Annotated in this window: 30 protein-coding genes, 1 tRNA gene and 9 pseudogenes; 31 read left to right on the top strand and 9 right to left on the bottom strand. The window is 72.7% G+C overall.

Annotated features, from left to right (window positions below):
• Window positions 1–161: 161 nt before the first annotated feature.
• The 19 genes and pseudogenes from KPL57_RS62250 to KPL57_RS62155 all read left to right on the top strand — a co-directional run.
• A pseudogene (locus KPL57_RS62250) lies at window positions 162–1,065 on the top strand (site-specific tyrosine recombinase XerD); the annotation flags it as partial.
• A 58-nt stretch (window positions 1,066–1,123) separates the two neighbouring features.
• The gene (locus KPL57_RS62245; protein ID WP_226359110.1) at window positions 1,124–1,813 is read left to right on the top strand and encodes a DUF4097 family beta strand repeat-containing protein; all 690 of its coding nucleotides are present in this window, start codon (window positions 1,124–1,126) and stop codon (window positions 1,811–1,813) included.
• A gap of 188 nt (window positions 1,814–2,001) precedes the next feature.
• Entirely contained in the window at window positions 2,002–2,145 is a 144-nt protein-coding gene (locus KPL57_RS62240; protein ID WP_226359109.1) for a hypothetical protein, read from the top strand.
• A 43-nt stretch (window positions 2,146–2,188) separates the two neighbouring features.
• Window positions 2,189–2,895: pseudogene (locus KPL57_RS62230) on the top strand (ParA family protein); the annotation flags it as partial.
• Between the two features lie 2 nt (window positions 2,896–2,897).
• Window positions 2,898–3,742 (top strand): annotated as a pseudogene (locus tag KPL57_RS62225) (ScpA family protein); the annotation flags it as partial.
• 399 nt (window positions 3,743–4,141) lie between these two features.
• Complete coding sequence (scpB, locus tag KPL57_RS62220; RefSeq protein ID WP_374203976.1) at window positions 4,142–4,933, top strand: SMC-Scp complex subunit ScpB; 792 nt, start codon at window positions 4,142–4,144, stop codon at window positions 4,931–4,933.
• 165 nt (window positions 4,934–5,098) lie between these two features.
• Window positions 5,099–5,860, top strand: a pseudogene (locus KPL57_RS62215) (pseudouridine synthase).
• A complete protein-coding gene (gene aroH / locus KPL57_RS62210; protein WP_020622138.1) occupies window positions 5,860–6,222 on the top strand; it encodes a chorismate mutase in 363 nt (120 codons plus the stop codon). Before KPL57_RS62215 ends, aroH begins: the two are co-directional and overlap by 1 nt.
• A 103-nt stretch (window positions 6,223–6,325) precedes the next feature.
• Window positions 6,326–6,610 (top strand): annotated as a pseudogene (locus KPL57_RS71430) ((d)CMP kinase); the annotation flags it as partial.
• 112 nt (window positions 6,611–6,722) lie between these two features.
• Window positions 6,723–7,694, top strand: coding sequence for a (d)CMP kinase (locus KPL57_RS62200; RefSeq protein WP_308253412.1), 972 nt, complete (start codon window positions 6,723–6,725; stop codon window positions 7,692–7,694).
• Window positions 7,695–7,777: 83 nt separating this feature from the next.
• A complete protein-coding gene (der, locus tag KPL57_RS62195) occupies window positions 7,778–9,190 on the top strand; it encodes a ribosome biogenesis GTPase Der (RefSeq protein ID WP_164514873.1) in 1,413 nt (470 codons plus the stop codon).
• Complete coding sequence (locus KPL57_RS62190; protein WP_226359106.1) at window positions 9,190–9,534, top strand: alcohol dehydrogenase catalytic domain-containing protein; 345 nt, start codon at window positions 9,190–9,192, stop codon at window positions 9,532–9,534. Before der ends, KPL57_RS62190 begins: the two co-directional genes overlap by 1 nt.
• A gap of 98 nt (window positions 9,535–9,632) precedes the next feature.
• Window positions 9,633–10,163: a zinc-binding dehydrogenase gene (locus KPL57_RS62185; protein WP_226359105.1), complete on the top strand. Its 531-nt coding sequence runs from the start codon at window positions 9,633–9,635 to the stop codon at window positions 10,161–10,163.
• 200 nt (window positions 10,164–10,363) lie between these two features.
• Window positions 10,364–10,705, top strand: coding sequence for an AAA family ATPase (locus KPL57_RS62180; RefSeq protein WP_226359104.1), 342 nt, complete (start codon window positions 10,364–10,366; stop codon window positions 10,703–10,705).
• An 80-nt stretch (window positions 10,706–10,785) separates the two neighbouring features.
• Entirely contained in the window at window positions 10,786–11,583 is a 798-nt protein-coding gene (locus tag KPL57_RS62175) for a transposase family protein (RefSeq protein ID WP_226351139.1), read from the top strand.
• A 28-nt stretch (window positions 11,584–11,611) separates the two neighbouring features.
• Window positions 11,612–14,221 (top strand): LuxR C-terminal-related transcriptional regulator, encoded by a 2,610-nt coding sequence (locus tag KPL57_RS62170; protein WP_308253414.1) that lies wholly within the window; start codon window positions 11,612–11,614, stop codon window positions 14,219–14,221.
• A gap of 73 nt (window positions 14,222–14,294) precedes the next feature.
• Window positions 14,295–15,068, top strand: coding sequence for a DUF5995 family protein (locus KPL57_RS62165; protein WP_172718150.1), 774 nt, complete (start codon window positions 14,295–14,297; stop codon window positions 15,066–15,068).
• 68 nt (window positions 15,069–15,136) lie between these two features.
• Window positions 15,137–15,820, top strand: a complete 684-nt coding sequence (locus KPL57_RS62160) for a response regulator transcription factor (RefSeq protein ID WP_020628064.1) — start codon at window positions 15,137–15,139, stop codon at window positions 15,818–15,820.
• Between the two features lie 27 nt (window positions 15,821–15,847).
• Window positions 15,848–15,921, top strand: a tRNA-Pro gene (locus KPL57_RS62155).
• Between the two features lie 1,228 nt (window positions 15,922–17,149).
• Here the strand turns inward: KPL57_RS62155 and KPL57_RS62150 are convergent.
• On the bottom strand, window positions 17,150–20,437 hold the full coding sequence (locus KPL57_RS62150; RefSeq protein WP_226359103.1) for a condensation domain-containing protein: 3,288 nt from the start codon (window positions 20,435–20,437) through the stop codon (window positions 17,150–17,152).
• A gap of 155 nt (window positions 20,438–20,592) precedes the next feature.
• Here KPL57_RS62150 and KPL57_RS62145 point away from each other — a divergent pair.
• A protein-coding gene (locus tag KPL57_RS62145) for an IS3 family transposase (protein ID WP_226359102.1) occupies window positions 20,593–21,857 on the top strand; the annotation gives its coding sequence in 2 pieces (ribosomal slippage) (window positions 20,593–20,944 and window positions 20,944–21,857; 1,266 coding nt in all).
• Here the strand turns inward: KPL57_RS62145 and KPL57_RS62140 are convergent.
• The 5 genes and pseudogenes from KPL57_RS62140 to KPL57_RS71420 form a co-directional block, all read right to left on the bottom strand.
• Complete coding sequence (locus tag KPL57_RS62140; protein WP_226359101.1) at window positions 21,838–22,830, bottom strand: cytochrome P450; 993 nt, start codon at window positions 22,828–22,830, stop codon at window positions 21,838–21,840. The genes KPL57_RS62145 and KPL57_RS62140 overlap by 20 nt on opposite strands.
• A gap of 30 nt (window positions 22,831–22,860) precedes the next feature.
• Window positions 22,861–23,770 (bottom strand): annotated as a pseudogene (locus tag KPL57_RS62135) (IS5 family transposase); the annotation flags it as partial.
• A 251-nt stretch (window positions 23,771–24,021) separates the two neighbouring features.
• On the bottom strand, window positions 24,022–25,977 hold the full coding sequence (locus KPL57_RS62130) for a condensation domain-containing protein (RefSeq protein WP_374203974.1): 1,956 nt from the start codon (window positions 25,975–25,977) through the stop codon (window positions 24,022–24,024).
• Window positions 25,978–26,410: 433 nt separating this feature from the next.
• A complete protein-coding gene (locus KPL57_RS71425) occupies window positions 26,411–27,001 on the bottom strand; it encodes a hypothetical protein (RefSeq protein WP_308253417.1) in 591 nt (196 codons plus the stop codon).
• Window positions 27,002–27,068: 67 nt separating this feature from the next.
• Window positions 27,069–27,824: pseudogene (locus tag KPL57_RS71420) on the bottom strand (MFS transporter); the annotation flags it as partial.
• Window positions 27,825–28,011: 187 nt separating this feature from the next.
• Here KPL57_RS71420 and KPL57_RS62120 point away from each other — a divergent pair.
• The 3 genes from KPL57_RS62120 to KPL57_RS71415 all read left to right on the top strand — a co-directional run bounded on the left by KPL57_RS62120 (window position 28,012) and on the right by KPL57_RS71415 (window position 29,842).
• On the top strand, window positions 28,012–28,593 hold the full coding sequence (locus tag KPL57_RS62120; RefSeq protein WP_060712267.1) for a TetR/AcrR family transcriptional regulator: 582 nt from the start codon (window positions 28,012–28,014) through the stop codon (window positions 28,591–28,593).
• Window positions 28,594–29,126: 533 nt separating this feature from the next.
• Entirely contained in the window at window positions 29,127–29,519 is a 393-nt protein-coding gene (locus KPL57_RS62115) for a hypothetical protein (protein ID WP_226359098.1), read from the top strand.
• A gap of 32 nt (window positions 29,520–29,551) precedes the next feature.
• Window positions 29,552–29,842 carry a DUF1918 domain-containing protein gene (locus tag KPL57_RS71415; RefSeq protein WP_308253404.1) on the top strand — a complete coding sequence of 97 codons (291 nt, stop codon included), beginning with the start codon at window positions 29,552–29,554 and terminating at the stop codon, window positions 29,840–29,842.
• Here KPL57_RS71415 and KPL57_RS62105 read toward each other — a convergent pair.
• The 3 genes from KPL57_RS62105 to KPL57_RS62095 form a co-directional block, all read right to left on the bottom strand.
• On the bottom strand, window positions 29,835–30,599 hold the full coding sequence (locus KPL57_RS62105; protein WP_226359097.1) for a transposase family protein: 765 nt from the start codon (window positions 30,597–30,599) through the stop codon (window positions 29,835–29,837). The two genes, KPL57_RS71415 and KPL57_RS62105, sit on opposite strands and share 8 nt — an antisense overlap.
• A 141-nt stretch (window positions 30,600–30,740) precedes the next feature.
• Window positions 30,741–31,505, bottom strand: a complete 765-nt coding sequence (locus KPL57_RS62100; protein WP_226350834.1) for a transposase family protein — start codon at window positions 31,503–31,505, stop codon at window positions 30,741–30,743.
• A gap of 150 nt (window positions 31,506–31,655) precedes the next feature.
• Window positions 31,656–33,332, bottom strand: coding sequence for an IS1634 family transposase (locus tag KPL57_RS62095; RefSeq protein WP_226359096.1), 1,677 nt, complete (start codon window positions 33,330–33,332; stop codon window positions 31,656–31,658).
• Window positions 33,333–33,673: 341 nt separating this feature from the next.
• Between KPL57_RS62095 and KPL57_RS62090 the strand changes: the two genes are divergently transcribed.
• The 8 genes and pseudogenes from KPL57_RS62090 to KPL57_RS73560 all read left to right on the top strand — a co-directional run.
• Entirely contained in the window at window positions 33,674–33,817 is a 144-nt protein-coding gene (locus KPL57_RS62090; RefSeq protein WP_226359095.1) for a hypothetical protein, read from the top strand.
• Window positions 33,818–34,534: 717 nt separating this feature from the next.
• On the top strand, window positions 34,535–35,527 hold the full coding sequence (locus tag KPL57_RS62085; protein WP_170918283.1) for an iron-siderophore ABC transporter substrate-binding protein: 993 nt from the start codon (window positions 34,535–34,537) through the stop codon (window positions 35,525–35,527).
• A 612-nt stretch (window positions 35,528–36,139) separates the two neighbouring features.
• Window positions 36,140–36,349: an MbtH family protein gene (locus KPL57_RS62080; protein ID WP_020627831.1), complete on the top strand. Its 210-nt coding sequence runs from the start codon at window positions 36,140–36,142 to the stop codon at window positions 36,347–36,349.
• Window positions 36,350–36,418: 69 nt separating this feature from the next.
• Window positions 36,419–36,826 (top strand): aspartate 1-decarboxylase, encoded by a 408-nt coding sequence (gene panD / locus KPL57_RS62075; RefSeq protein WP_043282205.1) that lies wholly within the window; start codon window positions 36,419–36,421, stop codon window positions 36,824–36,826.
• Window positions 36,827–36,861: 35 nt separating this feature from the next.
• The gene (locus KPL57_RS62070; protein ID WP_226359094.1) at window positions 36,862–40,317 is read left to right on the top strand and encodes a non-ribosomal peptide synthetase; all 3,456 of its coding nucleotides are present in this window, start codon (window positions 36,862–36,864) and stop codon (window positions 40,315–40,317) included.
• A 45-nt stretch (window positions 40,318–40,362) separates the two neighbouring features.
• A pseudogene (locus KPL57_RS62065) lies at window positions 40,363–43,149 on the top strand (amino acid adenylation domain-containing protein); the annotation flags it as partial.
• Between the two features lie 4 nt (window positions 43,150–43,153).
• Window positions 43,154–48,577, top strand: a pseudogene (locus KPL57_RS62060) (amino acid adenylation domain-containing protein); the annotation flags it as partial.
• Window positions 48,522–49,350: AMP-binding protein (locus tag KPL57_RS73560; RefSeq protein ID WP_374203975.1), on the top strand; the 829-nt coding region annotated here is incomplete at its 3' end. The pseudogene KPL57_RS62060 and the gene KPL57_RS73560, both read left to right, overlap by 56 nt.

Here is a 49,350-nt window from a genome sequence, read left to right as displayed (position 1 = left end):
CCGGAGCAGATCGTGGAGAAGCTCTCCGCCACTGGCGGCCGTCGGCATGAGCTACGGCATCTTCTACTTCCCCGAGGCCGCCTACGACCGGTCGGCATCGAGCTGTTCGAGCGCGAGGTCGTCCCGGCCCTGCGGACTGACCGGTGCCGACCGCGCGACGGGTGGCCGAGGACTACCTCGACCACTGGCCGTCGAAGGGGACGGGCGCAGAACACCCTGCACTCCTACCGGCTCGACCTCGGGCGCTACCTCGACCACCTCGACCACCTGGGACGTACGGAGCTGACCCAGGTGGCCGAGGGCCGACGTCGCCGCGTTCGTCGCGGCCCTGCGCACGGGGGAGCGTCCGCTGGCCGCGTCGTCGGCGGCGCGGGCGCTGGCCGCGGTCCGCGGGCTGCACCGGTTCGCGCTGCACGAGGGGCTGACCCCGACCGACGTCGCGGCCGGGGTGACGCCGCCCGCCCTGGGCTCGCGGCTGCCGTCGGCGCTGTCGGTCGACCAGGTCGACCAGCTGCTCGCCGGCTGCGTCTCCGACGGCCGGTCGGACTGCGCGACCGCGCCCTGCTGGAGCTGCTGTACTCCACCGGCGCCCGGATCTCCGAGGTCGTCGGCGCCGACCTCGAACGACCTCGACCCGGACGCGCGGACGATCCTGCTGCACGGCAAGGGGAACAAACAGCGGATCGTGCCGGTCGGTCGTCCCGCGCTCGCCGCCGTCGACGCCTACCGGGTCCGCGCCCGCCCCGCCCTCGCGGCACGGGGCACGGGCAGCCCGGCGCGCTGCTCAACGCCCGCGGCAACCGGCTGTCGCGCCAGAGCGCCTGGCACGTCCTGCGGCCGCCCGCCGCCGAGGCGTCCGGGCTGCCCGGCGACGTCGTCGCCACCGTCTCCCCGCACACGCTGCGGCACTGCTTCGCCACCCACCTGCTCTCCGGTGGCGCCGACGTGCGGGTCGTGCAGGAGCTGCTCGGGCACGCGAGCGTCGCGACCACGCAGATCTACACCCACGTCACCGTCGACACGCTGCGCGAGGTCTACGCCACCGCGCACCCCCGCGCCGGGGGTGACCACGGACCCCGGGGCGGCGGGCCGCGGGGGAGGACGAACGACTACGTTCCGGGCCATGCGGTACGGAACGTGGGTGACGGCGGTCGTGGCGGGACTCCTCCTGGCCGGGTGCGGTGGTGTCGCCGCCGGGCCGGAGCAGCAGCAGACGGTGAACGAGCCCGTCGACGGGCCGGTCACCCGCGTCGAGGTCGACTCCGACGCCGGGGACGTGCGCCTCGTCGCGGGGGAGAGTGCTGCGGTCGAGCAGGACCTGCGGTGGACCGGCGACGCCCGCCCGCAGGTCGAGCAGAAGGTCGAGGGCGGCGTCCTGCGGATCACCGCCCGCTGCCCGGACCGGGGCGGCGACCGCTGCCAGGCGGGGCTCGTGGTGACCGCGCCTGCCGCGTCCTCGGCGCTGGTCGACCTGCGCGCTGGCGGCATCGAGGTCCGGGGGCTGACCGGGGCGCTGGACCTGACCTCGTCGGCGGGCGGGGTCGACGCCACCGGCGTCGGACCGGGCGACGTGCGTGCGAAGTCCAGCGCCGGCTCGGTCGAGCTGACCTTCGCCGCGGCGGCCGCGGACGTGACCGCGGAGTCCAGCGCCGGCGGCGTCGAGGTCCGGGTCCCGGTCGGCCCGGCCTACGAGGTGACCGCCGAGACCTCCGCCGGGTCGACCGAGGTCGGTGTCCCCGACCAGCCCGGTGCCGACCACCGGATCACCGCGAAGAGCAGCGCGGGAGGCGTGTCGGTCCTGCCCGCGGGCTGAGGCGCGACACGCCGGGGCGCACCGTCGGCCGGACGGCGCACGACCGCGGGTAGGGTGACCGGAAATCCATACCGCGACGTGGCCCGACAGGGACGTCGCCGCACGTGGGGCATCTCCTGCAGTGCGGTCTCAGGCCCTGACCGGGACCCGAGACCCGGCACGGTACCCGCGACGAGACCGGAGACCGCATGAACCCGACGCGGCCGGAGGCCCAGGGCAGGTTCGACGACCCGAGCGACGAGCCGGCGCCGGATCACGGGCGAGGCACCCAGACCACCAGCGCGCGCGCTCCCGAGCCCGCACCGCTGTCGGTGCACGGGCGGCCCGCGTGATCGCGGTGGCGAACAGAAGGGCGGCGTCGGTAAGACGACGTCGACCATCAACCTCGGGGCCGCGCTCGCCGAGTACGGCCGCAAGTCCTGCTCGTCGACTTCGACCCGCAGGGCGCGCTGTCGGTGGGCCTCGGCGTGCAGCCCCACCAGCTCGAGTCCACCGTCTACAACCTGCTGATGGAAGCGCGGCGTCGAGGCCGACGAGGTGCTCCAGGACACCGGCGTGGAGAACCTCGACCTGCTGCCGTCGAACATCGACCTGTCGGCGGCCGAGGTCCAGCTCGTCACCGAAGTCGGCCGGGAGCAGGCCCTCGGCCGCGCCCTCAAGCGCGGTTCCTGCCCGACTACGACATCGTCCTCATCGACTGCCAGCCGTCGCTGGGCCTGCTCACGATCAACGCGCTCGCCTGCGCCGACGAGGTCCTCATCCCGCTGGCCTGCGAGTTCTTCTCGCTGCGCGGCGTCGCGCTGCTGATGGACACCATCGACAAGGTGACCGAGCGGCTCAACCCGGACCTGCGCCTGCTCGGCGTGCTCCCGACGATGTTCGACACCCGCACGCTGCACACCCGCGAGGTCCACGACCGCGTGGTGGAGGCGTTCGGGGAGAAGGTGTTCGACGCCGTCATCAACCGGACGATCAAGTTCCCGGAGACCACGGTCGCCGGGGAGCCGATCACGACGTGGGCGCCCACGTCGTACGCCGCGGAGGCCTACCGGATGCTCGCGCGCGAGGTCATCGCCCGGTGACGCTGCTCGCCGACGGCGCCCCCGAGGGGCTCGACGACGGGGACGTGGCGGCGCCGCGGACCCGGCGCTTCACCGTCCGGCTGTACAACTTCGAGGGCCCGTTCGACCTGCTGCTGCAGCTGATCGGCAAGCACGAGCTCGACCTCACCGAGATGGCCCTGCACAAGGTCACCGACGACTTCATCGCCCATCTCACCGACCTCGGCGACGACGCCGACCTCGACGAGATCACCGAGTTCCTGGTGGTCGCGGCGACCCTGCTCGACCTGAAGGCCGCGCGGCTCGTGCCCGGCGCCGAGGTCGACGACGAGGACGACCTCGCCCTGCTCGAGGCCCGTGACCTGCTGTTCGCCCGGCTGCTGCAGTACCGTGCCTACAAGGAGGCCGCGGCGCTGTTCGTCGAGCTGGAGAACGGCGCGATGCGCCGCTTCCCGCGCTCGGTCGCGATCGAGGACCGCTACGCCGACCTGCTGCCCGAGGTGCTGCTCGGCGTCGACGCGCAGGCCTTCGCCGAGCTCGCCGCCGCGGTGTTCCGGCCCCGCCCGCCGGACGAGGTCGGCGTCGACCACCTGCACACGCGGTGCACGTGTCGGTGCCCGAGCACGCGGCGATCCTGCGGGAACGCCTCGCGCTCGTCGGCACGGCCACCTTCGCCGACCTGACCGCCGACTGCGTCGCGACGCTGGAGGTCATCGCCCGGTTCATGGCGCTGCTGGAGCTGTACCGGGAGCGCTCGGTCGCCCTGGAGCAGCCGGAGGCGTTCGCCGACCTGACGGTCACCTGGACCGCGGACCGCGACGACGACCCGGTCGCCTACGCCGCCGCGCTGGAGGACGAGGCCGCCGCCGCCGAGGAGGCGGTGCGGGCCCGCGACCGGCGCCGCAGGAAGAAGAACCGCGCCGAACCGGACGCGCACCCGGCCGCGTCCGGCTCCGACGCCGCCGCGGACCCGAGGGTCCCGGTTCCGAGGACCCGGATCGGGAGGACCTCGATCCGGAGGACACCGATCCGGAGGACACCGACCTCGCCGGTCACGGCTCCGACCAGGACCCGGCGGACGTGCTCCACCCCGAACCCGACGACGAGAGGACCGGAACCACCGGTGACTGAGCCGGACGACCGGCCGGGCTCCGACGACCCGGAGGACCCGTCCGAGCTGCTGCGCCTGATCGGCCGCACGGTGCCGCGCAGCCCGCACGCCAGTGCGTCGCCGCAGGCCGAGGACGACCCGGAGGACCGCCCGGCCCTGGAACCGGAGGCCCCACCCGCCGCCACCGCACCCGTGACGACCGGGCCGAGCGATCGAGATGCACGTTCCGGCCCCGCCGAGGGCGAGAACGTGCCTCTCGATGTGAGCCGGGAGCCACGACGCGACCCCACCGGCAGCGATCCTCCCACGGGTCGGTCCCCTCCCGGGCCGAGGACCCCACGGACCGAGGACTCGGAGCCCGAGAACGATCAGGACCCCGAGGACCCCGAGTTCCACGAGCTCGCCGACGACACCGAGCTCGAGCACGCCCTGGAGGCCCTGCTGCTCGTCGTCGACGCCCCCGTCGACGAGGCGTCGCTGGCCACGGCGCTGCACCAGACGCCGTCGCGGATCCGGCAGACGCTGCACCGGATGTCGCTGGCCTACACCGCCGACCGGCGCGGCATCGACCTGCGACGGGCGGGGGAGGGGTGGCGGTTCTACACCCGCGACCGCTACGCCCCCTACGTCGAGAAGATGCTGATGGACGGCCAGCGCGCCCGGCTGACCCGGGCCGCTCTGGAGACCCTCGCCGTCGTCGCGTACCGCCAGCCGGTCACCCGTGCCCGGGTCTCCGCGGTCCGGGGCGTCAACTGCGACGGCGTGCTCCGCACGCTCCTCACCCGCGGGCTGGTGGAGGAGGCGGGCACCGAGGAGCACACCGGGGGGACGCTGTTCCGGACCACCGAGCTGTTCCTCGAACGGCTCGGGATATCCTCGGTGGCCGAGCTGCCCCCGCTGGCACCGCTGCTCCCCGACATCGACGCGATCGACGACCTGGACAGCTGACCCCGGTCCGGGAACGTCGACACCGGACCCGGCGCGCGCCGCCTGTCGGCGCCGCAGCCGAGCACGCCGGGTACCGTCGGTACCGGCCGGTCCGGCGCCCTGCCGACGACCACCCGGCCCCACCGATTCCGGCCCTGACATTTCTGGACGAGGCAACAAGTCATCATGAGCAACACACACGACCCCGACGGCGTCCGGCTCCAGAAGGTGCTGGCCCGCGCGGGCGTCGCCTCCCGGCGCGCGGCCGAGGATCTCATCGCGCAGGGACGCGTGCAGGTCGACGGCGAGACCGTCCGCGAGCAGGGCCGCCGGATCGACCCGGAGACCGCGGTCGTCCACGTCGACGGCGCCCGGGTCACCCTGCGTGACGACCAGGTCTACCTGGCGCTGAACAAGCCGTACGGGCTGCACTCCACGATGTCCGACGACTGGGCCGGCCGTGCATCGGTGACCTGCTCGCCGACCGCGTCGAGATCATGAACACCGCGCAGCGGCTGTTCCACGTCGGCCGGCTCGACGCCGAGACCGAGGGACTGCTGCTGCTCACCAACGACGGCGAGCTCGGCCACCGGCTGATGCACCCGTCCTACGAGGTGCCCAAGACCTACCTCGCCGAGATCGAGGGCAAGATCGCCCGGGACCTCGGGCGACGGCTGCGCGACGGCATCGAGCTGGAGGACGGCATCGCCCGCGTCGACGCGTTCAAGCTCGTCGACGCCGTCCCCGGCCGCGCCACGGTGCAGCTGGTCCTGCACGAGGGCCGTAAGCACATCGTGCGGCGGATGCTCGCCGAGGTCGGTCACCCGGTGCTCCGCCTGGTGCGGACCCACGTCGGGCACGGTCGCGCTGGGCAACCAGCGGCCCGGCAAGCTCCGTCCCCTCGACCGTGTCGAGGTGGGTTCCCTGTACAAGGCGGTCGGTCTCTGATGGCCGTGCGGGCCCTGCGGGGCGCGACCCAGGTCGACGCCGACGACCGGCAGCAGATCCTCGACCGCTCCGCCGAGCTGGTCACCGCGGTGCTGGAGCGCAACGAGCTGGTCTCCGACGACATCATCTCGATCTGGTTCACCGCCACGCCGGACCTCACCGCCGAGTTCCCGGCGTACGCGGCACGGCTGCTCGGGCTCACCGACGTGCCGCTGATGTGCGCCACCGAGATGTCGGTGCCCGGCGCGCTGCCGCGGGTGCTGCGGCTGCTCGCCCACGTCGACACCCCGAAGCCGCGCTCGGCGATGCGTCACGTCTACCTGCACGGGGCCCGGGCGCTGCGCACCGATCTACCGCAGTAGGACACCCCGCCCCGTCGTGGCGGGGGCCGACCGGCGACAATGCCGGACGCAGCACACTCGAACACGGTGGGGGAACAAGGTGGCCTTGCGGGGCGTCGTCGCGATGGACGGTCCGTCCGGGACGGGCAAGTCGACCGTCTCCCGGCGGCTGGCGCAGGCCTGCTCTGCGGCCTATCTGGACACCGGGGCGATGTACCGCGCCGCGACCCTGGCCGCGCTGCGCGCCGGGCTGCGGGAGGGCGCGGCGGAGGACGAGATCGCCCGCGCCGCCGTCGGGGCCCGCCTGGAGTCGGGCACCGACCCGGACGCGCCGACGATCACCCTGGACGGCGAGGACGTCTCCGTCCGTCCCGATCCGCGGCCCGGAGGTGACCGGGTCGTCTCGGCCGTCTCGGCGGTGCCGCAGGTCCGCGCCGAGATGGTCGCCCGTCAGCACGCCCTGATCCGGGCGGCCGTCGAGAGCGGGGCGGGATGGTCGTCGAGGCCGCGACATCGGTACCGTGGTGGTGCCGGACGCGCCGCTCAAGGTCTACCTGACGGCGTCGCCGGAGGTCCGCGCGGCGCGGCGCGGGCGGCAGGACGAGAAGGCGGGCCGCAAGGCCGACCTGCACGTCACCCTCGCCGACGTCGAACGCCGGGACCGGCTCGACTCGTCGCGGCGGGTGTCCCCGCTCTACGCGGCGGCGGACGCGCTGGTGCTCGACACCGACCACCTGTCGGCGGACGCGGTGCTGGCGAAGCTGCGCGAGCTCGTCGCCGCGCGGGGGGCTGGACGGGTGAGCCGGGCGCGTGCGCTGCCGGAGCACGCTCTCGGGTGGCTGCACGACCTCGGCCGCTGGATCGGCACGTGGGTGTGGGTGCCGTTCTTCCGGGTGCGGATCCGGCACCGGGAGCGGATCCCGGCGACCGGCCCGGTGGTGCTCGTCGCGAACCCCACCGCGTTCGTCGACGGACCGCTGCTGTTCGGCATGTTCGGGCGCCGCGTGGTGTTCCTGGTGAAGGCGGAGATGTTCGCCGGGATCGTGGGGACGTTGCTGCGGTGGCTGGGGCAGGTGCCGGTGCGGCGTGACGTCGTCGACCGGAGGCCGCTGACGACGCTGCTGGAGGTCCTGCGCGACGGCGGCATGGTGGCCGTCTTCCCGGAGGGTACCCGCGGCACCGGCGAGCTCGGCGGCGACATCGGGAAGGCCCGGCAGGGCGCGGCCTGGCTGGCCCGTTCGGCATCGGCGCCGCTGCTCCCGGTGGCGGTGCGCGGCACGCACCGCCCGGCGGGTGCGGCCCGCCGCTTCCGCCCCCGGGTGGACGTGCTGGTCGGTGACCCGCTGCCGGCGCCGACGGCGCCGGGACGGGACGGCCTGGCCGCCGCGACCGCCCAGGTCACGGAGGCCCTGCGGACACTGGTCCGCGAACTGGACAACGAACACAGGCAAGTGACACGGCCCGACGCGGCCGGGGACGTGAGAGAGCAGTGAGCGAGAACAGCGAACGCGGAACGAGCCTCGGCGCGGCGTACGACGCCGGCGTCGGGATCGGTGACGCGGCCGACCGGGCCGAGATGGACCGGCTCGGGCTGGACCCGGCCGAGTTCGTCGCGGTCGACTCCGACGGTGTGGTCACCGCCGGGATCGACCCCGACGAGGTCCTGGCGACCCCGACCCTGGCCGTCGTCGGCCGTCCGAACGTCGGCAAGTCCACCCTGGTCAACCGGATGCTCGGTCGTCGCGAGGCGGTCGTGCAGGACGTGCCGGGGGTGACCCGTGACCGCGTCGTCTACGACGCGCTGTGGAACGGCCGCCGGTTCAAGCTGATGGACACCGGGGGCTGGGAGCCCGACGCCGACGGCCTGCAGGGCTTCGTCGCCCGCCAGGCCGAGACCGCGATGCGGATCGCCGACGCGGTGCTGCTCGTCGTCGACGCCACGGTCGGTGCGACCGCGACCGACCAGGCGGTGGCGCGGGTCCTGCGCCGCGCCGACGTCCCGGTGATGCTGTGCGCCACCAAGGTCGACGACGACCGGCTCACCTCCGACACCGCCGACCTGTGGCGGCTCGGGCTCGGCGAGCCGCACCCGGTGTCGGGCCTGCACGGCCGCGGCTCCGGTGACCTCCTCGACGCCATCCTGGAGATCCTCCCCGAGACCCCGCGCGACGACTTCGGCGCGTCCGGGGGCGGTCCGCGCCGGGTGGCGCTGGTCGGCAAGCCGAACGTCGGCAAGTCCAGCCTGCTGAACAAGCTGGCGGGCGAGGAGCGGTCGGTCGTCCACGACGTCGCGGGCACCACCGTCGACCCGGTCGACTCCCTGGTCGAGCTCGACGGCCAGGTGTTCCGCTTCGTCGACACCGCCGGCCTGCGCAAGCGGGTCAAGATGGCCTCGGGCATGGAGTACTACGCCTCGCTGCGGACGAGCTCCGCGATCGAGTCGGCCGAGGTCGCCCTGGTGCTGATCGACGCCTCCGAGCCGATCGCCGAGCAGGACCAGCGGGTCCTGACGATGGTGGTGGAGTCCGGGCGTGCCTTGGTCATCCTGTTCAACAAGTGGGACAAGGTCGACGAGGAGCGCCGCCACCAGCTCACCCGCGAGCTGGAGCGCGACCTGATCAGCGTGCGCTGGGCGGAGCGGGTCAACGTGTCCGCGCTGACCGGCCGGTCGACCCAGCGGATCGCGCCCGCGCTGAACCGCGCGCTGGCGTCCTGGGACACCCGGGTGCCGACCGGGCGGCTCAACCAGTGGCTCAACGACCTCGTCGCCGCGACCCCGCCGCCGGTCCGCGGCGGCAAGCAGCCGAAGATCATGTTCGCGACGCAGGCGCAGACCCGTCCGCCGACGTTCGTGCTGTTCACCAGCGGGTTCCTCGAGGCGGGCTACCGGCGCTTCATCGAGCGGCGGCTGCGCGAGGAGTTCGGGTTCGGCGGCACGCCGATCCGCGTCTCGGTCCGGGTCCGCGAGAAGCGCGCCCGGAAGAAGTGATGCGGGCCCTGCGCGGCCGTCCGGGTGCGCGGACCTGGGAGGTCGGCCGGATCGACACCCCGGTCCCCGGTCCGGGGGAGCTGCTCGTGCGGGTCCGGGCGGCCGGGGTGAACCGGGCCGACCTGCTCGCGCTGGGCGGTGGCTACCCCGTTCCGCACGCCGACGACGACGGCTCCTTCACCGCGGGCATGGAGCTCGCGGGTGAGGTCGTCGCCGCCGGTCCGGGCATCACCGGCGCCCCGGGCCGCGGGCCGGGGGACCGGGTGTTCGCGTCCGCCCGGCCGCGTTCGCCGAGTACGCCGTCGTCGACGCCCGCCGCGCCCTGCCCGTCCCGTCCGGGCTGACCTGGACCGAGGCCGCCGCGCTGCCGGTCGCGCTGGAGACCGCGCACGACGCGCTGGTCACCCAGGCCGGGTTCGACGCCGACGGCGGCGCCGTCCTGGTGCTCGGGGGCAGCACCGGGGTCGGGCAGGTCGCGATCCGGCTGGCCGCTGCGCTGGGGGCGTCGCCGGTCCTCGCGACGACGACCTCGCCCGCCAAGCGCTCCGCGCTCGTCGATGCCGGGGCGATCCCGCTCGTCGGGATCGATGCGCTGGGTGATCTCGACGGACCCGTCGACGTCGTGCTGGACCTCGGCGGCGGCGATTACCTGGCGGCCGCCCTGTCCGCCGTGCGGATCGGCGGGACGATCGTGCAGATCGGCCGGCTCGCCGGGCCGTCGGCGACGCTGGACCTGAACACCCTGTCCTTCCGCAGGCTGCGCCTGATCGGCACCACCTTCAGCGTCCGTGGCGCCGACGAGCGTGCCGCCGTCGCCGCCGCGCTGACGCCGGTACTCGGCCTCGTCGGCGACGGGCGGGTGCGTGCCACCGTCGACCGCGTCGTGGCTCTCGACGACGCCCCGGACGTCGTCGCGCACCTGCGGTCCGGCAGTGCCGTCGGCAAGGTCGTGATCGAGGTGTCCGGCTCGTGACGCCACGCCCGCCCCCACCGGCGCCGCCCCGATGTGACGGTGTCGAGGTGACGGTGCAGAGGTGACGGTGCCGGAGTGACGGCCGTCGCACGACTCCGGCGGGCGGGTGCTGCCTGCGAGCCCTCGATCCTGCTCGCTCGGCGCACCGTCACCACGGGCCCCCTGGAACGGTGACGACACGGTCACTATCGTGGCCGGACGTGAGGGAGACACCGGCCGAGGTCTTCCGCGGCCGGGTCGCGGAGCTGGACCTGCTCGCCGAGGCGCTGCGCGACGCCGTCGCCGGCGGCGCCTCGGCCGTGCTCCTCGGCGGCGACGCCGGGGTCGGCAAGACCCGGCTGGTGTCGGAGTTCGGTCGGACCGCGACGAGCGGTGGCGCGGTCGTGCTGTCCGGCCGCGCGCTGGACATCGCCGACGCCCCGCCGTTCTGGCCGGTCGTGTCCGCCCTGCGCGAGCAGTCCCGCAGCCGCGGCGCGGTGGGTCGGGAGTGTGCCGTCGGCACTGAGCCTTTCCCAACCTGTTTGTGCTGGTCAGGGGTGTGAGGTGCGTGGCTTGTCGTGAGATGGGTGGGGCTCCTGGTAGACGGATAGCTGTCGCGCCACCGCCTACCGAGGAGCCCCGCGTGTTGTCCTACCCATCCGGGATGTCGATGTCCACTCGCACGGTTCGTGTCCTGGCCGGGCTGCTGCGCGGACATCGTCGCCGGATCGGGACCCGGTGGCGGCTCCTGACCCCGGCCCGTCAGGCCCTGCTCGTGCTCGCGCACCTACGTAAGGGCGAGACCTACACCGACCTGGCCAGCGGATTCAGAGTCGGGAAGTCCACGGTGTCCCGGTATGTCGCCGAGGCGATCGGGCTGCTCGCTGCGCTCGCGCCGACCCTGGAGCAGGCCATCACGGTCGCGGCCGGGAAGGCGTTCGTGATCCTGGACGGGACGCTGCTGCGTATCGACCGGGTCGGCATGGGCTCGGGCTATGACCGGGCGTTCTATAGCGGGAAGCACAAGTGTCACGGGCTGAATGTGCAGGTCATCGCCGACCCCGCGGGTCGGCTGGTGTGGATCTCCCCGCCGCTACCGGGGGCACGGCACGACATGGGCGCTGCCCGGATCCACGGGATCATCGACGCGGTCAACACCACCGGGGTGCGGGCGGTCGCTGACACCGCCTACCAGGGCGGCGGTCCCGCGATCACCGTCCCGCACCGACGCCGACGCCGCGATCTCGACACCGGCCGGTACCGGCCCCTGTCAGCGAATCAGAAGGCCGTCAACGCCGCTCACGCCCGACGGCGGGCACCGGGTGAGCGGGTCAACGCCGAGCTGAAGAACTGGAAGATCCTCCGCAAGATCCGCTCCAGCCCCTCCCAGGCTGCTCAGCTCGTCGCAGCGATCCAGACCCTCATGATCACCACCGCCTGACCAGCACAAACAGGTTGGGAAAGGCTCACTGTCCCGGCTGGACCGTGCCGACGGCCCGGCCGGGCGGGTCGAGATGCTGGGGGAGCTGGCCGCCGTCGTCGAGCGGGCGGCCCGCCGGGCACCGGTGGTGCTCGTCGTCGACGACCTGCACCGCGCCGACCGCTCCACCCGCGACCTGTTCGCCTACCTGCTGGCGGCGCTGTCGTCGTCGCCGGTGCTGTTGGTCGGCACCTACCGCGACGACCCGGCGGGCGGTGTCCCGGTCGACCTCCTCGGGCTCACCGGGGAGCTGCGCCGGCACCGTGGGGTGCGTTTCGCCCGGGTGGAGCCGCTGCCCCGGCACGAGCTGGCCGAGCTGGTCGCGCGGTGGGCACCCGAGCGGCACGACGTCGAGGACCTGGTGTGGCGGCACTCCGGTGGGAACGTGTTCCTGGCCCGCGAGACCGTCCGCGCCGTGCTGGACGGGGACCCGCACGGCGTGCCGCAGACCGTCCGCGAGCTGGTGCGGGCCGGCGCCGCCGGGCTGTCGGCGGCGGCGCCGGCGGTCGTGCGGGCCGTCGCGGCCGGGGTCGGGGAGGTCGAGCACGCGTTGCTGGCGGCCGTCGTCGACGTCGACGGGGCGGAGCTGGCCGCCGCCGTGCGGGAGGCTGCCGACGCCGGGTTCGTCGTCGTCGCCGGTGCCGACGGCTACACGCTGCGGCACGGTCTGATGACCGAGGTCGTCTCCGCGGACCTGCTCCCCGCCGAGCGGGTCGAGCTGCACGGCCGCTACGCCACCGCGCTGCACGGCGGCCACCGCGTCCCCGGGTCGGCGGCCCGTCTCGCGCACCACTGGCAGCTCGCCGGGCGCCCGGACGAGGCGCTGGAGGCGACCCTCGACGCCGCGCAGGAGGCGGAACGGCTGCGCGGCTACGCCGAGGCGCACCGGCACTGGCTGCGCGCGGCCACGTTGCCGGTCCCTGCCGCCGTCCGCGACCGCAGCCGCTACCTGGAACGGGCGGCGGCCGCCGCGGCCCTGGCAGGCGACCACGGCTCGGCCGTGGCGCTGCTGGCCGAACGGCTCGGCGAACCCGACGCGCCCAGCGGCACCGAGCAGGCGGTGCTGCGGTCCCGGCTCGGCCGCTACCTCGGTGCGGCGGGTCAGCTGACCGAGGCCGAGGGGGCCCACCGGCGCGCCGTCGCCACCCTGCCCGCCGACGACGACCCGGACGACACCGCCGTCGCCGCCCGCGCCGAGGTCCTCGCCGGGTACGCGGCCGCGCTCCTCGACCGGGCCGACTACGCCGGTGCCCGCACCGTCGCCGAGGAGGCGCTGGTCGCGGCGCGCCGGGTGGGGGAGCCGCGGGCACTGGCGTCGGTGCTGGCGACGCTCGGGTTCGGTGCCGCGCACTCCCGCGACGGCACTGCCGGGCTCGACGCGCTGACCGAGGCGGTCGCCGTCGCCGAGGCCGGCGGCGACCCGGAGACGCTGGGGGAGTGCCTGGCCCGGCGGGCGGAGCTGCTGACCGGCCCGCTCAACGCCCTCGACGACGGCGTCGCCGCGGCCCGGGCGGGCGCCGAGCGGATGGCCGGGCTGGGGCTGGGGCGGACCGCGTCGGTGTCGCTGCGCGTGGTGGCGGCGAACGGGCTGTTCCGCGCCGGAGCCTGGGTCGACGCCGAGCGGGAGGTGGCGACGGCGTGGGCGGCCGCCCCGTCCGGTGCGCAGATGCTGGAGCTGCGCCTGGCCCGCGCCCGGCTCCGGATGGGTCGTGGCGACCTCGACGGCTCCGACGTCGACCTCACCGCGGCCGAGCTCGTCGCCGGGTCGACGGGCCTGCCCAAGCAGCGGCTGCCGCTGCTGATCCTGCGCGCCGGGCTGGAGATGTGGCGGGGCAACCCGGAGCTGGCGTTCGCCCACGTCGGGAAGGGGCTCGACGTCGTCGAGTCCGGCATCGACGACGTCTTCGCGGTGGCGCCGCTGCTCTGGCACGGCGCCCGCGCGCACGCCCAGGCCGTCCTCGCCGGACGACCCCCCGACGCCAGCGGGCTCCGGCGGCTGCGCCGCCACCGCCGCGACCTCGTCGAGCGCGGGGAGCGTTCGGCCCCGGCGCTGCGCGGGGTGATCGCGAGCTACGAGGCCATGTGCTCCGCCGAGGACGCCCGGACCACCCCGGGTGCCGACCCGGACACCTGGCGGGGTGTCGCCGACCTGCTCGACGGCCTCGGCCAGCCCTACCCGGGGTCCTACGCCCGGCTGCGCAGCGCCGAAGCGCTGCTGTCGGGCCGACGCACCGAGGACGGCGCCGCAGACCTGCGCCGTGCCGCCGAGCTCGCCGCGGGACTGCGGGCCGGTCCGCTGCTGACCGAGATCGCCGAGGTCGCCCACCGGGCCCGGATCGAGGTGCCAGCACTCGCCGCGGTCGGCGCGGTCGGTCATGCCCCGGTCGCCGTGGACGGCCCGCTGGCCCGGCTCACCGACCGGGAACGTGAGGTGCTGGAGGTCCTCGCCGACGGCGCCACCAACAAGCAGATCGCGGCCCGGCTGTTCATCACCCCGAAGACGGTCGGTGCCCACCTCGCCTCGGTCTTCGCCAAGCTCGACGTCACCAACCGCACCAGCGCCGCGGCCGTCCTGCGTGAGCACCGCGCCGACATCTAGGTCATTCGCCCTATACCGTCGCCACGCCCGCTCGACCAAGGTGATCACCGGACCGAGCGACGCGGAGGAACCGATGACGGCCACCATCGACACGCCCTCCGACGAGGGCGCCGCCGCGGCGGGCCGGGCGCGCGTCGCGGAACTGCTCGCCACCCCACCCGAGACGATCGACGGCGTCATCGCGCACCAGGAACGCCTCCAGGAGATCCTCGAGTGCGAGTACGGCCCCGGCGACGGCGTCGCCTCGTTCAACCGGCTGTACCTGCGCATCACCCGCGGGATCCGCGACCAGCTCGACGACGACCTGTTCGCCGACCGGGACTTCCTGGTCCGGCTCGACGTGGAGTTCGCCCGCCGCTACTTCCGGGCGCTGCACGCCGAGGCGACCGGCGGGACCCCGCCGCGGTCCTGGGGGGTGCTGCTGGAGCGCCGTCGGCACGAGCGGATCTCCCCGGTGGAGTACGCGGTCGTCGGGGTGAACGCGCACGTCAACTTCGACCTGGCACCCGCGGTCGTGCGGACCTGCACCGTCCTCGGGCGCAGCGCCCCCGGTCCCGCCGAGCGAGCCGACTACCGGGCCGTGAACGACGTGTTCTCCCTGCACATGGTCCGCCTGCTCGACGATTTCGACGAGACGGCCCCCGGTGAGATCTCGCTGACCGAGCAGCTGCTGGGCTGCGTCGCCGACGTGCCGGTGGTGCTGGCCCGCGACGTCGCCTGGCGGCAGGCGCTCGAGTTGTGGGAGCTCCGCTCCCGGCCGATGGAGTACGAGAACGAGGTCGCGGCGCTCGACCGCCGGACCGCGCTCCTGGGGCGTGGCCTGCTCACGCTGGGAGCCCTGACGTGACACCCGCCCGAGTGGGGGGCGGGCGGGTGTCACACCCTCGGTCGGCGGCGGCCCCGCCGCTCGACAGCGTGCTGATCATCGACGACCACGAGCTCGTCGGGTCGTCGCTGGCGCTGGCGCTGCGCGCGGAGGGAGAACCGGCGTCGTTCCGGCCCGCGCACTCCCACGTCGACGTGCACCGCGCCGTCGCGGGGGTCGAGCCCGGGTTGCTGGTCCTCGACCTGGACCTCGGTCGCGACGCCGACGGCCGCCGGATCGACACCGTCCCGCTCGTCCCGGGGCTGCGTGCCCAGGGCTGGCGGGTCCTCGTGCTCTCGGGGAGCTCCAACCCCATCCGGATCGGCGCCGCCCTGCACCACGGCGGCTTCACCTGGGTGTCGAAGACGGCCTCGATGCCGGCGCTGGTCGTCGCGATCCGCGAGGCCCGCGCCGGTCGTTCGCTGCTGCACGCCACCCACCGCGACGAGCTCGTGCAGCGCTACGTCGAGTGGGACCGCCGCCAGCGAGCCGTCCGCGGACGCATCGCGACCCTGACCCGCCGCGAGCGGGAAGTCCTCGAACTGCTCGCCGCCGGTATGCGGGCGCACGCCATCGCCGAGCACTTCGTCGTGTCGCTCCCGACGGTCCGCACGCAGGTCAGGGCGGTGCTCGCGAAGCTCGACGTCGGCTCGCAGCTGGAGGCGGTCGCGCTCGTGCGCAGCGTCGACGCCACGGACGACACCCCTGGTGGGGTCCTGCCGTGGATGCGGTAAAGTTCCACGTGCCCCGCGAGGGGTGGCCGGGACGTGGCGCAGCTTGGTAGCGCACTTGACTGGGGGTCAAGGGGTCGCAGGTTCAAATCCTGTCGTCCCGACAGGCCGGAGGCCGGTATCCGAGAGCATCGGGTACCGGCCTTTACTCGTGTGACCAGCGGATTCGTGGCAGTGTCGTGGTCCCCGGATGGTCCCCGGGGCTGGTGGGCCCGAGTCCTCGGGCGGTCCTGCGAACCGTTGTGTGACTAGCTGAGTGACTATGTGCGGGAGGCTGGCCCGCCATGATCGTCGTTGTCGAGGGTCCCAGTGCGGCGGGGAAGTCGACGTGGTGTGCGCGGTTCGGGGAAGGGCCAGGTGGTCCCGGAGTACGGCCCGACAGGGCACGAGCCCGACGGTGTGGATCGGGAAGCCCAAGCGGCCTACTGGGTCGGGGTGCACGCGAATCGCTGGGCGGCGGCCAGGTCGATCGACGCGGATGGTGGTGTCGCGGTGTGTGACAGCGACCCGCTGAAGCTGCAGTACAGCTGGTGTCTGGCGCGGGTCGGAGCGGGCCCGATCGACCGGTGGGATCACGAGTTGCGCGCGGTGCGCCGGGCGTTCGGGACCGGTCGGCTGGGGTTCGCCGATCTCGTGCTGGTGTCGGTCTCTGATCTGTCGACGTTGCGGTCGCGGAAGGGGTTGGCGACCGGGCGAGGTTGCGGCGCAGTTTCGAGTTGCACGCGCGGCTTCGTGAGCCGTTGCGGGAGTGGTATCGGGCTGTGGACGTGCTGGAGCCGGGGCGTGTGGTGGGAGCTGCCGGGTTCGGGCGTGCCGAGGGGCATCGAGCCCCGCCGGGACCGGTCGGACCCCGCGTTGCTCGATGGCCTTGTCGACTCACTTCCCTCGATTGCGACTGCGTGAGCCGATGGCCTAGCGGTCGAGGACCGGGAAGATGTCGTCCTGGAGATGTGCTCCAGCAGCATTCCGGAGTCGGCCGTCGCGGTACGGATGGTCCGCACCCTGCGTGCCGAACCGGGGCACGATCGCGGCAAGGCGGATCGCAGACCAACTCGGCTACGGGATCGGGTTGGTGCGGCTGTGGGTTCGAGGGACTGACGATGGCGTCCGGCCGTGTGCGGCTCGTGACCGGCAGGCGATGTCGTCCCAGCAGCCGGGCCACGGCCTGGTTGGAGGCGGGCATCATCGGTGCCGTGATGGCAGACGGGAGTGGGTTCTGTGCCGATGACTCCGCCTCCGGAGTCGGCGTCATGGGCTCGGCCCAGGACCGCTCGGAGTGGACGACGAGCTCGCCGTGCAGACCGCCGCCGTGCTCGACCCGGGGCTGTGCGGTCAGGCGTTTCCCGCGGACTCCTCGATCTCGGCGAGCAGCGCTTCGAACACTTCAGAGCCCGCGAGCTCGCCCTGCGCGCGGACGATTCGTGGGGCCAGCTCGTCGACGGACGGTGATTCGAACACGTCCCGTACGGTGACCTCCACGCCGAACGCATCGCGGACGCGGGCCACGAGCCGAGTCGCGAGCATGGAGAAGCCGCCGAGTTCGAAGAAGCTGTCGTGCACACCGACGTTCGTGAGCGAGAGCAGCTCTTCGATCATCGCGACCAGCTGTCGCTCCATCTCGGTGCGCGGCGCGGCATGGCTCGGACCGTCGTCGTCCCCTGCTGGACGGGGCAGTGCGCGCAGGTCGTAGTCACCCCACGGAGTGCGCGGCAATGAGTCGAGCACGACGATGCGGCGAGGCGCGAGATGCTCCGGCAGCCGTGTCCGGAGATGGTTGTGCAGCGCGATGACGTCCGGCCGAGAGGTGCCTCCGGCGGCGTAGGCGATGAGATCCGGCGGAGATCCTGCGGTCGTCTCGATGACCAGCGCGTCCTGCACGCCCAGGGCGTCCCGGAGGAATGACACGATCTCGGCAGGGTCGATTCCTGGCTGCGTGCCGACGCGGCCTGCGAGCTCCAGGGTCCCGTCTGGGCGCCGGCGCGCGAGATCGCCGGTCGGCTCCGGTCCGATCCAGATCTCACCGGGCTCGCCGACCGCGGTGGAGCGGCCTGACGGGTGTCGCAGCGTGACCGGCGCGGCCGGGGTCCCGATCGGGACGCGCAGTGGTGCGGTGGCGACGTGCATGTCGTGAGGAACGTCGAACCAGGCACTGGGACGGCCGTCGGTGGCCACCCGGTACAAGCCGACACACCGACAGTCCTCGGCCATGCCGCGCAGGGCCTCGACGTCATGAGGCAGCAGAGAACCGTCGTTCTCCACGAGAACACAGCGTAGGTCGGGGAGTCGGCGCCCGGTGGCCGCGAGTGCGCGAAGCACCGGCGGGTCGACGTAGACGACCGTGGCCTCCTGCTCGCGCAGCCAGTCCGCGAGCCCGGCGGCGTCGGTGCCGAACGGCCGGTCAGGAACGACGATCGTGGCGCCCGCGTCGAATCCCGTGCAGAGCGCGGACATCAGGTGTCCGGGGCGGTGAGAGAGAATCACGAAGCGGTCTGCGGGACCGAGGCCGAAGCGACCTGTTGCCCAGTCGCGCCCTGCTGCCGGAGATGCTGCGCCGCCGGGTTCGGATGTGCCGTCGTCGGCCACCGCTGCGCTGAGATCGACCGTTCCGGCTGCCGGGACGCCGCCCTGTGGACACGGGTCGAGAACGTGCGTGAGACCGAGTGGTCGGGTGAGGGCCGGGTCGTCGGTCTCGATGACCTGAACGTCGGCGCCGGTGCCGGCCACCGCGGCGAGCGTGACCAGGAACGACGCTGTCGGTCTCCGAACCACGCCGACCCGACGAGTCAGGGCGCTGCCCGGGTGCGTAGACAGCTCGGAGACAACCCGACGCGCGGCGGTGGCGGCCCACCGGTAGGTCCACCGTCCTCTGGCGTCGACGACCGCGACCCTGTTCCCGTCGGTGGCGTGCCGGTCGAGTGCCAGGGCCGGCGCCGGCGCCGGGGCGGGCTCGTTCGGACCGGGCTCGGCGTCCGGTTCTGCGGCAATGTCGAGCAACCGCACCGAGGTGTCGGCGACGGCGGCACGCAGCAGGTTGCGCATCTGCCCGAGCAGGGCGCGCCCTGTCGCGTCGTCGCACCGATCGGCTGGGAAGTCGAGCGCGAACCGGAGCGCCCCACCGGCTTCCTGAGCGGTGAGGTTCAGGTCGAAACGGCTGAACAGGGACGGTGTGTCGATCGGCTCGATGCGCAGCGTCGGTACCTGCTCGGCCTCCGGGTTCCCGACGACGTTCAGTACGACCTCGAAGAGCGGGGTGCGACGTGGGTCGCGGACGATGTCCAGATCGCGTACCAGCTCGTCCATCGGTGCCTCGGCGTGTGCGTAGGCGTCGAGTGCCACGCGCCGGACGCGCTCGAGCTGGTCGGCGAAGGTCGGCGAGCCCGAGAGGTCGGCGCGGAGGGGAAGCAGGTTGACGAAGAAGCCGATCAGGCGGTCGGACACGCTCGTCGTCCGGCCGGCGACCGGGACCCCCACCACGATGTCGTGTTGTCCGCTCCACCGAGCCAGCACCGTCGTGAACACGGTGAAGAGCACCATGAACGACGTCACGCCCTGTTCACGACACAGTTCGTGCAGGGCAGCAGTCTCCTCGGTGGGGAGCACCTCGGTCACCTGGCCGGCTTCCGCGCGCATGTCACCGGTCCGCCGCTGCACGGTCGGCAGCGCGAGGGCACGCGGTGCCTGTTCCAAGTGGGTACGCCAGTGGCTGAGCTGGCTCTCGAGTACGTCACCGGTGAGCCAGTCCCGTTGCCACGCCGCGTAGTCGCGGTACTGCACCGGCAAGGGCGCCAGCCCGGCGCGTTCCGTGTCACCGTCCGCCTCGTAGAGGGCGGTCAACTCCCTGATGAACAGGCCGATCGACCACGCGTCGGAGACGATGTGGTGCATCGTGACGCCGAGCGCGTGTACGTCGTCGTCGAGCTGGATCAGCACGCACCGCAGCAGCGGGCCGGTGGTCAGGTCGAAGGGGGTCGTGAGCTCCTCGTCGAGGACGATGCGAGCTGCGACATCCGGTTCGGCGCGGTCACGCACGTCCTCGAACCGGATGCGCCATGTCGGATCCGGCGGGTCGACGATCTGGCGAGGCTCGCCGGACTCCGCGGTGAAACGGGTGCGGAGCGACTCGTGCCGCGTCATGATCGAGCAGATGCTCCTCTGGATCGCCGCGGTGTCGAGCGGCCCGGTGATCCGCCTGCGTCCGTGCACGTTGTAGATCGGCCCAGGGAGAAGTTGGTTCTCCATCCACAGCCGATACTGGTCGAACGAGAGGATCGTGTCCGGTTCCGCGGGCCGGGCGCGGAGCTCGGGAGGTCGGGCAGCAGCACGCGCGGTGCGCGACCGCGCCGAGACGACGGCGGCCAGTCCTGCGACCGTCCGTGCCTCGACGTAGTCCGCGACCGGCACGTCCACCCCGGTCGTCCGGCGGATCCGAGCGACGACGCCCGGCACTTGCCCGAGATCGGTCAGCGTCAGCAGTGCGTCGTCGACCTCGACGTCGCGACCGAGCGTCTCGGCGAGGATCCCGAGTACGGCGTCCTCGTAGGGTGTGGTGGGAGGCAGGGCGGGTGCGATCCGCTGCGAGGTTGACCGGCGCGCCATGATCCGACGGTAGGCCGCGGTCATGGCCGACGGTTGTCCCGCGAATCCGGCGCTCGTCGTGCCGCCGCGGTGTGGCTCAGATCCGGGTCGGAACGATGCGCAGCGGCAACGGGGCTTGACCCCAGATCTTGGACACGCTGATTCCAGCACTGCTGGGGAAGCGAGATGATCCAGCGATCATGGCCAGGAAGAGTTTCACCGACGAGTTCCGTCGGCAGGCTGTTGATCTGTATGAGTCCACCCCGGGTGCCACCGTCCGTGGTATCGCCGACGACCTGGGCATCGCGCGGGGCACGTTGCGGGACTGGCTCACGATCCACGGCACGGGGAACAAGACCGCAGCTGATGGCAGTAGCTGCCCCAGCCCGGTACAGCCCATGCGTACCACGCCGGGGTCGGGCCTGGGTGGGGAGGAACCACCGAGGCAGAAGATCGCCCGTCTCGAGGCCCGGGTCCGTGAACTCGAGATCAGCGAGAAGAAGCTGACCGCCGAGCGGGAGATCCTGCAGCGGGCGGCCAAGTATTTCGCGGGGGAGACGCGCTGGTGACCCGCTTCCAGTTCGTCGCTGACCACCGGCACACCTTCGAGGTGAAGCGGTTGTGCGAGCTCGTGCACGTCTCGAGGTCGTCGTTCTACGCCTGGTTGGCTGCGGCCCCGGTCCGGGCGCGGCGGGCCGCTGGTGATGCGGTGTTGGTGGCGCGGATCCAGACGATCCATGACGGCGACAACACCATCGGTGCGCCGCGGGCCACCACAGAGCTCAACGACGGTGTCGCCGCCGCCGATCGGGTCAACCACAAACGCGTCGCGCGGGTCATGCGCGCGGCCGGGATCGCCGGCTACCGCCGCCGACGCCGCGTGCACACCACGATCGTCGAGCAGCCCCGGCAGACGGTGCCCGACCTGCTCAGGCGGGATTTCACCGCCCCAGCACCGAACCAGGTCTACGTCGGTGACATCACCTACCTGCCCCTCGCAGGCGGGACGAACCTGTATCTGGCCACGGTGATCGACTGCTGCTCCCGCAAACTCGCCGGCTGGGCCCTGGCTGATCACATGCGCACCGACCTGGTCAACGACGCGCTCCACGCCGCGGAACGGGCTCGTGGGTCGCTGCGCGGGGCGGTCTTCCACAGCGACCACGGAGCGGTCTACACCTCGAGTGCCTACGCCGAGCTCTGCGACCGGCTCGGGGTGACCCGTTCCATGGGCGCGGTCGGGTCGTCGGCGGACAACGCCTTGGCCGAGTCGTTCAACGCCACCGTCAAACGCGAGGTCCTCCAGGACAACACCTGCTGGCCCGACGCGGCCACCTGCCGACGGCAGGTCTTCAGATGGCTGACCCGCTACAACACCCGCCGACGGCACTCCTACTGCCAGCACCTGTCCCCGAACACCTACGAACAGGCCCTCCCGGCTACCGTCACAGCCACAGCCGCGTAATCAACCACCGTGTCCAAGATCCGGGGTCAAGGCCCAACCGCGCGTAGCCGTGCAGGAAGTTCGACCGCATGAGCTCGGCCGGTCCCGCCGGCTCGAGGAGTTCGACGGTATCCACAAGACGATTCAGAACGCTCCGGATCTGTACCCGGGCCAGACCGGTCCCGGGGCAGCTGTGTGGGCCGGCGGCGAACCCGATGTGTGGGTTCGGGTAGCGGTACACGTCGAACTCCTCGGCCTGCTCGAAGACGTCCGCGTCGCGGTTCGCCGACCGTGGGAACACGACGACCGGCTCGCCGGCACGGATGGCGCGGCCGCCCAGCTCGACGTCTCGGACGGCGACGCGCGCCAGGTGCCGTACCGGGTTGGCCCATCGGACGGCCTCCTCGACCGCTGTCGGGACAGTCGTCGGGTCGGCCCTCAGCGCGGCCAACACGGCTGGTCGTGTGCTCAACACCTGCAGCAGATTGCCGAGCAGGCTGCGAGTGGTCGTGGTCCCGCCTATGGCCAGGTTCAGCGCGTTGAGAACGGCTTCCCCGACGCTCAGCCCCTCCCGGTTCCCCTTGCCCGTGACGAGACGGCGGACCAGACCGGAGTTCGTCGAGCGGGGGGAGCGGAGCAACCGCGCGAAGTAGGAGAGCAGCTCGTCGTCCGCGCGACCGGCCTCGACGCGCAGATCGCTCGCGCCGTCCTCGCTCGGTCCGGAGAGGAACACCTGCGCGGTGCGGGCCGTGATCCAGTTCAGGTCCTCGGCGGGGAGCTCGAGCAGTAGTCCGGCGGCGTGCGTCGGGACCTGCGATGCGAGCGCGACCATGACGTCCACCGGCCCCGGTCCGGACACCAGCTCCGACACGAGTTCTCGGACGTGCCGATCGATCGTCGGTTCCAGCGATCCGACTGCTCCGTCTGCGAAGAAGGCGCCGACGCTGCGGCGAAGTCTGCGGTGCTCCGGTGGGTCGGTCACCTCCACCATCATCCCGGCTGCCGGGTCCTTGTCGGGTCTCAGAGCGTGTTTGGAAATTCTAGTGGGTTGAGGGTGTCGTGTGTTTCTGCTGGCGGGTGGCGGGGTATCCACGGGCGATGCGGCGGGTGATGGTGTTGATCGCGGCCCAGCGGATCATGGCTTCGGATGTGGTGGGGTGGCGTTCGTAGTCTCGGGCCAGGCGTCGGTGTGCGGTGAGCCAGGCCAGGGTCCGTTCGACCACCCACCTTCGTGGGAGGACGGTGAATCCGCGCTGCTCGGGTGGCTTGCGGATGATCTCGATCGTTGTCTGCAGGATCGTGGCGGCCCAGTCGAGCAGTCGCCCGGCGAAGCCGGCGTCGGCGTAGACGAACCGCACCCTGGTGCGCAGGTAGAGGTTGAGCAGGATCGGCTTGGCGCCGTCGCGGTCCTGTACCGAGGCCGAGCACACCATCGTGGTCAGCAGCAGACCGAGGGTGTCGGTCACGATGAACCGTTTCCGTCCGCCTGTCTTCTTCCCGGCGTCGTAGCCGCGGGAGTCCTGGCCGACGGTGTCGGCGCCCTTGACCGACTGGGAATCGATGATCCCCGCACTCGGCTCCGGATCACGGCCCTCGGCGATACGTAACTGCCCCCGCACGACCGGGAGGATCTTCTCGGTGACCTTCTGCTGTTCCCACTGGTTGAAGTACCAGTAGACGGTCTGCCAGGGCGGGAAGTCCACCGGCAACGCCCGCCAGGCACACCCGGTCCGCACGACATACAAGATCGCGTCCAGCACGTCCCGACGAGCATGAGCAACAGGCCGCCCCCGCCGCGCGAGCGGCGGTAACAACGGCTCGATCACCACCCACTGGGCATCACTGGTGTCCGAGGGGTACCGGCGCGGTCGTTCCTGCATGCCGACCACGATGGAGCACCCCAGCCGTGTCGACCATCCCGACACACCCACCATTTCCAAACACGCTCTCAGGCTGTCCAGGGTCATGCCGTGCGTGGCCGAGAAGGTGGCTGTGTCGCGGTAGACGCGCAGTGCCTCGGCGTAACGGATGACGGCCCAGAACCCGTTCCTGCTCTTCGGCGCGTGCCAGAAGACGGAGCACTCCGGCCGCAGTCCCGAGAGCACGCCGTCCACCAGGGCTGCTCGAGCCGGATGCGGGTCGGCGAGATCGACGGAGGGTATCGGATCGCTGTGATCCGGGCGGCTCATCCGGCGGCCTCCCCGGAGGATCCTGCGACCTCGGTCATGACCGTGCTGCAGGCGTCGACGAGTTGCAGGACCGTCGCCTCGTCGAGCAGGTCCCTCGCGTAGACGACGGCGCCTTCCATACCGTCATCGATGCGCTGGGTGAGGTGGATGGTGACGTCGAAGTGGGTGTGCGGCGGGAAGGGCACAACGAACCCGGGTGGGTCGGCAGGTGCGCCGTGCAGCGCGACGAACACGTCGAACAGTGGGTGGCGTCCCGATGAGCTGGTCGGTTCGATCTCGGTGGACGCGACCATGTCCTCGAACGGCAGGACCGCGTGCTCCGTCGCGGCATCCCGACGTGCCCTGACCTGCCTGGCCAGCTGGGTGAACGTGGGACGCTCCCCGAGATCGAGCCGCAGCACCGCTGTCTGCTCGATCATCCCCACGACGTCGTCGAGGGACGGGTGGTCCCGGCCGTCGACCGCGACGCCGAGGTTCACGGTCGTGCTGTCGATCCAGCGACTCAGGCCGCTGACGACGGTCGTGAGTGCTCCGGTCGGCTGGTCGCCGCCGGCTGCGTCGCGCACCGCTCGTATGGCGGGAGGCGACACGGAGAACCGCACCACGGCGCATCGGCTGTCCCGCACTTCGCGACGCGGTCGGTCGAGCGGGAGGTCGGCGAGTGGAGGGCCGGACAGCGTGGTCCGCCAGAACTCGCGGTGCCGGGCGGCTCCTGCGCTCGCAGAGCGGTCTCGTTCCCATGTCGCGTAGTCGTTGTAGCTCAGGGCGGGGGAGACGACTGCACGACCGCGGTACGTCGCCCGCAACTGCGACGTGACCAGCGCACGCGACCTCTCGTCGGCCGCGATCTGATGCACGACCGCCAAGAGGAACGGCGCGGCGCACGGGGTCGGCCGGACCAGACGCAGCCGTACGGGCGGCTCGTGTGCGAGATCGAAGGGCCTGGCCAGCTCGGCGGCCAGGACCGATTCCGGATCGGCCGTCTCGAGCGGGGGTGGTCCGGGAGGTGGGCCCACGGCGGCGACGGGCAGCCCGGCCGCGTCGGCTTCGTAGCGGGTGCACAACATCGGGTGTCGTCGGAACAGTCCGTCCAATGCCGTGTCCAGTGCCGCCCGGTCGAACGGCCCCGGTAGCCGCACGACGACGGCCGAGCCGTCGGCAGTGTTCTCGGGGTCGGCGCGGTGTCGCAGCCAGAGTCGCCACTGGGCCGCGGAGAGCCGTGCCTCGTCACCGGCGGCGGGGCTGGGCATCGGTGTCGCATCGGCGCCGCTGTCCAGTATCCGGGCGAGCCCGTACACCGTGCGGACCTCGAACAGCGAGTTGATCGGCACCTCCGTGGCGAGCTGCTCGTTCAGCCGCAGGACGATCTGTACGGCGCGCAGTGAGTCGCCACCCATGGCGAAGAAGTCCTCGTGGACACCGACCGTGTCGCGGCCGAGGACATCGGCCAGCACGGAGGCGATCAGCCGTGCGGTGGGGCCCGCGTCGTCGTCGGACAGCGCGTCGGTCGTCGCCGGCTGATGCGCGCCGACAGCGGGCCGGCCCGACGTGGCGAGGGCCGCACGGTCGAGCTTGCCGTTCGGGGTCCGTGGGAACGTGTCGTGCACCAGGAAGCGGGCCGGGATCATGTAGCCGGGAAGGACGCGGCTCAGGCTGCTGCGCAACCGGTCGGCGTCCGGCGGCCGACTCACGTCGACGGGCCGGATGTGACCGTCCAGTGACGTGCTGCCCTCTGGGCTCCTGACGCTGGTCACCACCGCCTCGGCGACTCCGGGAACGCCCACCAGGGCGTGCTCGATCTCACCGGGCTCGATCCGGAATCCGCGGATCTTGACCTGGTCGTCGCAGCGACCGAGGATCCGGATCCGCCCGTCCGGGGACGACCGGGCGAGATCACCGGTGCGGTAGAGGCGGCCGCCGTGCGGGGACGTCGGGTCGGCGACGAATCGCATCGAGGTCAGTCCGGCTCGACGGTGGTAGCCGACGGCGAGCCCCGCACCGCCGATGTACAGTTCGCCGACCTCCTCCGCAAGAACGGGTGCTGTCCGCGGTACACGGTGCTCCCCTCGGCGAACGACGTCCGGGTGTAGGACAGCTGTCCTCTCCGGACAAGCTCGCCGAGCAGGTCCGGGAACTCCGTCCGGCTCGACGTCCCGATGTTCCCGGGGCGGCGGGCCGGCAACGGTTCCGCCTGACCCACCACCCTGTGCGCGAGCTCCCCCACAGCGCCTCCACGGCGTATCGGACTCCTGCCCGGTCTGGGCGGTGAGTTCGGTACGTCCGACCGTAGGTGTGTGGGCTATCAGGGCCCTATCGAGCTGTATGTCCGATACGGCGGCGGCAGCGGTGATCGGTGCGGGTCGCCCGATCACCGCGCCGAGCCGGTCAGCTCCTGGTGCGCAGACCCAGCACGATCGCCACCGCCATCACGGCGGACAGCACCGCACTGACCAGGCCGATCGTCGACAGCGACGAGGTGAACGCCTGGGTGCCCGCTGCGACCAGCTCTCCGGCCTCCGTGCCGGGGAGCCGGCCGGCAGCCTCCACGGTGCCGGCGAAGGTGTCGGCACCTCCCGCCTCTCCTCCGACAGGGGATCCCGCGAGCTGAGTGCGGTAGATGAACGTGCCGAGCGCGCCGAGCACCGCGACGCCCAGTGCCATGCCCAGCTCGGTCGCGGTCTCGGAGACGGCGGCCGCCGAGCCCGCCTTCTCCGGCGGGGAGGAGCCGACGATCAGGTCGGTGCCCAGGGCGATCAGCGGGCCGCCACCGGCGTAGGTCAGGCTGAATCCGACCACCGCCACCCACAGTCCGGTCTCCGGGCCGACCGTTGCGAGCATCAGGTGTCCGACGATGGAGATCAGGAGACCGCCGGCGACGATGTGGGCCGGCGCGAAGCGTCCGGCCAGGGCCGGAGCGGCCATCGAGGTCACGATCAGCCCGAGCGCCGCGGGCAGCAGCCAGAGGCCGGCCGCCATGGGGGGACTGCCCCTGTGCCAGCTGCAGGTACTGGGTCACGTAGAGGTAGGTGCCGCCGGCGACGAACATCGCCAGCAGCATGGCCACGGCGGCGGTGCTGAAGGCCCGGCTCCGGAACAGGGTGAGGTCGATCAGCGGGGTCGTCAGGCGCCGCTGCCGGCGGGCGAAGACGACGCCGAGTGTCAGACCGGCGACGATCGCCATCGCGGCGATGCCGGCGTTGCCTCCCACCGCGAGCTCCTTGAGGCCGTAGACGACGGGCATGATCGCGCCGAGGGACAGGGCGACGCTCGCCAGATCGATCGGGTCGGCCTGGTCGGCGCGGTACTCCGGCAGCAGGAGCGGTCCGGCGACGAGCAGCAGCGCCATGACCGGCACCGCGATCAGGAAGACCGAGCCCCACCAGAAGACCTGCAGCAGCGCGCCGCCGATCACCGGACCGAGCGCGATCCCGACCGAGAACATGGTGACCCACAGCCCGATCGCCATGCCGCGCTGGCGCGGGTCGCCGAACATCGCGCTGATCAGTGACAGGGTCGAGGGCATCAGGGTCGCGCCGGCGATCCCCAGAGCGGCCCGGCTGACCAGGAGAGCCTCCGGGCTGGTCGCCAGTGCGGCCACGATCGACGCGACGCCGAAGGCGGCCGCGCCGATCAGGAGCAGCTTCCGCCGCCCGATGCGGTCGCCGAGGCTGCCCATCGTGACCAGCAGGCCCGCGATCATGAAGCCGTAGATGTCGATGATCCACAGCATCTGCTGTGCGGTGGCGCCGAGATCCAGGGTGATCGCGGGACCGGCCAGGTGCAGGACGCTGACGTCCATCGAGACGAGGAGGGTGGGAAGTGCCAGTACCGCGAGGCCGAGCCATTCGCGGGTACCGGCGCGCTGCTCGCGAGGCGCGACGGTGGTCATGACGGGACTCCTTGGTCGAAGTTGGCGTACCATCGGTACGTACAAGGGGACCGTAGCACGTTCACATACCGTCGGTACATGAAATCGGGGAGGGTCGATGACCGGAGTGCGGGTCCGGCAGCGGGAGCAGACGCGCCAGGCGCTGATCCAGGAGGCGCGGACGTTGTTCGCCCAGCGTGGCTACGGCGCGGTCGGGCTGGCCGAGATCGTGGCCGCCGCCGGTGTCACCAAGGGGGCCCTCTACCACAGCTTCGACGGCAAGATCGGCCTGTTCCGCGAGGTCCTCGCGCAGGTCCAGTCGGAGGTCGCCGACCGGGTGGCCACATCGGTGTCCGACGACGCGGACTCCTGGGTCTCCTTCGTCGAAGGGTGCCGGGCGTTCCTGTCGGTGTCGAACGACCCCGAGCTGTCCCGGATCATGCTGATCGACGGGCCCGCGGTCCTGGGGTGGGCGGAGTGGCGGCGGCTGGACGAGCAGACCTCCGCGCGGCATCTGGCGGAGTCGCTGCAGCAGCTCGTCGACGACGGGGTGATCGCGGCGCAGCCGGTCGAGCCGCTGACCAGGCTGTTGTCCGGTGCGATGAACGAGGCTGCCCTGTGGCTGGCCGAGGCGCGGGGGACGGTGGACAGCGAGGCCGTCTGGACCGCGTTCCACGGCCTGCTCTGCTCGCTCCGCTGACGTCGGACCGCCGACCGGGGTGTCGGCCGGGTCGTCCGCTCCGGGCAGCAGAGGTCTCTCCGCCGGCATGCCCTCGGCGCAGCCGGGTAGTCCGCTCGTCATGACCCACGACCGTCGCAGCTCCGGGTCCGGCTCCGTGCTCGGTCCCTCCGGTGCGGGTGTCCGCCCTCCCGGCGCGGCTCGACGGGATCCGGTGGGCCACGTGATCGCGCGTCGAGCCGTCGTCCGCCGACCGTGTCGAGGAACAGGGCCGCGTGCGGTGCGCGGATTCCGGTTCCCGGCAGATGGTCGGCGCGATCCTCTGTTCCCCTCGATATCGACCCCCCATGGTGCGTCGCCAGGAATAGGGCCGTCGTCGGAATCGGTTCGTCTGTGTCGAGAACGCGATGTGACAGCGCCGCGCGATCGGTTCCGCGAGGACCGGGGTGCCGCGCGGACATCGCCGGAACAGGGGTGCGAGAAGGAGGGCTTCTGTGATGGGAGTTGATCGGATCAGAGTGGACTCCCCGCATCCGGATGTGTATCGGATCCGGGTGTGGGGCTTCCTGGACACCACAGCGGGTGCGCGGATCCTGCGCCAGGTCGACGCCCGCCTCGCCCTGCTCGACGACGCCCGTGTGCGGGCCGGGCACATCCTGGCCGACCTGGCCGGGGTCGCGGCTGCGCCCTCGCCGGGGCTGTCCGCTCTGCGCCACGCCACCTACGCGACCGCGCGCCGCGGGGTGGGTTTCCACCTCGTCGGTGCGGGGCACCTCGCGGCACGGGCCGGGGTGCGGGCCCACGCCGTGCTGGAGCGGATCGGGCAGTTCCCCGATCTGTCGGCTGCACTGGACACGCTGGTCACGGCCCCGGACCATCGCGACGGGGGCCGGTCACCGCGCCCGTGCCGGGGCGTCGCGTCACCGAGCCCCCGGTCCCGAGGGTGAGCACCGCAGGAGAAGGAGGAAGGTGGAGAACGATGCAGGCAGTCGTGGGCGACCACATCGTCGTCGAGTCCGCCACGCTGGGGCGAACCGCCCGACTCGGTGAGGTGCTCGGCGTGCTGGGACAGAACGGGGAGCCGCCGTACCGGGTCCGGTGGGCCGATGGGGCGGAGTCGCTCTACAGTCCCGGCGCCGACGCCCGGGTGCGGCTCGTCGCGCCCGAGCCCGACCCGGAGGAAACCGTGATCGGGGAGGGCGACGTCGAGTGGGTGGAACCGGTTCGCGACGACGGTTCTCCGGAGGCTTATTCAGGCTCCGTCAGGTAAGTGCGTAGAAGATGAGTCCGATGACTGCCGAGATCGTCGTTTTAAATGTGGCGTAGGGTCGGCGGTAGTCTGTGTGGAGGGCTTTCCACGACTTGATATGGGCGATGACTCGCTCGATGGTGGCGCGTGTGCGGTTGAGGCTCTTGTTGAATGTTTTCTGCCAGTCGAGAAGTTCCCGGCCGGGTTGTTTTTTGAACGGGGTGAGCATGCCGCGCCCGATGTAGCCTTTATCGCCGATCGGTGGGTATGTGGCGAGGTGGTCGAGGGCGCCGGATTGGTCGAGGCAATGTAGGTCGTGTCGGGAGCCTGGGGTCGGGTCGGAGATCCACGACAGCTGCCCTTCCAGGGTGGCTGCGACCTGGACGACGACGCCGGTGGTGCGATGCTTGCCCGACCACAGACCTGGTACGGCGGTCCATGACCAGCAGGGCAGCAGGGTTCCGTCGATGATGTACTGCCGATCGGCACGAAGCTCCTCCGCAGTCGGAACTACACTCCGCAGCGCCTGCGCCAGCAACGGTGTCACCCCCGCGATCGCTCGACTGACCGTCGACTGCGACACCCCGTAGGTTTCCGCCAACTCCCACTGCACACGATTCCCGCGCAGATACGCCAACGTGATCACCACCGACCAGAACAATCCCAGAATCGGCGGCCAAGGCCGTCGCAGGCCAGTCGCGTTCCGCTGATCCTGCTCATGCACCAGAGCGGCAAGATCCTGAATCTCATCACGCCGAAAGCCAGTGGTATAGTACATACTGCGACAGCCCATTCATCTCGGATTGATTCGACAAACCAATCTTCGCGATGGACGGACTGTCGCCCAACCCGACACGCCGGGCTAGATCGTTATTTCACGGGCCCTGAATAAGCCTCCCGGAGGCTTATTCAGGCTCCGTCAGGTAAGTGCGTAGAAGATGAGTCCGATGACTGCCGAGATCGTCGTTTTAAATGTGGCGTAGGGTCGGCGGTAGTCTGTGTGGAGAACTTTCCACGACTTGATATGGGCGATGACTCGCTCGATGGTGGCGCGTGTGCGGTTGAGGCTCTTGTTGAATGTTTTCTGCCAGTCGAGAAGTTCCCGGCCGGGTTGTTTTTTGAACGGGGTGAGCATGCCGCGCCCGATGTAGCCTTTATCGCCGATCGGTGGGTATGTGGCGAGGTGGTCGAGGGCGCCGGATTGGTCGAGGCAATGTAGGTCGTGTCGGGAGCCTGGGGTCGGGTCGGAGATCCACGACAGCTGCCCTTCCAGGGTGGCTGCGACCTGGACGACGACGCCGGTGGTGCGATGCTTGCCCGACCACAGACCTGGTACGGCGGTCCATGACCAGCAGGGCAGCAGGGTTCCGTCGATGATGTACTGCCGATCGGCACGAAGCTCCTCCGCAGTCGGAACTACACTCCGCAGCGCCTGCGCCAGCAACGGTGTCACCCCCGCGATCGCTCGACTGACCGTCGACTGCGACACCCCGTAGGTTTCCGCCAACTCCCACTGCACACGATTCCCGCGCAGATACGCCAACGTGATCACCACCGACCAGAACAATCCCAGAATCGGCGGCCAAGGCCGTCGCAGGCCAGTCGCGTTCCGCTGATCCTGCTCATGCACCAGAGCGGCAAGATCCTGAATCTCATCACGCCGAAAGCCAGTGGTATAGTACATACTGCGACAGCCCATTCATCTCGGATTGATTCGACAAACCAATCTTCGCGATGGACGGGCTGTCGCCCAACCCGACACGCCGGGCTAGATCGTTATTTCACGGGCCCTGAATAAGCCTCCCGGTATCGGACCTGACTTCGGTCACTTGTCTTAGTGCTTCGCCGCGGGCTGACGGAGCGCGTCGAGGAGGGCCTGTTTGTCGGCGGGGACGGCGGGCGGGAAGGTCTGCTGGGTGCCGTTGATGGCGATGGTGGCCGAGCGCAGTGGTCGGAGCTGGCGGACGACGTTGCGGATGGTGAGCCCGGTGCGGTTCTGGATCTCGCGGGCGACTGCGAGGGCGGTGAACACGATGGTCAGGTGCGCTTCGATGGACTGGCGTTGGTGGTGGAACATCGGGCGGGCGCGTAGGTCGGTTTTGCTCATCCGGAAGGACTGCTCGACGTGCCAGAGGTCGTGGTAGTCGCCGATGATCTCCCCGGCCGCTGCGCCGCCGGCCGGGATGTTGGTCACGTAGCCCTTCAACCCGACCAACCGGTATGCCCGAGCCAAGGAGGCCTCGTCCAGGGCGCGGGAGCCGTTGGTGACCTTGACGAACCGCGGTGTGCGCGCGGGCTTCTCGCCGGCGATGACCTCGCGGGCCCGGTTCTCCTGCAGGGTCAACGTGCGCCGGTCCCGGACGGCCCGCTTCGTGGAGTAGGCCCAGACCGCCCGCCAGGATCCCGGATGCTGGTTGGGGTTCCAGACGGGCTCGGCCTTGACCTTCGGGCTGTTCTCGCTGCGCCCGGTGCGGCGGTCGCGTGGTGTGAGGGTGTCGATGATCTGCCCGTCGACGAAGGCGTCGCCGTGCCAGTGGAAGTGCGACTCCAGGTCAACCGGGGCCTTGGTGAGTCGGGAGCCGACGATGAACCGCAGGTCGGCCTCGTCGAGGTCGCGCAGGTTCGCGGCCGAGAGCATCCCTGCGTCGGCGACCACGACCATCCCGCCCGGCTCGACCGGCAGCTGGTGTCGGGCCCGGAAGGCCTCGATGATCGGCAGGATCGTCGCGGTCTCGGTCTTGTTGCCCTCGAAACAGCCGATCTCGAGGGGGAACCCTGCGCGATCGACCAGCAGCCCGACGACGACCTGCGGGTCGACCCGGCGTTCCTTGGAGAACCCGACCTTGCGCAGGTCGTCCTCCTTCTCCGCCTCGAAGTAGAGGGTGGTGACGTCGTAGAGACACAACGACACATCCCCACTGCCACGGGCGTGGGTGAAGCAGGCCCTCGCGATCTCGTCGCGGTAGCTGCGCCCGGTGCAGCGCAGCAGGGTGCGGCGCATCGTCTTTTCGCTCGCCGCGGTGACGCCCAGACCGGCCAGCACCCGACCGGTGTCCAGGATGGACGTGGGCTCGACGATCCGGGCGATCACCAGGTCGCGGAACGTGTCATCAGCGACCTCTGCGAACCCGAGGCCCGCGTAGACCTCGGCGAGGATGTCGAACAGCACCCGCGACCCGGTCGTGATCACCTGCGGCGCACCCACCCGCCGGGTTGTGGTGCTCGGGGCGCGCCGCGGCATCTGGCCGAACAGCCCCTCCTGCGTGGCACCGCCGGCCGCGGTGGGCGCGATCAGCTCGGCCCGCCGGGGTGACGGCGCGACGCCCAGATCCAGGGCCTGCTGTGCAGCGTCGTCGATCAGCCCACGGGCCTGCTCGACCAGCAGGCCCAGCTCGGCCTCGGTGTGCGCTGACCCGACATGGGCCACGATCCGTCGATGGCCCTGCACGGACTCGGCGATCTGGACCGCGGTCGCCCCGGAGGCCGTCCGTACCCGCCTCACCCACGCCACCTGACCGAGCGTAGAGCACCGAATTAGTGCCTCACACCGCTCCCGCGCAAACACATCACCGCAGCTCAGCGCAGTACAAGCTGCGAAACCAGGCTCGGGTGACCAAAGTCAGGTCGGATCCGCGTCCTTGACAACCGCCGTGGAGTGTCTTATTAGTGGAGGTGTCCGAGAGATCGGACACCGCACGACAACCGTCCGAGTGTGAGCGACGGTTCCTCCGAGCAGGCCGGGAATGGTAGGCCGAAGTGAGCCCGGGCGACAGATATGGTGACGTCGTCCGTGCCGTGCCCCGTTTCCCGGTGTGCGTGGAAAAGGTCGGAAAGGGAGGTGAGAACCTGGTGATGCGTACCAATCCGTTCCGTGCGCTGGACCGGTTCCTCGACCCGGACGCCAGACCGTTCGTCCCGGCGGCCCCGGGTTGGCCGACGCACGTCGCGATCGGGTCGACGATCGCGGACGACAGCTCCTGGTCCGGTCCTCCCTGACGCGGCGGTCCGCCGAGGTCACGGCCACCGAACGGCCACGGAACGGCCACGACGACAGGTTCGGAAGGGGGTGGCAGCCACCTCGAGACTTCTGATCATCGACCGACCATCACTCGAACCGCACGGTGGAGTCGCCCACGGGTCGGGCACCGTCCGCGGTGCTCCGACCGGGGCGACTCCGCTCCTCGACCCTCGTGAGGTGATGACGATGCTGGACGCCCCGTGTGTAGCGCCCTCGGGTGTTCCGGCCCGAGCCGACACGGCCCCCGTCGTCGAGATGCCGCTCGACGGCCGTACCTCACCCGACTGCGGGGTCACCGCCCACGTCGAGACCGGGCCCGACACCGACGCCGCGTTCTTCGCCATCGTCGCCGCGTCCGGTCCGTGGCCCGAAGCCCGGCCTCGGACCGCCCGCCGTCGCACGATCCGGCGTCCTCGCACCGACACCGCCACCGACCGCGAGGACACGCCCGACCGCGCCGGCCCGGGAGGCGCCGGACCGGGAACGCGACCAACGCGGCACGACGCCGGGCGCCGAAGAGTGCGCCCCGACCAACGCTCGCCTCCGACCGCATGAGCAGGGGCCCCGGGCCGTCACGGCCCGGGGCCCCTGCTCATGCGCGTCGGTCCTCATCGGACCATCGTGACTGTGCGGTGCCGCACCGATACCGCGACCGATCTTCCGCGGACGAGTACCTCCTGCGTAACTTACGAGGTATGCCTAAGTTAAGTCGCCGAGGACTCCTCGGTGCCGCCGTGTGCGGCGCGCTGCTGTTCGGAACCGTCGCCTGCGGCAGTGAGTCCTCCGGTGCCCCCGACACCGCCCAGGGCTCGGTCACGGTCACCCACGCACTGGGCACCACGACCGTGCCGCCCGGTGTCTCACGGATCGTGGCGCTCGGGCCCACCGGGTTCGACGTCGCACTGGCGCTGCAGGCGCCCGTCGTCGGAGCGTCCTCCAGCGGCAGCGAGTCCGGTCTCTCCCCGTGGACGTCGCAGGCCCCGGGGGCCAAGGACGTCGAGGTGCTCCCCGTGACCGGCGAGGCCACCGAGGTGAACATCGAGCAGGTCGCCGCCCTGAAGCCGGACCTGATCTTCGCCCCTGGCTACTTCGCGCTGCAGAAGTCCTACCAGCAGCTCAGTGCGATCGCGCCGACGATCGGCTACCAGAAGGGCCCGGCCCAGGACACCTGGCAGGAGATGACGACGCAGCTCGCGACGGCGCTCGGCCGGCCGGCCGACGCCGAGCGGGTCATCGGCCAGGTGCAGACGAAGCTCGACGAGACGCGGGCCGCGCACCCGGCGCTGCAGGGTGCCACCTACACCTTCGGCTTCGTGCAGCCCGGTGCGGTGACCGCCCTGCGTGACCCGGACGACGCGATGAACTCGGTGCCCGCGGCGCTGGGGCTCTCGCTGTCGCCGCAGATCCTCGCGCTGCCGAAGGGGGAGTCGTTCGGGGTGCAGCTCTCCTCCGAGCAGATCGCCTCGCTCGACGCGGACGCCCTCGTCCTGTTCGACGGCGGTGACGCGGAGGCACTCAGGACCCTCCAGCAGAACCCGCTGTACGAGCGGCTGCCGGTGGTGCAGCGCGGCGCGGTCGTGACCTACGACTACGACGAGTTCATCGGGCTGCGCAACCCGTCCCCGCTGTCGATCCCATGGATCGTCGACCGGATCGCCCCGCGTCTGTCGGACGCCGTGTCCAAGTAGTCCCTCGTCCTCCACTGCGGCCGGCTCCGGCATCCCCGGTGCCGGCCGCAGTCGTGTGCGGAGGGTTGATCCCCGGGGCCGGGGCCTCCGTCGAACGGGCCGAGGAGGCCCGGGGCGTCACACCAGGACGCAGTAACGCCAACGCGCGACGAGATCAGTCAAACGAGTGACGCTGGCCTCCTCACGCTACTCCGACCTGGCGTTTCGGGCGGTGTGGGAGTTCTGCGTGATGTCACTCTCTAGGCGGGATGTTGATCGATGTGATGAAGTTAGGCTCGCCTTAGAGAAGTGCAGCCGACCATGTGCAAGGGACAGTGATGGCCGACCCCGCGAGGGTGCGAAGCGGTGGCGGTCGGACGACCGGCTGCGTCGCCGAGTGTCGGGACGAGGTCGGGCGGCACCACGGCAGCCTCACCGAGGACACCACGACGGGGAGCGCGAGCCTCGGGAGCCCGGTCGCTCTCCGTGATACCAGCAGCCCCCGACCGTCGACCCGCGACGGCCACGACCAGCTCGAGCGGGCGGTGTCCGCCGGCACCGAGCGGTCCGGCCCGTGTCCCGCCGGTCGCGCCGCGCGCTGATCCGACCCGACCGACGACAGAGGAGACAGCCATGTCCGTCAACCCGTTCGACGACGAGACCGGGACGTTCTACGCCCTGGTCAACGACGAGGGTCAGTACTCCCTGTGGCCCGGGTTCGCCGCCGTCCCCGCGGGTTGGCAGGTCGCGCACGGTCCGGCCGACCGCGCGTCCTGCCTCGCGCACGTCGAGCAGCACTGGACCGACCTGCGACCGCGCAGCTTGGCCGACCGCACCGGCTGACCCGCTCCACCCCTCACCCCCGAAACGGAAGGAACCCCCATGTCCGGCGTCGCCGATGTCGTCCCGCAGGTGTACCGCACGCTGCTCAGCGGCAAGATCCACCGCGCCACGGTCACCCAGGCCGACCTGCACTACGTCGGTTCGCTCACCGTCGACGAGGACCTCATGGACGCGGCCGGGCTGGTCGAGGGCGAGAAGGTCCAGGTCCTCGACATCGACAACGGCAACCGCCTCGAGACCTACGTCATCACCGGTGAGCGCGGTACCGGCGTGATCGGTGTCAACGGGGCCGCGGCACACCTCGTGCACCCCGGCGACCTCACGATCATCGTCGCCTACCAGCAGGTCCCGCAGTCCGCTGTCGCCGACCACGTGCCGCGGGTCGTCCACGTCGACGCCCACAACCGGATCGTCGAGCTCGACACCGACCCCGCCGCTCCGGTGCCCGGAGCCCTCGACCAGTTCGCCGGTCGCTGAGCGTCCGCAACCACCGCGCAGGAGGAACCACCCCGATGAGCCCCGTGTCCACCGACGAGCTCCGTGAGCTGATCGCCGACCTGGTCGACGAGGAGCCCGCGGACGTCGGCGACGACGACGACCTGTTCGAGCTCGGCCTGCAGTCCATCGCGCTCATGCGCCTGGTCTCGCGCTGGCGCGACGAGGGGCTCGACGTGGGGTTCGGCGACCTCGCCGCCCGCCCGACCGTCGCGGCGTGGGCCGCGCTCCTGGCCCGCCGTCCCGACGCCGCCCCGGCGACGGACGGCACCGACGAGCAGCCCACCGACGCGGGGCAGCCCGCCGCGACCGACGAGTCCGCCGAGTTCGGGCTGGCCCTGCTCCAGCACGCGTACTGGGCCGGCCGCGACCCGGCCCAGCCCCTGGGCGGGGTGGCCCCGCACCTGTACCTGGAGTTCGACGGGCCCGGTCTCGACCCCGACCGGCTGGCCGCGGCCGTCCGCCGGCTCGTCGACCGGCACCCCATGCTGCGCGCCCGCATCACCGACAACGGCCGCCAGGAGATCCTGCCCGCCGACGGCCAGGGCACGCCCGTCGTGCACGACCTGCGTGCGGTGTCCGACACCGAGCGCGAGCAGCGGCTGGCCGCGACCCGGGACGCGATGTCGCACGAGATGCTCGCGATCGAGCGGGGCGAGGTCTTCCGGGTCGCGGTGAGCCTGCTGCCCGACGGAGCCCGGCTGCACGTCGACGTCGACATGGTCGCCGCGGACGCCGTCAGCTTCCGGGTGCTGCTCGCCGACCTGGCCCACTGCTACGCCCACCGCCTCGACGCGCCCGAGACCGAACCGATCGGCGTCACCTACCGGGAGTACCTGCAGGCCAGGCCGGCTGCACGCCGGGCGGTGTCCGACGCCGCCCGTGCCTACTGGGAGACCCGGGCCGCCGACCTGCCCGGGGCGCCCGAGCTGCCCGCGGTGGAACACGGCACCGGCCGGCCGCGCGCCCAGCGGCTCGCGTTCACCCTGGCCGGCGACGAGCGGGACGCGGTCTTCGCCGCGTGCCGCCGCCACGGTCTGACCGCGGCCGCCGTCATCGCCACCGCCTACGCCGAGGTGGTCGGCGCGTGGAGCGCGCAGCCACGGTTCGTGGTGAACGTCCCGCTGTTCGACCGCGACCCGGTCCACCCCGAGATCGACCGGGTCGTCGGTGACTTCACCGGCTCGGTCCTGCTCGAGGTCGACCTGACCACGCCCGCGACGTTCCTGGAACGGGCACGGGCCGTCCAGCACCGGCTGCACTCCGACGCCGAGCACGCCGCCTTCTCCGGTGTGGAGGTGCTGCGCGAGCTCGGCCGCCGCGCGGGCGAGCAGGTACTCGCACCGGTGGTCTTCACCAGCGGGCTGAACCTCGGCGAGCTGTTCGACGAGCAGGCGCGGGCGCTGTTCGGCGACCCGGTGTGGATGATCTCGCAGGGGCCGCAGGTCCTGCTCGACGCGCAGATCACCGAGGTCGGCGGGCAGATCGTGGTCAACTGGGACGTCCGCGCCGACCTGCTGCCCGACGGCGTCGGCGAGGCCATGTTCGCCGCGTTCAGCCGGCTCGTGCGCGGTCTGGGCGAGGAGCGGACCTGGTCCGTACCCGTCCCGGCGCTGCTGCCCGCCGACCAGCTCGCCGTGCGCGAGCGCGTCAACACCACCGCCGAGCTGCCGCCGGCGCGACCGCTGCACCACGACTTCTTCGCCGGCGCCGTCGCCCGCGGGGACGCCCCCGCCGTCGTCGCCGACTCCGGGGTGCTGGGCCACGCCGAGCTGGCCGACCGGGCACTGCGGGTCGCGGCCGGGCTGCGCGAGCGCGGGGTCGCGCCGGGCGAGCCGGTCGCGGTGACGCTGCCGCGCGGACCGGAGCAGGTCGTCGCGGTGCTCGGGGTGCTCGCCGCGGGCGGCACCTACGTGCCGCTGGGCGTGGAGCAGCCCCCCGCCAGGGTCGAGCGGATCCGGGCGGTGTCCGGGCACCGGTGGGCGATCACCGCCGAGCCGGGGGAGGACCGGGTGACGCTCACCGAGCTCCTGGCCCACGCGCCGCTGCCCGAGGCGGCCGGCCCGGACCCGGAGCAGGCCGCCTACCTGCTGTTCACCTCCGGCTCCACCGGCGAGCCCAAGGGAGTCGAGGTCCCGCACCGCGCCGCCGTCGCCACCCTCGACGACCTCGTCCGCCGCTACCGGATCGGGAGCGGCGTCCGGACGCTCACGGTCTCCGCACTCGACTTCGACCTGTCGGTGTTCGACCTGTTCGCGGTGCTCGGCACCGGCGGTGCCGCCGTCGTCGTGCCCGAGGGCGCCCAGCGCGACCCCGACCACTGGGCACGCGCGATCCGCGAGCACGGCGTCACGATCCTCAACTGCGTGCCGGCGCTGCTCGACGCGCTGCTGGCCACCGGGCACGACCTCGGCGACACCCTGCGCCAGGTCCTGCTCGGCGGCGACCGGGTGGGCACCGATCTGCCGGGCCGGCTGCGCGAACGGGTGCCCGGCTGCGGCTTCGCCGGGCTCGGCGGCACGACCGAGACCGCGATCCACTCCACCGTCACCGAGGTCGGCGACGGCCCCGGTGCCGTCGACCCGGAGTGGCGGTGCGTTCCCTACGGCACCCCGCTCGACGGGGTCGCGCTGCGCGTCGTCGACCACCTCGGCCGCGACGCACCCGACCACGTTCCCGGCGAACTGTGGATCGGCGGCGCCGGGGTGGCGCACGGCTACCGCGGCGACCCGGACCGCACCGCGGACCGCTTCCTGACGCTCGACGGGCGCCGCTGGTACCGCACCGGGGACCTCGCCCGCTACCGATCCGACGGCACCGTCGAGTTCCTCGGCCGTCGCGACGACCAGGTCAAGCTGAACGGTTTCCGGGTCGAGCTGGGGGAGGTCGAGGCCGCCACCGCCGCCGTCGACGGGGTCGCCCGCGCGGTCGCCGTCGTCGTCGGCGACGCGGTGCTCGCGGTCGCCGTGCACGGCACCGCCGACCCCGACACCGTCGCGGCCGCGCTCCCGGACGCGCTGCCGCCGCACATGGTCCCGCGGGCGGTCGTCGCGCTGGACCGGATGCCGCTGACCGCGAACGGCAAGATCGACCGCCGGGCCGTGCGGGCCGCCGTCGCCGAGCGGGTGGCCGAGGGCGGAGACCGGGTCGAGCCCGACTCCGCCCTGGAGCGGGTGGTGACTCGGGTGTGGGCGCAGGTGCTCGAGCACGACGGCCCGGTGGGCGTCGAGACCCCGCTGTTCGCCCTCGGCGGGGACTCGGTCCTGGTCACGGTGATCGTCTCCCAGCTGCGGGAGCTGCTCGACACCGACGCCGTCTCCGCACGCACGGTCTTCGCCCACCCGACGGTGCGGGAGCTGTGCCGGGCCCTGCGCGCGCAGGAGCCCGAACGCCTCGACGCCGTCGCCGAGGTCGTCGACGAGATCGAGTCGCTCGCCGAGGACGAGGTCGACCGGGCGCTGGCCGACCGGTGAGCGGTCCTCTGCACTGCTGAGCCCCGCCGCCGCGCCGCGCCCGAACTGCGGCACCCGAACGACCGCACCCGAACGACCGCACCCATCCGTCCCGCCCGGGACACCGGAGGCCACCACCATGACCAGTCTCGACGAGCGCAAGCGCGCCCTGATCGCCGGCGCCTGGCCGAGTCCGGCCTGCGCCGCAGCGACCCCGGCGCCGCGCCGCGCCGGGCCGGTCGGACCGAGTTCCCGCTGTCGTTCGCGCAGCGACGGATGTGGCTGCACCACCAGATCGTGCCGGGCAGCACCGCGTTCAACCTGTGCATCGAGCTGACCGTCGACGGCGACCTCGACGTGGCGGCCCTGCGGGCGGCCTTCGACGCGCTGGTGGCCCGGCACGAGGTGTTGCGCACCACCTATCACGCGGGCGACGACGGCGACCCGTTCCAGCGGGTGCACGACTCGCTCGACTACCCCTGGGAGGTCCTCGACGCGCCCGGGGCCGACGCCGACGCGCGTCGTGCCCGGGTTCGCGAGCTGGCCCGCGAGCGGGCGTCGCGGCCCTACGACCTCGCCGCGGACTCCGCGCTGCGGGTGGCGGTGGTCCGGGAGGGCCCGGCACGCACGACGGTGTTGCTGCAGGTCCACCACATCGCCTGGGACGGCCTCACCTTCGCCGTGATCTCCCGCGACCTGGAGCGCGCCTACCGGCAGGCCCTGGACGGTGCGGTGACCACGACCCCACCGCAGCGCCAGGTCGCGGACTTCGCCGATGCCGAACAGCGGGCGTGGGCCGCGGCCGGGCAGGGGAGCGGCCACGACGCCGACGCCGCGTTCTGGCGGGAGCGGCTCGCCGAACCGGTCCCCGCGCTGTTCGACCGGCTGCCGGCCGAGGACCCCACGGCCGGGGTCGAGACGGGTGGACGGGTCGACCGGCGCTTCTCCCCGGCCGCCGCCCGCGCGGTCCGGGAGCTGTCCGCGCAGCTGGGCACGACGCCGTACACGGTGGTCCTCGCCTGCTACAGCGCCGTGCTGAGCCGGTTCGCCGGCACCGGCGACGTCGCCGTCGGCACCGCCGTGGTCAACCGCGAGGAGGGCGGGGTCACCGAGCTCGTCGGCAACTTCGGCAACCTGGTCGTACTGCGCTCGCAGGTGCGGTCCGACGACACCGTCCGGTCGCTCACCGGCCGGGTCGCGGGCGTCGCGGCCGACGGGTTCGCCCACCAGGGCTTCCCCTACGACCGGCTCGTCGAGCAGCTGAACCCGTCGGCGTCGGGACAGGACCGTTCGCTGTTCGAGGCCCAGCTGCTGTTCCTCACCCAGAAGCTGGACGGCCCGCAGCTGCCCGGTGCCACCACGAGCTGGCTGCGCACCGACAACGGCACCGCCCAGCACCCGCTGGCGCTGGAGGTGTTCCTCACCGACGACGGCTTCGACGTCGAGGCCACCTACGCCGCGGCGCACCTCACCGCGGACGCCGTGTCCACCCTGCTGGCCGACCTCGAGGCACTGATCGAGGACGCCGGTGACGACCCGGACCGCCGGCTCGCCGACGTCTTCACCACCCGCCCGGTGCACCGGTCGCTCACCGCCACCGACGGCGCGCCCCGCTGGAACCCGGCCGACGCGCTCGGCCCGGGCGTCGCCGACCGCGCCGACGAGGTGGCCCTGGTCGGCGCGCCCGGCCCCGGGAAGGCTCCGGTGGAGGTGACCGTCGCCGAGCTCGACGACACCGCCGACCGCGTCGCCGCCGCGCTGCGTGCGCGCGGCATCGGGCCGGAGGACCGGGTCGCCGTGCTGCTGCCCCGCACCACCGGCCTGGTCGCCGCCGTGCTCGGCGTCCTGCGCGCCGGCGCGGTCCTCGTACCGGTGGATCCCGGCTACCCGGCCGCACGGATCCGGCACGTGCTCACCGACTCCGCGCCCGCCCTGGTGATCACCGACGGTGCCGCCGTCACGACCGGTGCGGCCACGGCGAGCGTCGCGGACCTGGCGACGGGCCCGGCCCCGGACCGGCCGTTCGTCCGGCCGCGCCCCGAGCAGGCCGCCTACCTCGTCTACACCTCCGGATCGACCGGCGTGCCCAAGGGCGTCCTCGGCACCCACCGCGGCCTGGCCCGGCGGCTGGACTGGGCGGGCCGGGCCTGGCCGGTCGAGCCCGGTGACGTCCGGGTCGCCAAGAGCTCGATCGCCTTCATCGACGGGGTCACCGAACTGCTCGCCGCGCTGGCCGGTGGGGCGCGGGTGCTGGTCGCCGACGACGCCACCGCGACGGAGCCGGAGGCACTGGCCCGGCTGCTGCGCACCGAGCCGGTCGCGCAGGTCACCGCCGTCCCGTCGCTGGTGTCCGTGCTCGCCGAGACCCCCGGCCCGGTCGCGGTGCGCCGCTGGATCTGCTCCGGCGAGCCGCTGACCGCCACCGCCGTCGCGGCCGCGCGCGCGTGGGCGCCCGGCTCGGTCGTCGTGAACTCCTACGGATCCTCCGAGGTCGCCGGCGACGTGCTCGCCGGCGAGGTCGACGGCGAGCACGTCACGGCCGGACGGGTGGTGCCCGGCAGCACCGTCGCGCTGCTCGACCGGTTCCTGGCCCCGGTACCCGACGGCGTCGTCGGCGAGCTGTACGTCGGCGGCGAGCAGGTGGCCCGCGGCTACGCCGGCCGGCCGGCCGAGACCGCCGCCCGGTTCGTCGCCGACCCTGCCGTGCCCGGTGCCCGCCTCTACCGCACCGGTGACCTCGCCCGGCGCCTGCCCGACGGCCGGTTCGAGCTGCTCGGCCGCGCCGACGACCAGGTCACCGTGCGCGGCGTGCGGGTCGAACCCGGCGAGGTGGAGGCCGCCCTGGTCGCACAGCCGGGTGTGCGCGCGCGCCGTGGTCGTCGCCCGCACGGTCGGCGACGGACCGTCCCTGGTCGCCTACGTCGTCCCCGCCGACGACACCGCCGAGCTCGTGGGGGAGGACCTGCGCCCGGCCGTCGCGCAGCGGCTGCCCTCGCAGTTCGTGCCGGCCACGGTCGTCGTGCTCCCGGAGCTGCCGCGCACCCCCGGCGGCAAGATCGACACGCGTGCGCTGCCGGTCCCCGACCGCGTCCACGGTGGCTCGCGCCCGCCCCGGGACGACCGCGAGCGCGCACTGTGCGCACTGTTCGAACAGCTCCTCGACCGCACCGGGGTCGGCGTCGACGACGACTTCTTCGTCCTCGGCGGGCACTCGCTGTCCGCGCTGCGGCTGGCCAACCGGGTGCGGGCACGGCTCGGCGCCCCGGTCACGGTCCCCGACGTCTTCGCCCGCCCGACCGTCGCCGGACTCGCCGCGCTGGTCGCGGACCGCGCCCTCGCCGGTACCGACGACCGGGACCCGGCTGCCGCCGACGGCCCGGTCCGCCGCCCGGACACCGCACCCGCGGTCCTCGCCCCTGCCCAGCATCCGATGTGGACGCTGTACCGGATGCAGGGCCCCGGCGCGGCCTACAACGTCCCCCGCGAGTGGACCGTCGCCGGCCCGTTCGACCCCGAGGCGTTCCGTGCCGCGCTGCACGACGTCGTCGCCCGTCACGAGGTGCTGCGCACCACCTACGGCGAGACCGCCGACGGCACGGTCACGGTGGACGTCCATCCGCCCGGTGAGCTCCCGGTGCACGTCGGGACCGGAGCGTCGGACGAGGCGGGCGCCGACGCGACGCTCGCCGCGCTCGTCGGGCACCGCTTCGACCTGGAGCGCGAGGCCCCGGTCCGCGCCGAGATCGTCCGCACTGCCGACGACCGCCACCGCATCGGGCTCGTCTGCCACCACATCGCCGTCGACGAGTGGTCCCTGCGGGTCCTGCTCGCCGACCTCGGCACCGCCTACGCCGCCCGCCGCGCCGGGCGCGCCCCCGCCCTGCCCGCACCGCCGCTGCGCTTCGGCGACGTCGCCGCCTGGCAGGCCGCGCTCGTCGGGACCCCGCAGGAGCCGACCGACCGGGCACGACGCCAGCTGGAGTTCTGGGCCGACCGGCTGACCGGCGCACCGCCGGTCAGCACGCTCCCCACCGACCGGCCCCGGCCCGCGACGCCCGGTGGGCACGGCGCCGAGGTCCGCTCCGAGTTCCGCACCGAGCTGGCCGCGGCGCTCGGCGCCGCCGCCCAGCGGCACGGGACCAGCATGTTCATGCTCCTGCACGCCGCACTGGCCGTGCTGCTGGAGGCGCACGCCGACGCCGACCGCGACCCCGGCGACGACGCCGGGGAGACCGTCGTGGTCGGCACCCCGGTCTCGGCGCGGCGGCACGCGGGGGCCGAGGACGTCGTCGGGTTCGCGCTGACCACCCTGGCGCTGCGGCTGGACCTGCACGGTGACCCGACCCTGGCCGAGGTCCTGGACCGGGCCCGCACCGCGGACCTGGCCGCGATGGAGCACGCCGACGTCCCCTTCGACCGCGTCGTCGACCGGATCGGCCCGGAGCGGGGCGCGGCCTCGCCCCTGTTCCAGGTGGAGCTGCTCTACCTGCGCACCGACCCCGACCGCAGCGAACTCGACCTGGACGGCGCCGTCACCACGGCCCGGCGCACCGGCACCGGCTCGGCGAAGTTCGACGCGACCTTCGCCTTCCACGAGTCCGTCACCGAGACCGGCGACCCGCGGCTGGGCGTGATCGTCGAGTACGCCACCGAGCTCTACGACGCCACGACGATCGAGGCGGTGCTCGCGCGGCTGGAGCGGCTGCTGGACCTGGTCGCCTCGGCGCCCGGCACCCGGCTCTCCCAGCTGCGGCTCGACCCGCCGGCCCCGGCACCCGCTCCGGCGCCGACCGGCACCGACCGGCTCCCGGAGACCCTCCCCGCCACCCTCGCGGCGCTGTTCGCCGCGACCGTCGCGGCCCGGCCCGCCGCCCCCGCGCTGGTCGCCGGGGCGGAGCGGCTGACCTGGCGCGAGCTCGGTGACCGTGCCGGGCGGCTGGCCGCCGTGCTCGTCGCCGACGGGGTCCGCCCGGGGGACCGGGTGGCCGTCGGCGTCCCGCGCGGCGCAGACATGGTCGTCGCGGTGCTCGCCGTCGCCCTCGCCGGGGCCACCGCGGTCCCGCTGGACGTCGACTCCCCGGCCGGTCGCCTCGCGCTCATCGTCGGCGACGCCCGGCCGCACAGCCTGCTGGCCGTCGCCACGACCCCGCAGAGCGTGACCGGTCTCGGCCCGCGCGTGGTCAGGGTCGACGCGCTCCCGGCGGACGTCGCACCGCTGCCCGAGCCCGTCGCCGTCCCCGCAGCGCAGCCGGCGTACATCGTCTACACCTCCGGGTCCACCGGCCGGCCCAAGGGCGTCGAGGTCCCGCACCGCGCGGTGCTGTCGCTGCTGGCGGCGACCGTGGCACCCGGCGGCACCATGGACGTCACCGCCGACGACGTGTTCTCCCTGGTCCACTCGATCGCCTTCGACGTGTCGGTGTTCGAGCTGTGGGGCGCGGTCGCGACCGGCGCGACGGTCGTGGTCGTCGACGGCGACACCGCCCGTGACCCGGAGCGCCTCTGGGCACTGATCGCGGCCGAGCGGGTCAGCGTGCTCAGCCAGACGCCCTCGGCGTTCGGCCCCCTGGCCCTCGCCGAGCCCACCGGCGGCGCGGCGGCCGAGACCCTGCGCTACGTGGTGTTCGCCGGGGAGGCACTGGAGCCGCGGCTGCTGCGGGACTGGTGCGCCCGGCACGCCCCCGGCGCCCCGGTGCTGGCCAACCTCTACGGCATCACCGAGACCACGGTGCACACCACCTACCGCGAGATCGGCCCCGCCGACCTCGACCGGCCGGTCAGCCCGGTCGGTGGCCCACTGGCCGGGCTGGAGGTACGGCTGCTGGACCGGCGGCTGCGACCGGTCCCGCAGGGCGTCGTCGGCGAGATCCACGTCGCCGGCGCCCAGCTCGCCCAGGGCTACGCCGACCGCCCCGACCTCACCGCCGTCCGGTTCGTGGCCGACCCCGACGGCCCACCCGGCACCCGGCTCTACCGGTCCGGTGACCTCGCCCGGTTCGACCGGGCCGGGGAGCTGGAGTTCGCCGGCCGCGCCGACGAACAGGTGAAGATCCGCGGGTACCGGGTCGAGCTGGGGGAGGTCGACGCCGGCCTGCTCACGCTGCCGGGGATCGCGCAGGCGGTCACCCGGGTGCACACCGGCACCGACGCCGCCGACCGGCGGCTCGTCGGCTACGTCGTGCCGACCCCCGGCACCACGGCCGACCCCGCCGCCGTGCGCACCGCGCTGGGCGCCGTCCTGCCCGGGTACATGGTCCCGGCTGCGATCGTCGTGCTGGAGCGGCTGCCGTTGACCGTCAACGGCAAGCTCGACCGCCGCGCCCTGCCCGAGCCCGACTTCGGCGGGGGCCCCGTCACCGCGGACCGCGAGCCCGCCGACGACGTCGAGCGGACCCTGTGCGCCGCGTTCGCCCAGGTCCTCGGTGCTGCCCGGGTCGGCCCGGACGACGACTTCTTCACCCTCGGCGGCGACAGCATCCTCGCCACCCGGGTCGTGCGGGCCGCGCGCGAGGCCGGACTCGACGTCCGCACCTCGCACGTGTTCGCCCACCGGACCCCGGCCGGGATGGCCCGCGTCGCGGGCACGGCACCGCAGACGGTCCGCACCGACACCCGGCTGCTGCGCGACCTGCTCGGGCTCGGCCCGGCCGACGTCGCCGCGCTCGGCGAGCGGGTCGGCGGCACCGCCACCGACGTCTGGCCGATGTCCCCGCTGCAGGAGGGCCTCTACTTCCAGTCCGTCTACGACGCCGCCGAGGGCACCGGCGGTGACACGGCCGGCAGCGGCGTCTACATCCTGCAGACCGTGTTCACCCTGGACCGCACCCTGGACCGCGAGCGGCTCCGGGACGCGCTGGCCCGGCTGGTCGCGGCCACGCCGCTGCTGCGGGTGGGGTTCACCACCGACGACCGCGGTCGCCCGGTCCAGGTCGTCCGGGGTCACCTCCCCGACCTGCCGGTGCCGGAGCTGTCCGTGGCGTCCGTGGACGGTGCCCGCGAGGCCGCCGAGCAGGAGCGGGCGCGCCCCATCCCGCTCGACGCGCCGCCGCTGTTCCGCCTGCTCCTCGTGCACCTGCCCGACGGCCGGGACCGGCTGGTGCTCACCAACCACTTCCAGCTGTTCGACGGCGCCTCGGCCATGCGCGTCGTCGACCGCCTGCTCACCCTGCACGACGGTGGCGAGCCCCCGGCGGCGCCCGGCTACGACACGTACCTGCGCTGGACCGCCGACCAGGACGAGAAGACCTCGCGCGAGGTGTGGGAGCGGGCCTACGCCGACCTCGCCGCCCCGACCCTGGTCGCGGGCGAGGAGCAGCGGTCCTTCACCGAACCCTCGGCCCGGATTGGGACCCGGCTCGGGGTCCCGCTGTCCGACCGGGTCCGGGTCGTCGCCGCCGGGCACGGGGTCACCATCAACACCGTCCTGATCGCGGCGCTCGGCGTCGTGCTCGGCCATGCCACCGGCGGCGACGACGTCGTGCTCGGCACGCCGATGGCCGTCGCACCGGACGAGATCGCCGGGGTGGAGCATGCCGTCGGGCTCTTCCTCAACACCGTCCCCGTCCGGGTCCGGCTCGCCCCCACCGACACCGGCGCCGACGTGCTGCGCCGCCTCGCCGACGAGCGCGCCGACCTCGTCGCGCACGAGTACCTCGGGCTGGGGCAGATCCAGCAGGCCACCGGCCGTCCGCGGCTGTTCGACACCCTGTTCACCCTGCGCAACGCCTGGGACGCGTTCGCCGAGGCCGCGCAGCGGCACGGGATGGCCGACGTCGAGACCCTCGACGACTCCCACTTCCCGCTGTCGTTCGCGGTCAACCCGTTCGACGACATGGAGCTGACCGTCGACCACCGTCCGGAGGCGGTCGACACCGATACCGCACGGTCGCTGATGGACCGCTTCGTCGCGGTGCTCGACGCCCTCACCGCCGCGCCGGACGCCCCGCTCGCCGCGGTCGACCTCGGCGTCGCCGTTGACACCGGTGCGACCGCCACCCCGGTCCCGGACGCCACGATCGCCGAGCTGCTCGCCGAGCGGGCCGCGACCTGCCCGGACCGCACCGCCCTGGTGGCGGGGGAGTCCCGTCTGACCTTCGCCGAGCTCGACGCCCGGGTCACCCGCACCGCGCGGGTCCTGCGGGCCCGCGGTGCCGGCCCCGAGACCGTCGTGGCGCTGGGTCTGCCGCGCTCGACGGCCAACGTCGTCGCGTTGTTCGCGGTGCTGCGTGCCGGTGCGGCCTACGTGCCGTTGGAGCTGGACCATCCCGACGAGCGGCTCGCGGAGATCCTCGACGCGTCGGGTGCGGCGCTGTTGGTCACCGATTCCACCGTCGCCGCCCGCTTCGATCCGTCCGTGCCGCAGGTGCGTCTGGACGAGGCCGGTCTGTTCGACGGGTGTCCCGGACACGCCGCTGACCGACGAGGAGCTGGGTGCTTTCGCGCCCGGTACCCCGGGCCGGCTGGACCACCCTGCGTACGTGATCTTCACGTCGGGGTCGACGGGGAAACCGAAGGGTGTCGTCACTCCGTTCCGCGGGTTGACGAACATGCAGGTCAACCATCGCCGCGAGATCTTCGCCCCGACGATCGAGGCGGCGGGTGGTCGTGTGTTGCGGATCGCGCACACGGTGTCGTTCGCGTTCGACATGTCGTGGGAGGAGCTCCTGTGGCTGGTCGAGGGGCACGAGGTGCACGTGTGTGACGAGCAGCTGCGCCGGGACGCGGAGCGTCTGGTGGCCTACTGCGCCGAGCACGCGGTCGACGTCGTGAACGTGACCCCGACCTATGCCCATCACCTGTTCGCCGCGGGTCTGTTGGACGGTCCGCACGTGCCGCCGTTGGTGCTGCTCGGTGGTGAGGCGGTGCCGGAGTCGGTGTGGTCGCGGTTGCGCGAACCGAGGGGACGTGGGGCTACAACCTGTACGGGCCGACCGAGTACACGATCAACACCCTCGGCGCGGGCACCATCGACAGCGCCACCTCCACGGTCGGCACCGCCATCACCAAACACCGCGGCCCACGTCCTCGACGGCTGGCTGCGGCCGGTGCCCGACG

The organism is Pseudonocardia sp. ICBG601 (genome assembly GCF_020496245.1).
This window is presented reverse-complemented; position numbering and strand designations above follow the sequence as displayed.

What these genes read in the sequence shown, in the direction of transcription:
- KPL57_RS62245 (WP_226359110.1), top strand. Translation starts at nt 1,124, where the DNA reads ATGCGGTACGGAACGTGGGTGACGGCGGTCGTGGCGGGACTCCTCCTG.
- KPL57_RS62240 (WP_226359109.1), top strand. Translation starts at nt 2,002, where the DNA reads ATGAACCCGACGCGGCCGGAGGCCCAGGGCAGGTTCGACGACCCGAGC.
- aroH (WP_020622138.1), top strand. Translation starts at nt 5,860, where the DNA reads ATGGCCGTGCGGGCCCTGCGGGGCGCGACCCAGGTCGACGCCGACGAC.
- der (WP_164514873.1), top strand. Translation starts at nt 7,778, where the DNA reads ATGGACCGGCTCGGGCTGGACCCGGCCGAGTTCGTCGCGGTCGACTCC.
- KPL57_RS62190 (WP_226359106.1), top strand. Translation starts at nt 9,190, where the DNA reads ATGCGGGCCCTGCGCGGCCGTCCGGGTGCGCGGACCTGGGAGGTCGGC.
- KPL57_RS62165 (WP_172718150.1), top strand. Translation starts at nt 14,295, where the DNA reads ATGACGGCCACCATCGACACGCCCTCCGACGAGGGCGCCGCCGCGGCG.
- KPL57_RS62150 (WP_226359103.1), bottom strand. Translation starts at nt 20,437, where the DNA reads ATGACCGCGGCCTACCGTCGGATCATGGCGCGCCGGTCAACCTCGCAG.
- KPL57_RS62140 (WP_226359101.1), bottom strand. Translation starts at nt 22,830, where the DNA reads ATGATGGTGGAGGTGACCGACCCACCGGAGCACCGCAGACTTCGCCGC.
- KPL57_RS62130 (WP_374203974.1), bottom strand. Translation starts at nt 25,977, where the DNA reads ATGCGATTCGTCGCCGACCCGACGTCCCCGCACGGCGGCCGCCTCTAC.
- KPL57_RS71425 (WP_308253417.1), bottom strand. Translation starts at nt 27,001, where the DNA reads ATGGCGGCCGGCCTCTGGCTGCTGCCCGCGGCGCTCGGGCTGATCGTG.
- KPL57_RS62120 (WP_060712267.1), top strand. Translation starts at nt 28,012, where the DNA reads ATGACCGGAGTGCGGGTCCGGCAGCGGGAGCAGACGCGCCAGGCGCTG.
- KPL57_RS71415 (WP_308253404.1), top strand. Translation starts at nt 29,552, where the DNA reads ATGCAGGCAGTCGTGGGCGACCACATCGTCGTCGAGTCCGCCACGCTG.
- KPL57_RS62105 (WP_226359097.1), bottom strand. Translation starts at nt 30,599, where the DNA reads ATGTACTATACCACTGGCTTTCGGCGTGATGAGATTCAGGATCTTGCC.
- KPL57_RS62100 (WP_226350834.1), bottom strand. Translation starts at nt 31,505, where the DNA reads ATGTACTATACCACTGGCTTTCGGCGTGATGAGATTCAGGATCTTGCC.
- KPL57_RS62090 (WP_226359095.1), top strand. Translation starts at nt 33,674, where the DNA reads ATGCGTACCAATCCGTTCCGTGCGCTGGACCGGTTCCTCGACCCGGAC.
- KPL57_RS62085 (WP_170918283.1), top strand. Translation starts at nt 34,535, where the DNA reads ATGCCTAAGTTAAGTCGCCGAGGACTCCTCGGTGCCGCCGTGTGCGGC.
- KPL57_RS62080 (WP_020627831.1), top strand. Translation starts at nt 36,140, where the DNA reads ATGTCCGTCAACCCGTTCGACGACGAGACCGGGACGTTCTACGCCCTG.
- KPL57_RS62070 (WP_226359094.1), top strand. Translation starts at nt 36,862, where the DNA reads ATGAGCCCCGTGTCCACCGACGAGCTCCGTGAGCTGATCGCCGACCTG.